General features: G+C 74.5%; 59 protein-coding genes, 2 pseudogenes and 1 riboswitch (2 of these 62 cut by a window edge). Of the genes and pseudogenes, 31 read left to right on the plus strand and 30 right to left on the minus strand.

All coding sequences use genetic code 11. The features are described from left to right. The 4 genes and pseudogenes from AB0C33_RS45915 to AB0C33_RS45930 form a co-directional block, all read right to left on the minus strand. Positions 1 to 244, minus strand: the beginning of a protein-coding gene (locus AB0C33_RS45915; protein WP_358300396.1) for a SigE family RNA polymerase sigma factor. Its footprint begins 269 nt before the window's first position; only the first 244 of its 513 coding nucleotides appear in the window; it begins with the start codon at positions 242 to 244; its stop codon lies beyond the left edge, outside the window. 308 nt (positions 245 to 552) lie between these two features. Next, on the minus strand, positions 553 to 2,790 hold the full coding sequence (locus AB0C33_RS45920; protein ID WP_358300399.1) for an Orn/Lys/Arg decarboxylase N-terminal domain-containing protein: 2,238 nt from the start codon (positions 2,788 to 2,790) through the stop codon (positions 553 to 555). Positions 2,791 to 2,924: 134 nt separating this feature from the next. Next, positions 2,925 to 3,251: pseudogene (locus AB0C33_RS45925) on the minus strand (2'-5' RNA ligase family protein); the annotation flags it as partial. A gap of 40 nt (positions 3,252 to 3,291) precedes the next feature. Beyond that, positions 3,292 to 3,798 carry a helix-turn-helix domain-containing protein gene (locus tag AB0C33_RS45930; protein ID WP_358300402.1) on the minus strand — a complete coding sequence of 169 codons (507 nt, stop codon included), beginning with the start codon at positions 3,796 to 3,798 and terminating at the stop codon, positions 3,292 to 3,294. Between the two features lie 94 nt (positions 3,799 to 3,892). Here AB0C33_RS45930 and AB0C33_RS45935 point away from each other — a divergent pair, with 94 nt between their 5' ends. Then, positions 3,893 to 4,273, plus strand: coding sequence for a TIGR03618 family F420-dependent PPOX class oxidoreductase (locus AB0C33_RS45935; RefSeq protein ID WP_358300405.1), 381 nt, complete (start codon positions 3,893 to 3,895; stop codon positions 4,271 to 4,273). Here the strand turns inward: AB0C33_RS45935 and AB0C33_RS45940 are convergent. Further along, complete coding sequence (locus AB0C33_RS45940) at positions 4,242 to 5,363, minus strand: hypothetical protein (RefSeq protein WP_358300408.1); 1,122 nt, start codon at positions 5,361 to 5,363, stop codon at positions 4,242 to 4,244. The two genes, AB0C33_RS45935 and AB0C33_RS45940, sit on opposite strands and share 32 nt — an antisense overlap. A 120-nt stretch (positions 5,364 to 5,483) precedes the next feature. Between AB0C33_RS45940 and AB0C33_RS45945 the strand changes: the two genes are divergently transcribed. Both AB0C33_RS45945 and AB0C33_RS45950 read left to right on the plus strand, forming a co-directional pair. Further along, positions 5,484 to 6,587: a hypothetical protein gene (locus AB0C33_RS45945; RefSeq protein WP_358300411.1), complete on the plus strand. Its 1,104-nt coding sequence runs from the start codon at positions 5,484 to 5,486 to the stop codon at positions 6,585 to 6,587. Continuing rightward, complete coding sequence (locus AB0C33_RS45950) at positions 6,584 to 7,213, plus strand: response regulator transcription factor (protein WP_358300414.1); 630 nt, start codon at positions 6,584 to 6,586, stop codon at positions 7,211 to 7,213. Before AB0C33_RS45945 ends, AB0C33_RS45950 begins: the two co-directional genes overlap by 4 nt. A 31-nt stretch (positions 7,214 to 7,244) precedes the next feature. Here the strand turns inward: AB0C33_RS45950 and AB0C33_RS45955 are convergent, their stop codons facing one another. After that, entirely contained in the window at positions 7,245 to 8,021 is a 777-nt protein-coding gene (locus AB0C33_RS45955; protein ID WP_358300417.1) for a class I SAM-dependent methyltransferase, read from the minus strand. 105 nt (positions 8,022 to 8,126) lie between these two features. Here AB0C33_RS45955 and AB0C33_RS45960 point away from each other — a divergent pair, with 105 nt between their 5' ends. Then, on the plus strand, positions 8,127 to 8,669 hold the full coding sequence (locus tag AB0C33_RS45960; RefSeq protein ID WP_358300420.1) for an RICIN domain-containing protein: 543 nt from the start codon (positions 8,127 to 8,129) through the stop codon (positions 8,667 to 8,669). A gap of 43 nt (positions 8,670 to 8,712) precedes the next feature. Here the strand turns inward: AB0C33_RS45960 and AB0C33_RS45965 are convergent, their stop codons facing one another. Beyond that, entirely contained in the window at positions 8,713 to 9,318 is a 606-nt protein-coding gene (locus tag AB0C33_RS45965; protein ID WP_358300423.1) for a TetR/AcrR family transcriptional regulator, read from the minus strand. A gap of 69 nt (positions 9,319 to 9,387) precedes the next feature. Here AB0C33_RS45965 and AB0C33_RS45970 point away from each other — a divergent pair, with 69 nt between their 5' ends. Beyond that, entirely contained in the window at positions 9,388 to 10,920 is a 1,533-nt protein-coding gene (locus AB0C33_RS45970) for an FAD-dependent monooxygenase (protein ID WP_358300425.1), read from the plus strand. A gap of 29 nt (positions 10,921 to 10,949) precedes the next feature. Here AB0C33_RS45970 and AB0C33_RS45975 read toward each other — a convergent pair whose 3' ends face one another. Together AB0C33_RS45975 and AB0C33_RS45980 are read right to left on the minus strand one after the other, a co-directional pair. Continuing rightward, positions 10,950 to 11,270 (minus strand): multidrug efflux SMR transporter, encoded by a 321-nt coding sequence (locus AB0C33_RS45975; protein ID WP_352360314.1) that lies wholly within the window; start codon positions 11,268 to 11,270, stop codon positions 10,950 to 10,952. A 2-nt stretch (positions 11,271 to 11,272) separates the two neighbouring features. Beyond that, positions 11,273 to 11,920 (minus strand): NAD(P)H-dependent oxidoreductase, encoded by a 648-nt coding sequence (locus tag AB0C33_RS45980; RefSeq protein ID WP_358300428.1) that lies wholly within the window; start codon positions 11,918 to 11,920, stop codon positions 11,273 to 11,275. 113 nt (positions 11,921 to 12,033) lie between these two features. Here AB0C33_RS45980 and AB0C33_RS45985 point away from each other — a divergent pair, with 113 nt between their 5' ends. Beyond that, positions 12,034 to 12,654, plus strand: coding sequence for a helix-turn-helix domain-containing protein (locus AB0C33_RS45985; protein WP_358300431.1), 621 nt, complete (start codon positions 12,034 to 12,036; stop codon positions 12,652 to 12,654). Between the two features lie 16 nt (positions 12,655 to 12,670). Here AB0C33_RS45985 and AB0C33_RS45990 read toward each other — a convergent pair whose 3' ends face one another. Together AB0C33_RS45990 and AB0C33_RS45995 are read right to left on the minus strand one after the other, a co-directional pair. Continuing rightward, positions 12,671 to 12,829 (minus strand): hypothetical protein, encoded by a 159-nt coding sequence (locus AB0C33_RS45990; protein ID WP_358300434.1) that lies wholly within the window; start codon positions 12,827 to 12,829, stop codon positions 12,671 to 12,673. 113 nt (positions 12,830 to 12,942) lie between these two features. Then, complete coding sequence (locus AB0C33_RS45995) at positions 12,943 to 13,890, minus strand: alpha/beta hydrolase (RefSeq protein ID WP_358300437.1); 948 nt, start codon at positions 13,888 to 13,890, stop codon at positions 12,943 to 12,945. Positions 13,891 to 14,091: 201 nt separating this feature from the next. Further along, a riboswitch (cobalamin riboswitch) is annotated at positions 14,092 to 14,297 on the plus strand. A 128-nt stretch (positions 14,298 to 14,425) separates the two neighbouring features. Between AB0C33_RS45995 and AB0C33_RS46000 the strand changes: the two genes are divergently transcribed. Both AB0C33_RS46000 and AB0C33_RS46005 read left to right on the plus strand, forming a co-directional pair. Further along, complete coding sequence (locus AB0C33_RS46000; RefSeq protein WP_358300440.1) at positions 14,426 to 16,861, plus strand: ribonucleoside-diphosphate reductase subunit alpha; 2,436 nt, start codon at positions 14,426 to 14,428, stop codon at positions 16,859 to 16,861. Positions 16,862 to 16,878: 17 nt separating this feature from the next. Then, positions 16,879 to 17,874, plus strand: coding sequence for a ribonucleotide-diphosphate reductase subunit beta (locus AB0C33_RS46005; protein ID WP_358300443.1), 996 nt, complete (start codon positions 16,879 to 16,881; stop codon positions 17,872 to 17,874). 57 nt (positions 17,875 to 17,931) lie between these two features. Here AB0C33_RS46005 and AB0C33_RS46010 read toward each other — a convergent pair whose 3' ends face one another. Next, positions 17,932 to 18,228: a DUF4287 domain-containing protein gene (locus tag AB0C33_RS46010; protein ID WP_358300446.1), complete on the minus strand. Its 297-nt coding sequence runs from the start codon at positions 18,226 to 18,228 to the stop codon at positions 17,932 to 17,934. A gap of 105 nt (positions 18,229 to 18,333) precedes the next feature. Here AB0C33_RS46010 and AB0C33_RS46015 point away from each other — a divergent pair, with 105 nt between their 5' ends. From AB0C33_RS46015 to AB0C33_RS46035, 5 genes are all read left to right on the plus strand, one after another. Further along, positions 18,334 to 19,179, plus strand: coding sequence for an acyl-CoA thioester hydrolase/BAAT C-terminal domain-containing protein (locus AB0C33_RS46015; protein ID WP_358300449.1), 846 nt, complete (start codon positions 18,334 to 18,336; stop codon positions 19,177 to 19,179). 82 nt (positions 19,180 to 19,261) lie between these two features. Then, complete coding sequence (locus AB0C33_RS46020) at positions 19,262 to 19,768, plus strand: GNAT family N-acetyltransferase (RefSeq protein ID WP_358300452.1); 507 nt, start codon at positions 19,262 to 19,264, stop codon at positions 19,766 to 19,768. 134 nt (positions 19,769 to 19,902) lie between these two features. Continuing rightward, complete coding sequence (locus AB0C33_RS46025) at positions 19,903 to 20,619, plus strand: alpha/beta hydrolase (protein WP_358300455.1); 717 nt, start codon at positions 19,903 to 19,905, stop codon at positions 20,617 to 20,619. 146 nt (positions 20,620 to 20,765) lie between these two features. Continuing rightward, complete coding sequence (locus AB0C33_RS46030; RefSeq protein ID WP_358300458.1) at positions 20,766 to 21,086, plus strand: hypothetical protein; 321 nt, start codon at positions 20,766 to 20,768, stop codon at positions 21,084 to 21,086. Positions 21,087 to 21,113: 27 nt separating this feature from the next. Beyond that, complete coding sequence (locus AB0C33_RS46035; RefSeq protein WP_358300461.1) at positions 21,114 to 21,800, plus strand: hypothetical protein; 687 nt, start codon at positions 21,114 to 21,116, stop codon at positions 21,798 to 21,800. A 56-nt stretch (positions 21,801 to 21,856) separates the two neighbouring features. Here AB0C33_RS46035 and AB0C33_RS46040 read toward each other — a convergent pair whose 3' ends face one another. From AB0C33_RS46040 to AB0C33_RS46055, 4 genes are all read right to left on the minus strand, one after another. Further along, complete coding sequence (locus AB0C33_RS46040) at positions 21,857 to 24,463, minus strand: LuxR C-terminal-related transcriptional regulator (RefSeq protein ID WP_358300464.1); 2,607 nt, start codon at positions 24,461 to 24,463, stop codon at positions 21,857 to 21,859. Positions 24,464 to 24,557: 94 nt separating this feature from the next. Continuing rightward, a complete protein-coding gene (locus tag AB0C33_RS46045) occupies positions 24,558 to 25,199 on the minus strand; it encodes an SDR family oxidoreductase (protein ID WP_352329358.1) in 642 nt (213 codons plus the stop codon). After that, positions 25,196 to 26,029, minus strand: coding sequence for an SGNH/GDSL hydrolase family protein (locus tag AB0C33_RS46050; RefSeq protein ID WP_358300467.1), 834 nt, complete (start codon positions 26,027 to 26,029; stop codon positions 25,196 to 25,198). Before AB0C33_RS46050 ends, AB0C33_RS46045 begins: the two co-directional genes overlap by 4 nt. Before the next feature lie 55 nt (positions 26,030 to 26,084). Next, positions 26,085 to 26,861: an SDR family NAD(P)-dependent oxidoreductase gene (locus tag AB0C33_RS46055; RefSeq protein ID WP_358300470.1), complete on the minus strand. Its 777-nt coding sequence runs from the start codon at positions 26,859 to 26,861 to the stop codon at positions 26,085 to 26,087. Between the two features lie 69 nt (positions 26,862 to 26,930). Between AB0C33_RS46055 and AB0C33_RS46060 the strand changes: the two genes are divergently transcribed. Continuing rightward, a complete protein-coding gene (locus tag AB0C33_RS46060; protein WP_358300473.1) occupies positions 26,931 to 27,398 on the plus strand; it encodes a MarR family transcriptional regulator in 468 nt (155 codons plus the stop codon). A gap of 122 nt (positions 27,399 to 27,520) precedes the next feature. Continuing rightward, positions 27,521 to 28,276 (plus strand): sigma 54 modulation/S30EA ribosomal C-terminal domain-containing protein, encoded by a 756-nt coding sequence (locus AB0C33_RS46065; RefSeq protein WP_358300476.1) that lies wholly within the window; start codon positions 27,521 to 27,523, stop codon positions 28,274 to 28,276. Between the two features lie 51 nt (positions 28,277 to 28,327). Here the strand turns inward: AB0C33_RS46065 and AB0C33_RS46070 are convergent, their stop codons facing one another. Next, positions 28,328 to 28,753: a pyridoxamine 5'-phosphate oxidase family protein gene (locus AB0C33_RS46070; RefSeq protein ID WP_358300479.1), complete on the minus strand. Its 426-nt coding sequence runs from the start codon at positions 28,751 to 28,753 to the stop codon at positions 28,328 to 28,330. 211 nt (positions 28,754 to 28,964) lie between these two features. On the opposite strand from AB0C33_RS46070, the gene AB0C33_RS46075 reads away from it, so the two are divergent. The 9 genes from AB0C33_RS46075 (at position 28,965) to AB0C33_RS46115 (ending at position 38,546) form a co-directional block, all read left to right on the plus strand. After that, positions 28,965 to 30,131, plus strand: a complete 1,167-nt coding sequence (locus AB0C33_RS46075) for a globin domain-containing protein (protein ID WP_358300482.1) — start codon at positions 28,965 to 28,967, stop codon at positions 30,129 to 30,131. A gap of 73 nt (positions 30,132 to 30,204) precedes the next feature. After that, positions 30,205 to 30,696, plus strand: coding sequence for a hypothetical protein (locus tag AB0C33_RS46080; protein WP_358300485.1), 492 nt, complete (start codon positions 30,205 to 30,207; stop codon positions 30,694 to 30,696). Between the two features lie 15 nt (positions 30,697 to 30,711). Then, positions 30,712 to 31,269: a hemerythrin domain-containing protein gene (locus AB0C33_RS46085; RefSeq protein WP_358300487.1), complete on the plus strand. Its 558-nt coding sequence runs from the start codon at positions 30,712 to 30,714 to the stop codon at positions 31,267 to 31,269. After that, the gene (locus tag AB0C33_RS46090) at positions 31,262 to 32,689 is read left to right on the plus strand and encodes a nitronate monooxygenase (RefSeq protein WP_358300490.1); all 1,428 of its coding nucleotides are present in this window, start codon (positions 31,262 to 31,264) and stop codon (positions 32,687 to 32,689) included. The genes AB0C33_RS46085 and AB0C33_RS46090 overlap by 8 nt, the downstream gene beginning before the upstream one ends. Next, complete coding sequence (locus tag AB0C33_RS46095; RefSeq protein ID WP_358300493.1) at positions 32,686 to 33,876, plus strand: TIGR04053 family radical SAM/SPASM domain-containing protein; 1,191 nt, start codon at positions 32,686 to 32,688, stop codon at positions 33,874 to 33,876. The genes AB0C33_RS46090 and AB0C33_RS46095 overlap by 4 nt, the downstream gene beginning before the upstream one ends. Before the next feature lie 7 nt (positions 33,877 to 33,883). Next, positions 33,884 to 34,255, plus strand: coding sequence for a hypothetical protein (locus AB0C33_RS46100; RefSeq protein WP_358300496.1), 372 nt, complete (start codon positions 33,884 to 33,886; stop codon positions 34,253 to 34,255). Further along, positions 34,252 to 34,689, plus strand: a complete 438-nt coding sequence (locus tag AB0C33_RS46105; protein WP_358300499.1) for a hypothetical protein — start codon at positions 34,252 to 34,254, stop codon at positions 34,687 to 34,689. The genes AB0C33_RS46100 and AB0C33_RS46105 overlap by 4 nt, the downstream gene beginning before the upstream one ends. Positions 34,690 to 34,799: 110 nt before the next feature. Continuing rightward, positions 34,800 to 35,795, plus strand: a complete 996-nt coding sequence (locus AB0C33_RS46110) for a hypothetical protein (RefSeq protein ID WP_358300502.1) — start codon at positions 34,800 to 34,802, stop codon at positions 35,793 to 35,795. A 57-nt stretch (positions 35,796 to 35,852) separates the two neighbouring features. Continuing rightward, entirely contained in the window at positions 35,853 to 38,546 is a 2,694-nt protein-coding gene (locus AB0C33_RS46115) for a multicopper oxidase domain-containing protein (protein ID WP_358300505.1), read from the plus strand. Positions 38,547 to 38,603: 57 nt separating this feature from the next. On the opposite strand, the gene AB0C33_RS46120 is transcribed toward AB0C33_RS46115, so the two are convergent. Beyond that, the gene (locus AB0C33_RS46120; protein ID WP_358300507.1) at positions 38,604 to 39,053 is read right to left on the minus strand and encodes a hemerythrin domain-containing protein; all 450 of its coding nucleotides are present in this window, start codon (positions 39,051 to 39,053) and stop codon (positions 38,604 to 38,606) included. A 202-nt stretch (positions 39,054 to 39,255) separates the two neighbouring features. Here AB0C33_RS46120 and AB0C33_RS46125 point away from each other — a divergent pair, with 202 nt between their 5' ends. Beyond that, complete coding sequence (locus tag AB0C33_RS46125) at positions 39,256 to 40,059, plus strand: class I SAM-dependent methyltransferase (RefSeq protein ID WP_358300510.1); 804 nt, start codon at positions 39,256 to 39,258, stop codon at positions 40,057 to 40,059. On the opposite strand, the gene AB0C33_RS46130 is transcribed toward AB0C33_RS46125, so the two are convergent. Then, a complete protein-coding gene (locus AB0C33_RS46130) occupies positions 40,028 to 40,609 on the minus strand; it encodes a hypothetical protein (protein ID WP_358300513.1) in 582 nt (193 codons plus the stop codon). The genes AB0C33_RS46125 and AB0C33_RS46130 overlap by 32 nt on opposite strands. A gap of 125 nt (positions 40,610 to 40,734) precedes the next feature. Here AB0C33_RS46130 and AB0C33_RS46135 point away from each other — a divergent pair, with 125 nt between their 5' ends. Continuing rightward, a complete protein-coding gene (locus AB0C33_RS46135; RefSeq protein WP_358300516.1) occupies positions 40,735 to 41,337 on the plus strand; it encodes an RICIN domain-containing protein in 603 nt (200 codons plus the stop codon). Between the two features lie 46 nt (positions 41,338 to 41,383). Here AB0C33_RS46135 and AB0C33_RS46140 read toward each other — a convergent pair whose 3' ends face one another. Then, the gene (locus tag AB0C33_RS46140) at positions 41,384 to 41,881 is read right to left on the minus strand and encodes a BBE domain-containing protein (protein ID WP_358300518.1); all 498 of its coding nucleotides are present in this window, start codon (positions 41,879 to 41,881) and stop codon (positions 41,384 to 41,386) included. Positions 41,882 to 41,920: 39 nt separating this feature from the next. On the opposite strand from AB0C33_RS46140, the gene AB0C33_RS46145 reads away from it, so the two are divergent. After that, a complete protein-coding gene (locus AB0C33_RS46145; RefSeq protein ID WP_358300521.1) occupies positions 41,921 to 42,145 on the plus strand; it encodes a MarR family winged helix-turn-helix transcriptional regulator in 225 nt (74 codons plus the stop codon). On the opposite strand, the gene AB0C33_RS46150 is transcribed toward AB0C33_RS46145, so the two are convergent. Then, a complete protein-coding gene (locus AB0C33_RS46150) occupies positions 42,084 to 43,505 on the minus strand; it encodes an MDR family MFS transporter (RefSeq protein ID WP_358300524.1) in 1,422 nt (473 codons plus the stop codon). The genes AB0C33_RS46145 and AB0C33_RS46150 overlap by 62 nt on opposite strands. Before the next feature lie 98 nt (positions 43,506 to 43,603). Here AB0C33_RS46150 and AB0C33_RS46155 point away from each other — a divergent pair, with 98 nt between their 5' ends. Then, entirely contained in the window at positions 43,604 to 44,248 is a 645-nt protein-coding gene (locus tag AB0C33_RS46155; protein ID WP_358300527.1) for a TetR/AcrR family transcriptional regulator, read from the plus strand. On the opposite strand, the gene AB0C33_RS46160 is transcribed toward AB0C33_RS46155, so the two are convergent. From AB0C33_RS46160 to AB0C33_RS46185, 6 genes are all read right to left on the minus strand, one after another. Further along, positions 44,238 to 44,828 carry a response regulator transcription factor gene (locus AB0C33_RS46160; protein WP_357978136.1) on the minus strand — a complete coding sequence of 197 codons (591 nt, stop codon included), beginning with the start codon at positions 44,826 to 44,828 and terminating at the stop codon, positions 44,238 to 44,240. The genes AB0C33_RS46155 and AB0C33_RS46160 overlap by 11 nt on opposite strands. 44 nt (positions 44,829 to 44,872) lie before the next feature. Further along, positions 44,873 to 46,090, minus strand: coding sequence for a histidine kinase (locus AB0C33_RS46165; RefSeq protein WP_358300530.1), 1,218 nt, complete (start codon positions 46,088 to 46,090; stop codon positions 44,873 to 44,875). 77 nt (positions 46,091 to 46,167) lie between these two features. Continuing rightward, a complete protein-coding gene (locus AB0C33_RS46170; protein WP_358300533.1) occupies positions 46,168 to 47,679 on the minus strand; it encodes a nitrilase-related carbon-nitrogen hydrolase in 1,512 nt (503 codons plus the stop codon). A gap of 114 nt (positions 47,680 to 47,793) precedes the next feature. Next, positions 47,794 to 48,408: a TetR/AcrR family transcriptional regulator gene (locus AB0C33_RS46175; protein ID WP_358300536.1), complete on the minus strand. Its 615-nt coding sequence runs from the start codon at positions 48,406 to 48,408 to the stop codon at positions 47,794 to 47,796. Positions 48,409 to 48,453: 45 nt separating this feature from the next. Next, complete coding sequence (locus tag AB0C33_RS46180; RefSeq protein WP_358300539.1) at positions 48,454 to 48,642, minus strand: DUF6653 family protein; 189 nt, start codon at positions 48,640 to 48,642, stop codon at positions 48,454 to 48,456. Next, on the minus strand, positions 48,639 to 49,298 hold the full coding sequence (locus AB0C33_RS46185) for a hypothetical protein (protein ID WP_358300542.1): 660 nt from the start codon (positions 49,296 to 49,298) through the stop codon (positions 48,639 to 48,641). The genes AB0C33_RS46180 and AB0C33_RS46185 overlap by 4 nt, the downstream gene beginning before the upstream one ends. 31 nt (positions 49,299 to 49,329) lie before the next feature. On the opposite strand from AB0C33_RS46185, the pseudogene AB0C33_RS46190 reads away from it, so the two are divergent. Continuing rightward, a pseudogene (locus AB0C33_RS46190) lies at positions 49,330 to 49,659 on the plus strand (phosphotransferase); the annotation flags it as partial. A 15-nt stretch (positions 49,660 to 49,674) separates the two neighbouring features. On the opposite strand, the gene AB0C33_RS46195 reads toward AB0C33_RS46190, so the two are convergent. Next, on the minus strand, positions 49,675 to 50,268 hold the full coding sequence (locus AB0C33_RS46195) for a pyridoxamine 5'-phosphate oxidase family protein (protein ID WP_358300545.1): 594 nt from the start codon (positions 50,266 to 50,268) through the stop codon (positions 49,675 to 49,677). Between the two features lie 74 nt (positions 50,269 to 50,342). On the opposite strand from AB0C33_RS46195, the gene AB0C33_RS46200 reads away from it, so the two are divergent. Then, the gene (locus tag AB0C33_RS46200) at positions 50,343 to 50,810 is read left to right on the plus strand and encodes a cupin domain-containing protein (RefSeq protein ID WP_358300548.1); all 468 of its coding nucleotides are present in this window, start codon (positions 50,343 to 50,345) and stop codon (positions 50,808 to 50,810) included. Positions 50,811 to 50,881: 71 nt separating this feature from the next. Here AB0C33_RS46200 and AB0C33_RS46205 read toward each other — a convergent pair whose 3' ends face one another. Both AB0C33_RS46205 and AB0C33_RS46210 read right to left on the minus strand, forming a co-directional pair. Then, on the minus strand, positions 50,882 to 51,784 hold the full coding sequence (locus AB0C33_RS46205) for a DJ-1/PfpI family protein (protein ID WP_358300551.1): 903 nt from the start codon (positions 51,782 to 51,784) through the stop codon (positions 50,882 to 50,884). Positions 51,785 to 51,797: 13 nt separating this feature from the next. Further along, positions 51,798 to 52,382: an isochorismatase family protein gene (locus tag AB0C33_RS46210; protein ID WP_358300554.1), complete on the minus strand. Its 585-nt coding sequence runs from the start codon at positions 52,380 to 52,382 to the stop codon at positions 51,798 to 51,800. 200 nt (positions 52,383 to 52,582) lie between these two features. On the opposite strand from AB0C33_RS46210, the gene AB0C33_RS46215 reads away from it, so the two are divergent. Then, positions 52,583 to 53,036: the 5' portion of a hypothetical protein gene (locus AB0C33_RS46215; RefSeq protein ID WP_358300557.1), read on the plus strand. It continues 65 nt past the right edge of the window; the window shows 454 of its 519 coding nt (coding positions 1-454); the start codon lies at positions 52,583 to 52,585; its stop codon lies off the right edge, out of view.

A 53,036-nucleotide genomic window follows, 5' to 3' on the forward strand; every position in this document is an offset into this window, starting at 1 on the left:
GGATGATCCTGAGGATCGCCCGGCGGCGGGCCCTGCTGATGGCGGCGTTGACGATGACGCGGCGCACGTACGGCTCGGGGCTGTCGTGGCGGACCCGGTCCCAGTTCCGATAGGTGCGCTCCAGCGCGGTCTGCAGCAGGTCCTCCGCCTCGGCCTCGTCGCCGCAGGCGAGGTAGGCGACCCGTAGCAGGCTCGTGGCGCGTGCGGCCACGAATGCGCCGAAGTCGTGTTCCGTGGCGCTCACGGCTGTCTGTCCGATTTCACGCTTCCTTATACGCCTGGGGGCCGGCGGCGGTTGCCCGCGAGAGCGGGGGAAGGCGGCGGGTGTCGCCCTTGGCACGCCGGCGCCCGCCGCGGCGGCCGATCACGGAACGGTGGACCACCCCCGACGGCAGGGCCTGGTACGCCTCCGCGAACCGGGCACGACCCCGGCCGACAGGGAGGCCTGGCGGCGTGACGGCTCACCCGCCAGGTGGAGCGAGTCGATCGACGGGAGACCGTGCGGCTGTCCACCGAGCCGGCCAGGGGCCACGTGGGGCCCTTCGGGGGCCGTCAGTCGCGGAGGACCTCCACCCAGTAGCGGCCCTCGCCGTCGCGGTGGGCGCCGTGGATGTCGGTGGCCAGGTCGGGGAAGGTCCGGTCGAAGTCCTCCAGGGCGCGCAGGTAGTGCATCAGCGGGCCGTCGGCCGCGCCGGTCGCCTCGCCCGGCATCAGCATGGGGATCCCGGGCGGGGTGACCACCACGGTCGCCGCCACCACCCGCCCGGCCAGCCGGGCCAGCGGGACCCGCTCGGTACGGGAGCGGATCATGGCCTGGTAGACGTCGGCGGGCGTGGAGACCGGCTCCGGCAGCGCGGTGAAGACCTGGTCGAGCAGCGCGCCCACGCCCGAGTCGCGCAGCTTGGCGTGCACCTCGCCGCAGAACGCCCGCAACGACACGCCGGACGGCCCGAACCCGGGCAGCACGTCCGCCAGCGCCCTGTCGTCGTCGTAGGCGTTCTTGAAGTCGGTGAGCGCGTCGATCAGCGTGCCCCACTTGCCCTTGGTGATGCCCATCGAGAACAGCACCAGCAGGGTGTGGTCGCCGGTCTTCTCCACCACGATGCCGCGCCGCTGCAGGTAGGCGGCCACGACCTTGGCCGGGATGCCCCACTCCAGCGTGCCCTCGGCCGCGTCCGCGCCGGGGCAGGTGATCGTCACCTTGACCGGGTCGAGCAGGGCGTAGTCGTCGCGCATGCCGTCGAAGCCGTGCCAGGCGGCGCCGGGCTCCAGCACCCAGCAGCGCGGCTCCGAGCTCAGCAGCGCCGGGTCGGCGTCGGCGAAGGGCACGGCCCGGCCGGTCTGCGGGTCGAGCACCGAGGGCGGCTGCCAGAGGCCGAAGAACCAGCCGGGCCGCCGGCCGTCCTCGCGGATGCGGGCGGCCAGCCGGGTCATCGCCTGCCGGAACCGGACCGCCTCGACGATCGCCTCGCCGGTCAGGAACGACCCGGAGGGGCCGTCCATCATCGCCGCGGCCACGTCGAGGGAGGCGATCATCGGGTACAGCGGCGAGGTCGAGGCGTGCATCAGGTACGTCTCGTTGAACGCGTCGAAGTCGACCGGCGCCCGCGGCGCGGGCCGGACGTGCAACATCGCCGCCTGCGACAACGCGGCCAGCAACTTGTGCGTGGACTGCGTGGCGAACACGGTGGGACGCCCCGGGCCGGGCAGCGTGCGCTCGTCGACCGACATGGCGTACCGGCGGGAGTAGAGCGGGTTGAACCGGCCGTAGGCGAACCACGCCTCGTCGAAGTGCAGCCGCGGCACGGTGGCGCCCAGCAGCTCGGCGACCCGGACCGCGTCGTAGCAGACGCCGTCGTAGGTGGAGTTCGTGACGACCGCGTACGCGGGGTCGCCCGCCGCGAGCGGATGGCCGGCCACCCGCGCCCGGACGGCGGACGCCTCCAGCGCGGCGGCCGGGATCGGCCCGGCCAGCCCCAGCCCGTTGCGCTCGGGAACCAGGTAGACCGGCCGCGCGCCGCTGATGGCCAGCGCGTGCTGGATCGACTTGTGGCAGTTGCGGTCGACCAGGACGGTGTCGTCGCGGGCGATCGCGTGGTGCCCGACGATGCGGTTGGCGGTGGAGTTGCCGTTGACCACGAAGAACGTGCGCTCGGCGCCGAAGACGCGGGCCGCGTTGTGCTCGGCCTCGCCGATCGGGCCGGTGTGGTCGAGCGGCGAGCCCAGCTCCCCGACGGAGATCGACAGGTCGGTGCGCAGCAGCCGCTCGCCGTAGAAGTCGAAGAACGCCCGGCCCACGGGCGACTTCAGGAACGCCACGCCGCCCGCGTGCGCCGGGGTGTGCCAGGAGTAGGGGTGGTGGTCCTCCAGGTGCAGCAGGGCGCGGAAGAACGGCGGGAGGATCTGGTCGGCGTACTGGTCGGCGGCGTGCGCGATGCGCCCGGCGATGAACTGCGGGGTGTCCTCCAGCGGGAAGACGTAACCCTGGATGACCTCGTACACCCACAGCGGCAGCTCCTGGTCCTGGGTGATCAGGAAGACCGGCAGGCCGCGGAAGCGCTTGGCCACCGCGGCCAGCAGGTCCTCGGCGCCGGGCGCGTCCCAGGCCGCCAGGATCGCGGTGAGCGAGGCGTCGGACCCGACCACCGCCAGGGCGTCGGCCGTGCGGCGGGTCCAGCGCACCTGGAGGCCGAGTTCGCCCATCTCGGCGCACACCCGGCGGATCTGCTCGGCGAGCGCCGAGTCGGCGTCGGGGTGTTCGGTGACGGCGGCCAGAACCGTTCGCTCCATACGGCACTCCGTGATCGATCAGGGACGGGAATCTCCCCTGATCGTAACGCCAAGGAATGGCAAAGACACGGTGAGTGACGAAACCCTGTCGAGCGCTCAGGAGTGCCGTCCGAGCGCGAAGATCCGGTCCGCGTGCCAGCGGCGACCGCCTCCGTCAGCTCCCGGAACGGCCGCTCGGGGTCGGGGGAGAGGTAGAGGTAGAGCACCCCGGGGAACCTGCCGCATCCGGTGAACCGCACGTCGAAGGCGGGATGCGCGCCGATCAGCCGGTCGAGCGCCCCCTCGTCGAGACGGTAGCGATCGAGGAACGGGTAGAGGATCGTCACGTGCGCGGGGACGCCGTCGGCGGCGACGGCGTCCAGCCGGGAGCGCCAGGGGCCGACCAGCGGCTCCGCTTCGGGGATCGCGACCACGAGCGCCGTTCCGCCGGCTCGGTACGGGCCCGGTTCCGTGGGAGGCATGACTCAGGCTCCCAGGCCGTCCGTGGCGCCGGCCACCGATTTACCCGGGCCTGCCGGTCGCGCCGGGGCCGGGCGGCAGATCGACTTCATCCGGGACGACAGCCGCGCCGGGACCGGGCAGCAGGTCGACGTCGCCGGCGTGCATCGGCGCGCCGCAGTGGGCGCAGCGCAGCTCCACGGCGCTGATCTCGCCGCAGGCGTGGTGGCGGTAGAGCACGGGCGGCCCGGCCTGGCCGGCGAGCCACCGGTCACCCCATCCGGCCATGACCATGAGCAGGTCGACCAGCTCGGCGCCCTTGGCCGTCAGGTGGTATTCGTGGCGCGGCCGCCGGTCGTAGGGGCGGCGTTCGAGGACGCCGTGGTCGACGAGGTGGGCGAGCCGTTCGGTCAGCACCTTGCGGGAGATGCCGAGATCGGCCTGGAGCTGGTCGAACCGCCGTACTCCGGCCCACACGTCCCGCAGGATCAGCGGCGACCACGGCTCGCCGATCACGTCGAGGGTGCGGGCGATGGAGCAGGCCATCTCCGCGAAGTTCGTGCGCTGCATGGGCCCCACCCTACCTCTCGGGGTTCCCTTAAGGAACTCTCGGTGCTACGGTTACAGAGTCTCCTCAAGGAACCCCAGAACCCGGAGAGAACCCATGAAACTCGACCCCGACGTGCGCGGCGTGCTCGACGGCACCCCGATCGCCCATCTCGCCACCGTCCTGCCCGACGGCGCCCCCCATTCCGTCCCGGTCTGGATCGGCACGCACGGCGACCATGTCGCCGTCCTCACCGGCCCGCGCTCCCGCAAGGCGCTCAACCTGCGGCGCGACCCGCGGGTCGCGCTCTCCCTGACGCCGCCCGGCGACCCGTTCCGGCCGGTGCTCGTCCGGGGCAGGGTCGTGGAGTGGGTCGAGGGCGAGGCGGGCTGGGAGATCGTCGACCGGATCGCCGCGAAGTACATCGGCGGCCCCTACTCGCGCGCGGAGGAACGGGTCGTCCTGCTCATCGAGCCCGACCGGCAGAGCGCGGGCTGACCTCCGCCGTGGGATGCGGGCTCGCCCGGCGGCGCCGGTGGTAGCAGACGGCGGCGGTGGCCAGCGCGGCGCCCCACACCGGCCAGAAGCACTCCGGCAGCCAGGCTCCCCACTCCTCCAGGGCGAACCGGCCGGCCACGGTCCAGCGGATGTAGGTGAGCCCGGCCACCGTGACGATGATCGAGACGAACCCGGCCGGGACGACCGCCAGCAGCGGCGGCACCCGCCGGCCGCGCAGCCCCGGGATCCACCGCGGGAACACCTCGCCCCACCGCTGGACCAGCCCGAGGGTCAGCACGCCGCCCAGCGCCCCGAACGTCGCCAGGTACGCCCCCGCCAGCCACAGCCCGTCCTCGCCCGCGGCCAGGAACTCCGTGCTCACGCCGAGCGGGATGCCCAGCGCCCAGGCCCACCGGGTGGCGCAGTAGACCAGCGGCACCGCGACCGCCACGTACACCGCGATCCGCCCGCGCGCCGGGGTGAACCAGTTCCCGCGCCCGCGCCCGTGGTCCCGCGCGGCGGCGGCCAGCAGCAGACCGCCCAGCACGCACACGAGCTGGTTGAGCACCGGCCACGGCCAGGCGTCGGCGAACGTCGCGCCGCCCAGCCCCCAGCCGAACAGGGGCGCTACCAGGAGCAACGGCGTGTAGGCGACGCCCATCATCAGCCGCGAGTCGGGAACCACCAGCACCAGCAGCACGGCGATCGGCCAGGCCAGCAGGACCGGCACCCGCCCCCACACCCCCTTCGCCGGGCGCTCACCACCCCGGGGGCTCGTCCCGGGGTGGTGCGGCGGTCCGGGTAGGAGCGGCGGAGGGTCGTTCGGTCCGGGGTCGTTCGCCGGGTGGGCGTCGTCGCGGCGGGTCAGGGCCAGTGCCGTCGCGGCCACCAGGGCCGAGAACGCCGCGATCCACCAGCCGAACGGCGGCGCCGTGCCGGCCAGGATCGACAGCGCCCCGTCGGGGTCGGGATCGTCGGCCCCCCAGGGGTAACCGGGCGCCCCGAGCGCCCACGCCGCGCCGAGCAGGCCGTAGGCGACCGCCCACAGCGCCGCCGCGTAACCGTACCGGCCGGAAGCGAAGATCGTCATGCCCACGAGCCTTCCAGCGCGGGCGCACGGCGGGCAGATGCCGTTCGGCACCTCCCGCGGGCCGCGGCAGTGCCGTTCGGCACGTGGGGGCGCGCGGCGCGGGCGCATATCGTGTCCCGGATGAACGTGCTGTGGATGGTCGCCGCCGCGCTGCCGGCGGCGGTCGCCGTCGCCGTGGCGGCGATCGGGTTGTTCCTGGCTGGGAGCAGGGCCGGGAGCAGGGCCGGGAGCAGGGCCGGGAGCAGGGCCGGGAGCAGGGCCGGGTGGCTCGCCTGGCTGGTCCTGCCGGCCGCGGGCGCGTCCCTGGCGGTCACGGTCCTGTGGCGGGCCGCCGGGGGGCCGTCCACGCCGGGCGTCGGCGCGCTGGGCATGGCCGAGAGCGCGGCGCTGACGGTCGCGGCCGGGCTGGTCGTCCGGTACGCGCCGGTCCGCCGGGCCGTGCCCGCGGCGCTGCTGGCGGGGCTCGCCGCGGCCACCTGGCTGCCGCGGGTCTTCACGCCGGCCTCCGCGCTGGAGGCGGTGGGGGCGTGCGCGTTCTGGGGGGCGGGCGTGCTGGCGGGCGCCGCCGTGGGCGCCTACCTGCGCCTGCTCGACGTCCGGCAGCGGCGCGCGGTGGCCGACACCCGCACCGTCCTGCGGCTGCGGCTGGCCGGCGACCTGCACGACTTCCTCGCCCACGACATCGGCGAGATGGTCGCGCACGCCCAGGCGGGCGCCGTCGCGGGCGATCCGCTGCGGGCCCTGCGACGCGTCGAGGCGGCCGGTCAACGGGCCCTGTCCACGCTCGACCGCACGCTCGACATGCTCCACCACGACCGGCCCCTCGGCCCGTCCGGCGACCTGGACGGCGTCGCCGAGGCCGCCGCGCGCTTCTCCGCCGCCGGATCCGCGCACGTCGGCGTGCGGATCGACCGCGCGGCGGCCGTCCCGGCGGAGACGGCGGCGCTGGCCTACCGGATCGTGATCGAAGGGCTGACCAACATCCGGCGGCACGCGCCGCGGGCCGGCCGCGTCGAGCTGTCCGTCACGACGCCGGGCGACGTCCTGGAGATCACCCTGACCAACGACGGGACGTCCGGCGTGGCGGGCCGCCGGCGCGGTGGCTCGGGCCTGCCCGGCCTGGCCGCGCTCGTCGCCGAACAAGGGGGCGAGCTGGTCGCGGGGGCCGTGCCGGACGGGTGGTCGCTGGCGGCGCGGCTGCCGCTGCGACAATCTCCCGGGTGAGCATCCGCATCCTCGTCGCCGACGACCAGGAGGGCATCCGCGACGCCTTCCGCCTGATCCTGGACGCCCAGCCCGACCTGAGCGTGGTGGCCGAGGCGGCCGACGGCCGCACCGCGATCGACACCGCCCTCGCCGTCCGGCCGGACGTGGTCCTCGCCGACATCCGCATGCCCGGCGCCGACGGCATCGAGGTGACCCGCGCCCTGGCCGGCACCGGCATCCACGTGGTGGTCGTCACCACGTTCGGGCTGGAGGAGTACGTCCAGGCGGCGCTCAAGCACGGCGCGGCCGGGTTCGTGCTGAAACGTTCGGGGCCCGCGCTGCTCGTGGAGGCCGTCCGGGCGGCGGTGAACGGCGACATGCTCATCAGCCCCCAGCTCACCGTCCGGCTGCTGCGCGGCAGCGGCCCGGAACGGGAGGTCTCGGACGTGGTGCTGACCGAGCGGGAGGACGAGATCGTGGCCCTGGTGGCTCGGGGGCGGACCAACGCGGAGATCGCCGCCGAGCTCTTCCTGTCCCCGGGGACGGTGAAGAACCATGTCGCCGCGGTCCAGCGCAAGATCGGCGCGAGGAACCGCGTGATGATCGCGGGATGGGCGTGGGCGACCGGCAGGGCCCAGCCGTGACGGGGTGCGCCCGTCCGTGCCGTGCCGCCGGTCAGGGGAGGTGGCGGGCCAGGTAGAGGGCCGTCTCGACGTTCAGGGCGACCTGCTCGCCGAGCGTGTCGAGGAGCGTGCCGAACAGGTTCTCGCGCACGTCCTCGGCCAGGATGCGGTAGGACGACTGGGTGGACAGCAGGGCGACGTAGTCGGCGGCCGAGACCGTGCGTCCCGACCGGTAGAGGCGGGTGCCGAGGTCGCCGAACTCGGGCGGCAGCCCCATCTCCCGGGCCCACTCGCGGGCCCCGGCCTCCTCGCCGATGGGCCTGCCGATCGGGCCGGTGTTGGGCCTGATGTGCGGGGCGAACCGCTCGTGCGCGGCCAGCAGCCGCGCGGTCACCCCGTCGTCGGCGGGCCAGTCGACGTTCCAGAACAGGGCGAGCCCGCCGCCCGGGGCCAGCGCCGCGGCGGCCCGCTGCCAGCGCACCTCCTTGTCGACCCAGTGCCACGCCTGGGCGCAGTACAGCAGGCCGAACGCCCGCTGCGGGACGTACTCCTCGAACGCCGAGACGGTGACCGTCACGTTCGGCCGGTCGGCGGTCCGCCGGGCCAGCACGGCGGCCATGGCCGGATCCGGCTCGGTGGCCACGACCTCGACGCCGGTCGCCGCGAACAGCTCCGTCGCCTTCCCCGTGCCCGCGCCCACCTCCAGCGCGGGCCCTCCGGCGTAGGCCAGCACGTCCGCGGCCAGCTCGGCCGGGTAGCCGGGCCGGACCCTGTCGTACTCGTCGGCGACCTCGCCGAAGACCCTTCCTTGAATCCGTTGTGTTGTCATGTGCACGATCCTCATTCATGATCGTCCAGGCGCACAACCCCGCCGGCGCACATTGAGTACGCGCTACTCAGGCCGTACGAGCCCCGCGGCCGCAGGCTTGGCCGCATGAAGAGACACCTCCTTCGCCCGGCGGCCGTCGCCGCCCCGCTGCTCGTCCTCGCCCTCACCGCCGCCCCGGCGCCCGCGTCGGCCTCGTCCGTCTGGGCCGCCTCCAACGTCCAGCTCGTCAACCGGCAGACCGGCAAGTGCCTGACCATCGCCGGGGGCGTCAGCACGGAGAACAACGTGCACGCCGTCCAGTACGACTGCGACAGCCACCCCTCCCGCCGCTGGGACGTGTGGGGCTACTCCAGCGCGGCCCTGCAGGTCAGGAACCGCCAGACCGGCAAGTGCCTGACCATCGCCGGCGGCGTCAGCACCGAGAACAACGTCGTCGCCCTCCAGTACACCTGCGACACCCACCCCTCGCGCTACTGGGCGCTCGGCAACCGCGTCGGCCAGTACGTCGAGTTCCGCAACGTGCAGACCGCCAAATGCCTGACCATCGCCGGCGGGGTCAGCACCGCCAACAACCTGGAGGCCGTCCAGTACACCTGTGACGGGCACCCGTCCAGGTTCTGGGAGATCCGCGACTACTACGGGAGCTGACCCGCTCGCCGCCACGGGGAGGCCGTCCCCTGGTGGCCGCCGGTCAGCCGGGGGGTGCGCCCAGCAGGGGCAGCCACACCTCGTCCACGATCTCGGCGATCGACTCCTCCGGCACCCGGCGCATCGTGACGAGCATGTCGTGCCGGAGCAGGTCCAGCGGCAGGTTCACCACCCTGGACGAACGCGGCACGTCGGGCAGCTCGCCGCGCTCGACCGCCCGGCCCACGATGGTCTCGAACGCGGTCGCCCGGCCGGGCGGCAGCAGGGTGTCGCGCAGCTCGGTGAGGCTGGTGCCGGCCTCCCGGAAGTAGTCGGCGAGCTGCACGCTCATCAGCGTCAGCATGCCCGCGCGGTCGTCGCCGGCGTTGCGCAGGAACCCGACGGCGTCCTCGCGCAGGCTGCCGGTGTCGGGCACGTCGATCAGCCGCCAGAACTTGGCGAGGGTGGCCAGCAGCAGGTCGTCGCGCCGGGGCCAGCGCCGGTAGAGCACCGGGCGGCTGGTGCCGGCGCGGGCGGCGACGGCCTCGAAGGTGAAGCCGTGGTAGCCGTGCTCGACCAGCACCTGCCAGGCGGCGTCGAGGATCGCCTCCTCCAGCGCGGGGCCGCGACGGCGGGACGCGCCGCCGGGGGCAGGGTGCTTGAGATTCACTTGCGTATCTTATCCCCGCGCCCTACGGTGGCCGGAATTAGATACAGCCCTGTACCCAAAGGACCGTCCATGATGTTCGACGTCATCGTCGTCGGCGCCGGGCCCGCCGGCCTCTTCCTCGCCTGCGAGCTGCGCCTGGCCGGCGTGCGGCCGCTGGTGCTGGAACGACGGCCGGAGCCCGACCTGTCGGACAAGGCCCACGGCCTGGCCGGGCAGGTCGTCCGGCTGCTGGACCACCGCGGCCTGTTCGAACGCTGCGGCGGCCGGGGCGTCCCGGCGCCGGCGCCGGGCCACTTCTTCGGCGGGATGCCGTTGCCGCTGCACACGCTCGGCGAGGCCAACCCGATGTACCTCCTGCCCTGCGACCAGCGCGACCTCGAACGGGTGCTCGCCGCGCGCGCGGCCGAACTGGGCGCGGAGGTGCGGCGCGGCCAGGAGGTGATCTCCTTCGGCCAGGACGCCGACCGGGTCGAGGTCGTGACCCGCGGCCCCGGCGGCGCCGAAACCACCCTCACCGCCCGCTACCTGGTCGGCTGCGACGGCGGCCACAGCATGGTCAGGAAGGCGGCGGGCATCGGCTTCCCCGGCGTCAGCGACGACCACGTCGTGGACCGCTCGGCCCTCATCGGCCCGAGCGAGCACGTCCGGATCCTGCCCGGCGGGCGCGTCCTGATCGAGGGGCTCGGCGAGATCCCCGCCCACTTCCACCGCACCGATCGCGGCGTCTTCACCCTCCTGGCCCACGACCCGCGGCGGCCGCTGATCAACACCGCCGAGTGGGAGGAGCGTCCGGCGGGCGGCTTCCCGGGGCCGGGCGCACCGATGACGCTGGCCGAGATGGAGAAGAGCGTCGAACGCGTCCTCGGGGTGCGCCTGCCGCTGAGCCCGCCGCCCGAGGGAGCGCCGGTCATGCTGCGCCGGCTGTGCGGGCGCAACACCCGGCTCGCCGACCGCTACCGCGCCGGACGCGTCTTCATCGCCGGCGACGCCGCCCAGGTGAGCCACGGGCCCACCCTGAACCTGGCGCTCCAGGACGCCGCCAACCTGGCCTGGAAGCTCGCCGCCACGCTCCGGGGGCAGGCCCCGGAAGGGCTCCTGGACAGCTACGAGAGCGAGCGCCGCGCGTGCGCGGGACGCGTGGTCACCCAGACCCTGGCCGCGACCGCCCTGCTGGCGCCCGGCGCCGAGGTCACCGCGCTACGACGGCTGTTCGCCGAGCTCCTGGGCCGTACGGAGAACCTGCGCATGATCGCCGAGCTGATGGCGGGCGGCGACGTCCGCCACGACATGGGGGAGGAGCGGCCCGCCGGGCCCACCGGCTGGTTCGCGCCGTCCCTGACGCTGACCACCGGCGACGGGCGGCCGCGGCGCCTGGCCGAGCTGATGCGCGACGCCCGCCCCCTGCTCCTGGACCTGACCGGCGGCGACGCCCTGGCCGCCGCCGCCGCGCCCTGGCTCGGCCGGGTGCGCCACGTGGCCGCCACCGCCACCGCCGCCACCGCCCCGGCGCTGCTCGTCCGGCCCGACGGCTACGTCGCCTGGGCGGGCGCGGGCCCCGACGGCCTCAGGGCCGCCCTCGCCCGCTGGTTCGGCCCGAGCTGAGCCCGGCCGTCCGTCCGGACGGGGAGGGGTCACTCCGGGCTGGTGAGGCGGGCCAGCACGATGCCGCCGACGATCAGCGCCAGCGCCGCCATCCGGCCGATCGACATCGGGTCCTTGTGCACGACGACGCCCAGGGCGATCGCGCCGACCGCCCCGATGCCGGTGAAGACCGCGTACGCGGTGCCGACCGGCAGGGTCTTCATCGAGTACGACAGCAGCCAGACCGCGGCCACCATGAGGACGAAGCAGATCAGCGTGGGCAGCGGCCTGGTGAAGCCCTGGGTGGGCTTGATGCTCTGCGCCCAGGCGATCTCGACCAGCCCGGCCAGCCCGAGGATGAGCCAGTTCATCGTCAGAACTCCTTCCCCAGGTCGCGGGCGCCGCGCAGCGCGGCGGCGTACAGCTCGTCGTGCTGGGCGCGCAGGTGGAAGAGGCCGGGGTCGACGCGGGAGTTGGCCAGCTCGGCGGCGACGACGGTGGTGTCCTCGACGGCGAAGTGGCCGGCGAAGAAGTCACGCAGGTAGCGCTCCTGGTAGTCGAACCTGGCCTTGGGGGCGCCGGGCGAGTAGGCCCCGCCGCGCGCGGTGGTGACCACGAAACGCCGCCCGGCCAGGGACATCTTGGGGAAGGTCACCTGGTCGAGCCAGGCCTTGAGCGCCGACGGGATCGAGTAGTTGTACATCGGGGTGGCGATCAGCACCACGTCCGCGGCCACCAGCTGCGACAGCAGCGGCTCGACGATCGCCCACGCGGCCGCCTGCTCCGGGGTGCGGGCGGCCTCGTGGTAGCGGGAGATGTCGGTGATCTGGTTGGCCATGACGTAGTCGCACAGCTCGGTCCAGGCCTCCCCGATGTGCGGCACCGGCTCGGCGGCCAGGTCGCGGTGGACGTAGGTGCCCTCGGGGTGGGCGGACCGCCACGCCTCGGCGAAGGCGTCGCCGAGCTCGCGGCTGATCGAACGGCGTCGGGCGCTGGCGTCCAGGTGCAGCAGAACGGTCATGGGAGGGGCTCCTCGAAATAAGTGGACATGACGTCCGTTTTGCGGTCGAGGTGACCGTAGCAACTAAGCGGGCACGTTGTCCACTTATGTCGGGGTGGGTTAGAGTCGCCGCCATGGAGTCCCGTACCGAGTTGCTGACCGGGCGTCCCGTGGCGGAGGCGGGCCGCCCGCGTGAGCGCGCCGACGCCGCCCGCAACCGCGCCAAGGTGCTCGCCGCCGCGGCCGAGCTGTTCGCCACCCGCGACCCGCGCGGCGTGACCATGGACGACATCGCCAAGGCCGCCGGCGTCGGGCGGGGCACGCTCTACCGCCGCTATCCCGACACCGTCTCGATCGCGCAGGCCCTGCTGGACGAGCACGAGCGCGAGCTGCAGGAACGCCTGCTGCGCGGCGACCCGCCGCTCGGCCCCGGCGCGCCCCCCGCCGACCGGCTCGCCGCCTTCTACGCCGCGATGGTCGACCTGCTGGACGAGCACATCTCGCTCGTCCTGGGCGCCGAGCAGGGCGCGTTGCGCTACGCCACCGGCGCCTACGGGTTCTGGCGGGCGCACGTGCGGGTGCTGCTGGCCGAGGCGGGCGTCCCGGAGACCGAGGCGCTGGCCGACATCCTCCTCGCCCCGCTGGGTCCCGACGTCTACGCCGAGCAGCGCAGGCGCGGGCTCACCCCCGAGCAGATCACCGCCGCCCTGGCCCGGCTGGCGCACGGCATCGTCGCCCGGGACGCCGGGCGCTGACCGCGCCGGCGGCGGCTCACCCCCAGGCCGCCGCCTTGTCGTACGGGTCGACGTTCCCGAAGGCCATCCCGACGATCTCCTCGACGTCGTCGTCGCCGTAGGTCCCGGGCAGGGCGAGCCCGATCTCGACGTCCAGGAGCTCGTAACGCTGGTGATGCCAGCAGGCGGACAGCACGGTCGCGTAGAGCTCCGCCGGCGTGGCCGCGGGGTGACACCCCGAATCATGAAGCAGAACCCGGTGCCGCGCGAGGGGCCGGCCCGTCCTCGCCTGGCCGCTCCGGTCGCGGGTTACGCGGTGAGGGCGTCGCGGAGGAAGCTCAGGATGTCCGCCCGCGCGTCCTCGGCCTGGGGGGCCAGCACCGGCATGCTGAGGAAGGCGTGCCCGGCCTCGGGGTACTCGGCCAGGCGGGCGGGGGTGCCGGCGGCCTGCAGCGCCTCGGCGTAGCGGCGGCCGTGGTCGGCGATCGGGTCGTGGGTCGGCACCGCCACGAGCGCCGGGGCCAGTCCGCCCAGGTCGCCGGCGTGCAGCGGGGAGAGTGCGCGGGCGTCCGTCCCCTCGGGCACGGCGAGCCGGTGGAACAGCCGCAGCACCGGCACGCTGAGCGTCGGGGTGTCGGCGTACTGGGTCGTCGACGGGTGGTCGAACATCGTCCCGGCCACCTCCACGGCGGGGTTGACCAGCACCTGGGCCTTCAGGGGCAGACCGGCGTCGCGGGCCCTGATCGCCGCCAGGGCGCAGATCAGGCCGCCGCAGCTCTCGCCGAACAGGACGGCCCGCGCCGGGTCGACGCCCCACTGCGCGGCGTGCTCCAGCACGTGTCGGAGCACGTCCCAGCCGTCGTCGGCGGCGGCGGCCAGCGGCGTGTGCCAGTCGAGCAGGCGGTGGTCCACCGAGACGACGACGGCGGGCAGGTGGGCGGCGAGGTGGCTGTTGACCCAGTCGCTCTGCGGCGCCGTGCCGACGAAGCCGCCTCCGTGCACGTGCAGCACGAGCGGCAGGACGTCCCCCGGCTCGGCCGCTCGGGGCCGGTGGACCCGGACGCGGATGTCGCGGCCGGGCAGCGCCACCGTCCGCCAGTCGACGGCGGCGCCGGGATCCGGCCGGCCGGTGATCGCCTGTGCCTCGACGGAGGCGCGCAGCCGGTTCTCCGCCTCGACGTAGGCGGCCAGTTCGGCGGGGGTGACGGTGTCCCAGTCCGGCGTGACCGGACGGCGGCCGGTGGAGGTCTCGCTCATGGTGGTCTCCTCAGGTTTTCGCTACTTGAAGTATCGATACCTAAGGTAGCGAAAACTAGGCAGGGCCGGTCTATGACGTCGATCACATGTCGGTCCGCCCGTGAGGCCCGCGAGGAGCGGCTCCGCGGCGGGTGGCCGGATCGGAGCGGGGGTTCTTCGCAACACGAGATGTTGGGTGTGACTTTTTGATCCGCCCTATATATGGTGTCTCCCGCAGCCGGTTCGGTCGCCCCGCCAGGGCGGCCGAGGCAAGAGGGAACCCGGTGGGAATCCGGGACTGCCCCGCAGCGGTGAGTGGGAACGACCGCCGTCAGACGCACTGGGCCGAAGGCCCGGGAAGCGACGGCCAGTAGGCAGCGACAGCATGCCCATGAGTCCGAAGACCTGCCGGCGCGCCGCGCGCGATCATGCGCGCGCGGCTGGTCCGAGGCCGCGCGGGACGGTGGACGGCACCGGCGAGAGGGCTGTGGCGCCTCGCCGTCCGCCTCCTGCGCGCGTTCTCGGCCACTGACCGAGTTCACGAGGGGAGAGCGCAGTGACGGTCACAGGGGACCCGATGACGGACCTGGCCGGGACGGCGCGGGCGGACGCCGACAGGTCCGCGCCGCGGCGCGTCCAGATGCAGGTGCGCAAGCGCAACGGCACCGCGGAGCCGGTCGACGTCAACAAGATCGTACGTGCGGTGGAGCACTGGGCGACCGATCTGACGGACATCGACCCGATGCGGGTGGCCACCAAGACGATCAGCGGCCTCTACGACGGGGCCACCACCGCCGAGCTGGACCGGCTGTCCATCCAGACGGCCGCCGAGATGATCGGCGAGGAGCCGCAGTACTCGCGCCTGGCCGCGCGGCTGCTGTCGGGCTACATCGACAAGGAGGTCCGCGGGCAGGGCGTGGCCTCCTTCAGCCAGGCGATCCGGCTGGGCCACGCCGAGGGGCTCATCGGCGACGAGACCGCCGAGTTCGTCAACGCCAACGCCCGCAAGCTCGACGACGCCATCGACGTCACCGCCGACCTGCGGTTCGAGTACTTCGGGCTGCGCACGGTCTATGACCGTTACCTGCTGCGCCACCCGTCCACCCGGCTGGTGGTGGAGACGCCGCAGTACTGGCTGCTGCGCGTGGCCTGCGGGCTGGCCGAGACGCCCGCCGAGGCGGTCGGCTTCTACCGGCTCATGTCGTCGCTGGCCTATCTGCCCAGCTCGCCGACGCTGTTCAACTCCGGCACCCGGCACACCCAGATGTCCTCCTGCTATCTGGTCGACTCGCCCCGTGACGAGATCGGCTCCATCTACGACCGTTACGCCCAGGTGGCGCAGCTGTCGAAGTTCGCCGGCGGGATCGGCATCTCCTGGTCGCGGGTGCGCTCCCGGGGCGCGCTGATCCGCGGCACGAACGGGCACTCCAACGGCATCGTCCCGTGGCTGCGCACGCTCGACGCGTCCGTGGCCGCCGTCAACCAGGGCGGCCGGCGCAAGGGCGCGGCCTGCGTCTACCTGGAGCCCTGGCACCCGGACGTCGAGGAGTTCCTGGAACTGCGCGACAACACCGGCGAGGACGCCCGCCGCACCCACAACCTCAACCTGGCCAACTGGATCCCCGACGAGTTCATGCGCCGGGTCGAGGCCGACGGCACCTGGTCGCTGTTCGACCCCGACGAGGTCCCCGAGCTGCCCGACCTGTGGGGCGAGGCGTTCGAGGAGGCCTACCGCGCCGCCGAGCGCGACGGCCGGTACGTCCGGCAGGTCAAGGCCCGCGACCTGTACGCCAAGATGATGCGCACCCTGGCCCAGACCGGCAACGGCTGGATGACCTTCAAGGACGCCGCCAACCGCCTGTGCAACCAGGCGGCCGAGCCCGGCAACGTCGTGCACCTGTCCAACCTGTGCACCGAGATCGTCGAGGTGTCCAGCGACGCCGAGACCGCGGTCTGCAACCTGGGCTCGGTCAACCTCGCCGCCCACCTGGCGGGCACGGGCCCCGGCGGCGACATCGACTGCGGCATCGACTGGGAGCGGCTGCGCGCCACCGTCCGCACCGCGGTCACCTTCCTCGACCGGGTGATCGACATCAACTACTACCCGAGCGAGCAGGCCGCGGCCAGCAACCCGCGCTGGCGCCCGGTCGGCCTCGGCGTGATGGGCCTGCAGGACGTCTTCTTCGCCCTGCGCCTGCCGTTCGACTCGGCCGAGGCCAAGGAGCTGTCCACCCGGATCGCCGAGGAGATCTACCTGTCGGCGCTGGAGACCTCCGCCGGCCTGGCCGAGCGCTTCGGCGCCCACCCCGCCTACGACCAGACGTGGGCGGCCCGCGGCCGGCTCCAGCACGACCTGTGGGGTCAGAGCGGCACCCAGGCCGGGCGCTGGGACGCGGTGCGCGAGCGCATCGCCGCCCACGGCCTGCGCAACTCGCTGCTGATCGCGATCGCGCCGACCGCCACCATCGCCTCGATCGTCGGCTGCTACGAGTGCATCGAGCCGCAGGTGTCCAACCTGTTCAAGCGCGAGACGCTGAGCGGGGAGTTCCTGCAGATCAACAACGCGCTGGTGGCCGAGCTGAAGTCGCGCGGCCTGTGGAACGACCGCGTCCGGGCGGCCATCAAGCAGGCCGAGGGCTCGGTGCAGGGCATCGCCGAGCTGCCGGAGGACGTGCGCCGGCTGTTCCGCACCGCCTGGGAGCTGCCGCAGCGGGCGCTGATCGACATGGCCGCCGCGCGCTCGCCGTTCATCGACCAGAGCCAGTCGCTCAACCTGTTCATGAGCGCGCCGACGATCGACAAGCTCTCCTCGATGTACCTGTACGCCTGGAAGTCCGGCCTGAAGACCACCTACTACCTGCGCTCGCGCCCGGCCACCCGCATCCAGCAGGCCACCGTGCCCCTCGCGCCCCCCGCGCCCCTCGCGAACAAGTCCGAGGAGGCCCTGGTGTGCTCCCTGGAGAACCCCGAGTCGTGCGAAGCCTGCCAGTGACCCCCGAGGAGAATCCGATGTTGCTCGACCCGGGCATGAGCCTGACCCTGCGGCCCATGCGCTACCCCCTGTTCTTCGACCGCTACCGCGACGCGATCAAGAACACCTGGACGGTCGAGGAGGTGGACCTGCACTCCGACCTGAACGACCTGCCCAAGCTGTCGGCGGCCGAGCGCCACCTGGTCAGCCGTCTGGTCGCCTTCTTCGCCACCGGCGACACGATCGTGGCCAACAACCTGGTGCTCAACCTCTACCAGCACGTCAACGCCCCCGAGGCGCGCCTGTACCTGAGCAGGCAGCTGTTCGAGGAGGCGGTGCACGTCCAGTTCTACCTGAACCTGCTGGACACCTACGTGCCGGACGAGGAGGAGCGGTTCGCGGCGTTCGCGGCGGTGGAGAACATCCCCTCCATCCGGCGCAAGGCCGAGTTCTGCTTCCGCTGGATCGACTCCATCGGCAGCCTCCAGCGGCTGGAGACCCGCGAGGACCGGCGGGCGTTCCTGCTCAACCTGATCTGCTTCGCCGCCTGCATCGAGGGCCTGTTCTTCTACGGCGCGTTCGCCTACGTCTACTTCCTGCGCTCGCGCGGCCTGCTGAACGGGCTGGCCTCGGGCACCAACTGGGTCTTCCGCGACGAGTCCATGCACATGGCCTTCGCCTTCGACGTGGTGGACGTCGTCCGGCAGGAGGAGCCGGACCTCTTCGACGAGGAGATGGCGAGCCAGGTCAGGGAGATGCTGGCCGAGGCGGTCGACTGCGAGGCGCAGTTCGCCGAGGACCTGCTCGGGCAGGGCGTGCCGGGCATGTCGTCCGCGGACATGCGCTCGTACCTGGAGCACGTGGCCGACCGGCGGCTGGCCCAGCTCGGCATCGAGCCGCTGTACGGGTCGAAGAACCCGTTCGCGTTCATGGAGCTGCAGGACGTGCAGGAGTTGTCGAACTTCTTCGAGCGGCGGGTGTCGGCGTACCAGGTGGGGGTGACCGGCTCGGTCAGCTTCGACGCCGACTTCTGACCCTTACAGATCTACAACGTAAAGCCGCCCGGCGGGGGTTCGCCCCCGCCGCGCGGGTCAGGCAGGCTCCGGGCGGTTGTCCTTGCCGTCCAGCCAGAGGACGTCGGACTCGTCGCGGTGGGAACCGGTGGCGCCGACGTGCTTGGCGTCGATCCGCGGACCCTTCTTGATCACGTGGACGAGGGCCATGGCGTGGCCGCGTCCGAGGTCGTAGTCCTGTTTGAGCCAGTCGATGATCGTCCCGGCCTTGGTGGACGGGGCGTCGAAGCCGCGTTCCTCGGCCAGGGCGATGAACTCACGGGGGGTCAGTCCGGTCTTGCCTTCGATGTTGTCCAGGTAAGCCTGGAAGGACATGGTGTTCTCCGCTCGTCATGGGGTGTTGCGGCCATGATGCACCATTTCGGTGGGTGCGCCGTCTCAGTAGAATGCCGTTCCGCCGAGGGCCGAGGGGTGACGGTGATGGACGAGCGCGAACTGAGCCGCCCGTGGGAAGGCGTCCTGGTCACACCGGGCCCGGCCGTCCGCACGGGCGTGCTCGTGCTGGCGGGGTCGAGCGGGCGGATCGAACGGGACAGGGCCCGCCTGCTGGCCGCGGAGGGGGTGACCGCGCTGTCGATCCGCTGGTTCGGCGGGCCGGGGCAGCCGCCGGGCATCTGTGAGATCCCGCTGGAGACGTTCGTGTCGGCCGTCGATCTGCTGGAGTCCACCGGCGTCCGGCGGGTCTGCGTGCTGGGCATGTCGAAGGGGGCCGAGGCCGCGCTGCTGACCGCCGTCCGGGATCGGCGGATCGGCGGGGTGGTGGCGCTGTCGCCGACCTCGCTCGTGTGGGGCAACGTCGGGCCGGGGCCGGACGGGGAGAGACGTCCCTACCGGTCGTCCTGGACGTGGGAGGGGCGGCCGCTGCCGTTCGTCCCGTACGACGACGACTGGGCCGAGGCCGAGCCCGAGCACGGTCCGCTGGCCCTGCGCGAGCTGTACGAGCTCAGCCAGCGCACGTTCGCCGATCTGTTGCCGGCCGCGGAGATCCCGATCGAGGCGGCGGCGGCCGACGTGCTGCTGGTGGCGGGCGGGGATGACGCCATGTGGCCGTCCCTGCCGTTCGCCCGGCGGCTGGCCGCCCGGCGTCGTGCCGCCGGCCGCCCGGTGCGGGTGGTCAGCCGGGCCGAGGCCGGTCATCGTCCGCGCCTGCCGGGGGAGGGGCCCGCCCCCGGGTCGCCGGACTTCCTCTACGGGGGCGACCCGGTCGCCGACGCCGGGCTCGGAGCCGACGCCTGGCCGCACATCCTCGACCTGCTGCGCGGCTGACGCCCGCGGGTCCCCTGTGGTGATCGTCTTCTGGTAGTTTGTACCTTCCGGCCGGATGTTGCATCTGGCCGAGAGTGCTTGTATGAGCATTTCTCCGGTAATTGTGCGGCCCGTCGAGGCCGCGGACCATCCCACCGTCGAACGCCTCTGGCTCATGTTCCGCCACGACATGGCGGACTTCCAGGGCGGGCTCCCCAACCCCGACGGCACCTACCACGGCGACCGCCTGCGCACCGCCCTCGATGACGACGACTGGACGGCCTACCTGTTCACCAGCGTAGACCGGCCGGTCGGGTTCGCGTTCGTGCGTGCGGCGGCCGGTCCGGTCCGGGTGCTGAACAGCTTCTTCGTGGTCCGCGGCGCCCGCCGGTCCGGGATCGGGCTGCGGGTCGTCCGGGACGTGATCTCCCGGCATCCGGGGCCGTGGCGGATCGCCTTCCAGGACGCCAACGCGGCGGGCGTGGCGTTCTGGCGGCGCGTCGCGACCGAGTTCGCCGGCGAGGCGTGGACGGAGGAGCGCCGGCCCGTCCCGAACCGCCCGGACGTCCCGCCGGACGTGTGGATCTCCTTCACCGCAGCCGAAATCTGATGGTGTGGTACGTTTTCGCCACGCATTCGAACTGAGGGGGTGAGACCGATCAACGTTGTGACAGGTCGGGGCTCCCTCACGCGCATCGCCTAGGGAGCGCCCGCACGAGGCATCCCGAAAGGCTCAAGACGCGCATGCGTTTTCTCTCCCGGACGTCGGCCGACGGCGTCATCGAACGATCCTTCGCCCTCGGCGAGGTCCCCGGCGTCCTGTGGACCCCGCAGGGCGCCGAACCTCGCGGCCTGGTCCTCATCGGGCACGGCGGCGGGCAGCACAAGCAGGCCCCGGGCGTCGTGGGACGCGCGCACCGGCTGGCGGCCGAACGCGGCTTCGCGGCGGCGGCCATCGACGCGCCGGCCCACGGCGACCGGCCCAGAAGCGCCGAACACGAGCGGATCATCGCCGCGATGCGGGAGCGCATGGCCGGCGCGGGCGACCCCACCCCGCTGCTGGCCGAGCTGCACACGCTGCTGGCCGCCCAGATCGTGCCGGAGTGGCGGTCGGTCCTGGACGCGCTCGGCGACCAGGGGCCGGTGGGTTACTGGGGCGTGTCGCTGGGCTGCGCCCTGGGGATCCCGCTGGTGGCCGCCGAGCCGCGGATCGGCGCGGCGGTCCTGGGGCTGAGCGGCACCTCGCCGGCCTCGGCCCAAACCGCCGCCGGGATCACCGTCCCGGTGCGGTTCCTGCTGCAGTGGGACGACGAACGGGTGCCGCGGGCCGAGGCCCTGGCCCTGTTCGACGCCCTGGCCTCGGCCGAGAAGACCCTGCACGCCAACCCCGGCGGGCACGCGGACGTGCCGGACTTCGAGATCGACAGCGCCCTGCGCTTCCTCGCCGACCGGCTGGCCTGAGGCCGCCGCCGGCCGGGAGGCCGTCCCGGCCGGCGGGCCGCCGATGAGTACGGGCGGGCGCGGCTGAGCACGTGCGTGCTCACGACAGGGGACCCGCGGCGCGGCCACCATCGTGGTGCAGGAAGACCACGGCATGGAGGTGGGCGATGCACGACGAGCAGAACGGCGACCGGGAGCCGTCCGTAGGCAGGAGAGGGCTGCTGCGGCTGACGGGGGCGGCCGCGGTGGCCACGACGGCGGCGATGGTCCTGCCGTCCGGGCGGGCCGCGGCGACGCCGGCCGGAGAAGCGCGGACGCAGACGCAGGGGCAGGGGGCGGACGGCTCGGAGGCGCGGGACCGGGACTGGCGGTTGCGCACCGAGCAACTGCGCGCCAACGGCGACAGCCTCCGGCGCAGCGCCGAGCTGACCAGGCAGAGCCTGGCCGGCCAGACGGCCCTGCGGATCCCCGCCGGACCACCCCGCTGACCACAGCCGACACAAGGAGGACGGACCATGACGTTTTTCGCAAGGGTCGGCTGGACGTGGGAGGCCGGCGGCGCGGTCCTGGGCGCCCCCACCGTCGCCCCCGCCGTGCACGACCTGGCCACCGGCCATCTGGCGCTGCGGATGGCGACCAACCGCGGCGCGCCTTCCACCGCGGACCAGATCACCTCGCTGGGCGCGTCGATCGGCGTCCCGCGCAACGAGAACGGGCGCATCGACGGGCCCTCGGTGGCCCAGGTCGGGGCGACGTTCCGGCTGGACCCCGACTCCCGCTTCCACGTCGAGAGGTCGTGGAACTCCTCCGAGCTGTCGGTGACCCTCGCCATCAGCCTGGAGGACCTCACGGCGGGCACCGTCGTCACCGGGCCGGAGTTCGTCATCGCGCGGGACTCGGGGTTCAACGTGGGGGAGAACAAGCTGCTGTTCAGCAACCCGGCGCCGGGCGGGTCGGCGGCGGTCAGCGGCGACTTCGCCTGCGCCGCCCGCCACGACTACCGGGCGTGGATCGACCTGCACGCCCGCGTCAGCGGCGCGGGGTTCGGCGGGAGCGGCGGGTCGGGGGCCGACCTGATCGCCGGCGTCGTCGCGCCCACCCTCTCCTTCCTGTGGTACTTCACGCCGTTGCAGGGGGCCGCGCCGTCGTCGTGGACCCGCGAGGCGACCGCGCCACCCGCCCGCGCCGCCGACCGGGTCTGACGACCGGGTCTGACGACCGGGCCTGGCGACCGGGCCGGGCGGTGCGGTCGCGGCCGTCAGGGGCGCAGGACGTCGCGCAGCTCGCCGCGGCTGGTGACGCCGAGCTTGGCGTAGGCGCGGGCGACGTGGTTGTCGACGGTGCGTTTGGAGATGCCCAGCCGTTCGGCGATCTGCCGGTGGGTCAGGCCGGTCAGCGCCAGCGTCGCCACCTCGCGCTCGCGGGCGGTCAGCTCAGCGGTCGAGGGCAGCCGTTCGGCCAGGGCCAGGCCGGGGCAGCGGCGCAGGTGCTCGGCCGACAGGCCCCAGCAGCGCCGGGCGGTGTGGGCGCGGCCGCGCTCCTGGTGACGGCGCGCGGCGCGGCCGTACCCCTCGGCGGCCAGGGGGTGCAGGCCGAGGCGGGCGAAGTCGCCGGCCGCCGCCTCCAGCGCGGCGGGGTCGCCGGTGCTGATCGCCGCCGCGTATCGCAGGTAGGGGGACTCGCCGCCGTCCGTGGTGGCGGCGGGCGGGGCGGTCCGTACGTCCGCGCCGAGCCGGACGGCGTCGGCCAGGGCGAGCGCGTGCACCGCCGCGGCGCCCATGGCCTGCGCCCGGACGGCGGTCGCGCGGGCCAGGCCGGCCGCGGCGCGGGCGTCGCCCCGGGCGGCGGCCACCCACGGCCGGGCCAGGTCGGCCCACAGCCCGAACATGGTCGCGGGCGGCCACTCCAGGCGGTCGGCGGTGCGTAGCGCGTCCTGCGCGGCGTCGGCCTCACCGGCCAGCGCCTCGGCGTGCGCGACCTCGCCGTAGAGCAGGCGGTGGAGCAGGCGGCCGGTGACGGTGTCGGGCCGATGGAGGACGACGGCCTCGCGCAGCCTGCGCCGGGCCTCCGCCACGTCGCCGGTGAACCGGGCGACCTGGGCCATCGCGATGGCCGCCACCATCAGCGCGTACTCCCAGCCGTGGGCGAGGGCGGCCTCCTGCTCCCGTCCGGCGAGCCGCGCGGCCAGGTCCGTACGGCAGGCCAGGAGCGCGCCCTGCACCTGGACCAGCGCGGTGGTCGGCGGCAGCCACGGCATGTTCTCCACCGCCTCGGCCAGCACGGGATCGCGCGCGTCGTGCGGCGGCGCGGGCGGGCGGCCGCCGTAGGCGCCGGCCAGCTCGTGCGCCAGGCGGGCCTTGACCTCGGCCTCCTTGTTGACCATCCCCGCCCGGAACAGCGGCGGCAGCTCCGACAGCGCCGGGCGCAGGTCGCCGGAGAACGCGGCGAACACCGAGCCCAGGGCCGCCCGCTCCTCGGCGTGCTCCGGGGTCAGGGCCGCGTCGCGGGCGGGCAGCGCGCGATGGGCGGCGGGGTCGCCGAGCCCCCAGAACAGCGTCTCGGCCCGGCCGAACGCGATCTTGTCGTGGTGGTGGCCGGCGGTGGCGACGGCGTCCATGACGTCGAGCATGGCCATGAGCTCGCCGGTGCGCTCGCCCGAGATGAGCACCCGCCACAGGACCTGCGCCGCGCCGACGCCCTGCTCGACGTCGCCGTTCAGCAGGGCCGACTCGGTGGCGGCGCGGGCGAGCTGTTCGGCCAGCGGCAGGTCGAGCAGCGTCCAGGCGCGCCGGGTGGCGATCAGCAGCATGCCGGGCGGCGGCTGGACGCCGGCGTCGAGGCTCCAGCGGACGATGCGCAGCGCGTCGGAGCGGCGGCGGGCCCCCGTGGCGGCGATGGCCTCGGCCAGCACGCGCTTGGCCCTGCGGGTGCGCAGCTCCGGGCAGCCGTCGCGCAGCGCCTCGCCGTACAGGGGGTGGGCCAGGCGCAGCAGGGAGCGGCGGCCGTCGCGCTGGATCCACAGCAGGCCGCGCGCCTCCAGGCGGGTGAGCAGGTCTTCGGGGACGAGCCGGGTGACCACGCCGACCGAGACGGGCTCGGCCAGGGCGAGCAGTTCGAGCGCCCACCGTTCCTCGTCGGCGAGCGCGCCGAGCCGCCTGGCCACCAGCTCGGTCAGCCGGGGGGCGACCAGCCAGGGGCCCTCCCATCGCCACACGCCCTTGGTCTCGGCCAGCGTCCCGGCCTGCATGCCGGCCAGCACGACCTCGCGCAGCAGGAGCGGGTTGCCGGCGGTCAGCTCGTGCAGACGGCGTACGGTGAGCTCGGCCGCCTGGCCGCCGAGCACCTCGTGCAGCACCTGGCCCACCTCGGACGGCGACAGCGCGGCCGGCTCGATCCGCTCGGCCAGCCCTTCGGTCCACAACGCGGCCAGCCACTCGGAGAACGGCTCGCCGGCGCGCAGCACCACCAGCACGAACGCGGCCCGCGTCCGGGCCAGGTGGCGCAGCACGGCCGCCGACTCGTCGTCGAGCAGGTGGGCGTCGTCCACGACGACCACCGCGCGGCGCGACCCGGCCGTCAGGGCCGCGACCATGGCCCGCACCAGCACGCCGCGGCTGGCCACGCCCACGACGCCGTCGGGCACGAGCACGCCGAGCGGGCCGAGCGGCACGTCGGAGTTGCCCGAGGTGGCCGGCACCGAATGCACGACGAACCTGGACGGATCGAGCGTGGCGAGCGCCTCGTACACCAGCCGGCTCTTGCCGACGCCCGGCGGGCCGGTGATCGCCAGCGCGCCGGTCGCCGGATCGCGCAGGGCGGTGGTGACGCGGCCCAGATCGGACTCCCTGCCCACGAACGGCCACATGCCCGCCTCCCGCTGCGTCGTCTGCCGCAGTCTGACACGCCGGACGGGCACGAGTCAGCCGGAATGTCGCCTTCGCCGGCGTTCGCCTGGCGGATCAGGAGCCGCCGGCGATCTCGACGACGGCGTGGCGGTTGTGCTCGTCGGTGAGGTGGTCGAGCAGGTAGTGGGCCAGGTCGGCGCGGGAGATCGAGCCCGCCTTGGCCAGGGGCGCGTTCTCGGCGGTGCGGTAGCGGCCGGTCAGCGGGCCGTCGGTGAGCATCGGCGGGCGCACGATCGTCCAGTCGATGTCGTGGGCGGCGGTGACGGCGGCCTCCATGCGTCTCATGTCGGCGTAGCCGTGCCGGTAGAGGCGCTGGATCACGAAGCGGGTGACCAGGCGGCGGCCCAGCGGCGTGCCCGGCGGGATGTCCAGGCCCGCCGACGACAGGCACAGCAGGCGGCGCACCCCGCCGTCGCGCATGGCGGCGATGACGTTGGCGGTGCCCTGGGAGTAGACGGTGGTGGGGTGGCCGCGGTCGGTGCTGCCCAGGCAGGACAGCACGGCCTCGTGCCCGGCGACGGCCTCCCGCCAGGGGCCGGGGGTGAGCACGTCGCCGCCGATCACGCTCACCCGCTCGCCCGCCGGGACGCGGGCGGGGTCGCGGGCCAGGACGGTGACGTCGTGCCCGGCGGCGACCGCCTGCTCGACCACCTGGCGTCCGGTGCCGCCGGTCGCGCCGAGGACCATCAGCCTCATGCCGCACCGGCCAGGGCCCGTACGACGGCCTCGGCGATCTCGCGCTGGCCCTCGATGCTCAGGTGCACGCCGTCGTCGAGGAAGTGGTGGTCCTCGCGGACGGCGAGCCTGGTGTCCACGGTCGGCTCGGGACGGCCCAGCAGGTGGTCGGCGGTGGCGTCGACGTCCTTGCCGGCCCAGGTGATGCCGGCGCGCCGGAAGTGCGGGTAGGCGGCGGCGCGCGGCTCGTCGAAGGGGCTGGGCGTGAGCCAGACCCAGCGGACGGCCCCCCGCTGCTGGGCCAGGTCGTGCAGCATGGCCAGGTTGCGCTCGGTCTCGGCGGCGCTGACCAGGGTCGGCGCGTCGGGGGCCAGGTGCTGGGCGTCGTTGGCGCCGATCATGCACAGCACCAGGTCGGGCCGCTGGAAGCCGAGGGCGGGGAGCTGGGTGAGCGCCTGGGTGGTGGTGCTGCCGGAGATCGCCAGGTTGGTGAAGCGGACGGCGTCGCCGGGACGGCGCAGCGCGACCAGCTGGCGCAGGATCTCGAACCAGGACAGGCGGTCGGCGGTGGTGCTCTCGCCGAGGGCGACGACGTGGAAGGCGTCGCGGGAGTCGCGGGCGTCTTCGGGGCGCAGGGGCAGCCGGTCGACGGCGTCGGCGAGGCCGGGCCGGGCCAGCAGCGTCTCGGCGGCCTGCCGGGTCTGGTGGTCGAAGGCGTCCAGCAGCGCGCGGTAGGCATCGGCGTCGAGGCCGAACAGGGCGGCGAGGCGGGCCTCGTCCGCGCCGATCAGGTACGGCAGGGCGCCGGGCCGCTGGAACCGGACGAGCCGTTCGGTCATCGGGTCGGTCATGACATGGCCTCCGTCTGGACGGTGGATGCGGGGGACGGGCGGAGCGCGGCGTAGATCACGAGACCCGTCCGCCGGTGAGGTCGAGGGTCGCCCCGGTCACCCAGGAGGCGGCGGGCGAGGCGAGGTAGAGGACGGCCTGGGCGACGTCGGCGGGACGGCCGACGCGCCCGAGCGGGAAGGCCGCGGCGAGCTGGGCGAGCCGCTCGGCGGGCAGCGCGGCGAGCTTGTCGTTGAGCACGGCCGAGGGCGCCAGGCAGTTGACCCGCACGCCGTCGCCGCCCACCTCGGCGGCCAGGTGCCGGGCGAACATGACCACGCCCGCCTTGGCGGCGGCGTAGGCGGCGTTGGCGCCTCCGGGCTGCCGGCCCGCGGTGGACGACATCAGGATGATCGACCCGGCGCGCCGCTCCAGCATGCCCGGCAGGAACTCGTGGACGGTGAGGAACACCGAGGTCAGGTCGGACTCCAGCACGGCGCGCCAGCGGCCGGGGTCGAGCCCCGCGGTCGGCGCGGGCGCGCCCTGCCCGCCGGCGAAGGGGGCCAGGATCTCCACCGGCCCGAGCGCGGCCTCCACCTCGGCGCGGATGCGGGCCAGGGCGCCGGTGTCGGTCACGTCGCCGGGCGCGGCCAGCGCCCGGCCGCCCTCGGCGGTGATCGAGGCGACGACGCGGTCCACCGCCTCGGTGTCGCGGCCGGTGACCGCGACCCGGACGCCGTTGGCGGCCAGCGCGTGGCAGGTCGCCGCGCCGATGCCGCGGGAACCGCCGGTGACGAGGGCGACCTTGCCCTCCAGTCCTGGATGTCTGGGCCAGTCAGGCCGGTCGGTGGTCATCGCATATTGCTTCTCTCTAGAGAAAGGTTCACCCTTGTGAAAGGTTCTGTGCGGAGTACAGTATGCGCTGTGTCCGCGCCCCGCAACCGCCCGATGGGCGTCGCCTTCCTGCTCGCGCAGCTCGGCGCGCACGCCGCCGGCCGGTTCGCCGCGCGGGTCGCCGAGCTCGGCCTGTCGCCGTCCGACGTCGGGCTGCTGCGGATGATCGCCCTCCAGCCGGGCCGCAGCCAGCAGTCGCTCGCCGCCGACCTCGGCGTCGTGCCCAGCCGGGTCACCGCGCTGCTCGACCCGCTCGACCGGGCCGGCCTGGTGGAGCGGCGCCGCTCGGCCGGCGACCGCCGCAACCACGAGCTGCACCTGACCGAGCAGGGCGCGAAGGTGATGGAGGACATCAGGAGGACCGCGATGGCGCACGAGGCCGACCTGACCTCGTGCCTCAGCCCCGACCAGCGCGGCGAGCTGCTCGCCCTGCTGGAGCTGGTCGCCGCCGACCAGGGCCTGACGCCGGGCGTGCATCCCGGCTACCGCCGTTCCTGAGGCCGCCCGCCGTCCGGCGGGCCGTAGGTCCCCGCGCGGGAGGACCTACGGCTCTGGCCGTCGCGTCCGCCCAGGCCAGAGGCTTGGATCAGCACCACCGGATGCGAAGAAGGTGTTCACGAATGAGGCACAGGCCCATCGCCCTTGACGCCGACGACGTGCAGGTCAGGATCCGCGGCGGCGGCGTGCGCGCGGCCGACGTGCGGCGTGCCCGCCACACCGTGGCCGACCTGACCCGGCTCGCCCACGAGCCGGTGCTCGGCGCGACGGTCAAGCTCGCCGCCACACCGCAGGTCGCGGGGGAGCGGCGGACGGCCGAGGCCGTGGTGGACGTCCAGGGCCGGCTCATCAGGGCCCGGGCCGGCGCCGGCTCCACCCGCGCCGCCATCCACCTGCTCGGCGACCGGCTGCGGGCGCGGCTGCTGGAGAGCGCCCGGGACTGGGAGAACCGGCGCGGCCGCCACCCCCGTCCGCCCCACCCCGCCCCGCCCGCCGGGGAACGCCGGATCGTCCGGACCTATACGGCCGCCCGCGCCGTGCCCGACGAGGCGGCGGTGGACATGGACGACCTCGACTACGACTTCCTGCTGTTCACCGAGACCGTGACCGGCCAGGACAGCGTGATCTACCGCACCGGCGACGGCTACCGCCTCGCCCAGCTCGACCCCCGTCCCGACCTGCCGGCGCCGACCTGCGCGGGGATCTCGGTCAGCCCGCTGCCCGCCCCCCGCCTCACCGCCGGGCAGGCCCTCGACCGGCTGGAGCTGACCGGTTTCCCGTTCGTCTTCTTCGCCGACTCCGCCACCGGGGCGGGCTGCCTCCTCTACCGCCGCGACGACGGGGACTACGGCCTGGTGACCACCGCGCACGAGGACTGAGCGCCGGCGCCGCCCCCGGCCAGGGGGCGGCGCCGCCCGTTCAAGGACCCGTCACCCGACGGCCGCGCGGGCGGGCGCGATGCGGCGGCCGGAGATCTGCTCGGCCTCCACCACGATGTAGTGGTCCCGGTCGCCCGGCGCCCACGTCGTCAGCGGCAGCTCAGCCAGGCGGGCCAGCTCGGCGGCGTCGGTCACCTCGCGCGCGTGCCCCACCGCCGTGACCGACCAGCCGGTACGCCGCCCGGCGTCGAAGTCGTCGGCCTCGAAGGCCACCACGGCCCGCCGGGTGGCCGCCGCCAGCTTCGACCCCGTCGCGGTGCGGATCACGATGGACCGCCCGTCGAGGCAGAAGTTCACCGGCTGGACGGCGGGCAGGGCACGATCGGTGAACACGATCCGCCCGATGGGCATCGAGGACAGCAGCAGGAAGCACTCCTCCTCGGAGAGCACCTGCAGTCCGGACGAGTCGAGCTGCATGCTCTCCAGGATCCCCCACCGCCCCCGCCCGCGGCAGGGACGAAAGTCCCATCTTTCCCGGCGACCGGCCCGCGGACGGCCGGATGTCCCGTCCGGGACCTTCGGCCCGTCAAGTGCGGACGTTCGCCCCGGTCAGCGGCCGGGCCCCGCTCCCTAGCCTGGGGTCCGGCCCGCGGTCGCGGGTCTCACCCCTGGGACTGTGGAGGTCACAATGTTGTCCGCGGAATCCGCCGCCGTCGTGCGCGCCACGCTGCCCGTCGTGGGCGCCTCGCTCGACGCCATCACCGAGCGGTTCTACGCGACGATGTTCGCCGACCGGCCCGAGCTGCTGGACGGCCTGTTCAACCGCGGCAACCAGGCCAGCGGCGAGCAGCGCAAGGCGCTGGCCGCCTCCGTCGCCGCCTTCGCCACCACCCTCCTGGACCACCCCGACCAGCGGCCCGACCACCTGCTCGCGCGCATCGCGCACAAGCACACCGCGGTCGGCGTCACCGACGACCAGTACGTGATCGTGCACAAGTACCTGTTCGGCGCGATCGCCGAGGTGCTGGGCGAGGCCGTCACCCCGCAGGTCGCCGCCGCCTGGGACGAGGTGTACTGGCTGATGGCCGGCGCCCTGATCGCGATGGAGGCCCGCCTCTACGCCGACGCCGGCGCCGTCGAGGGCCGCACGTGGCGGCGCTGGCGGGTGGCCGGCCGCCGCGAGGAGACGCCCGACGTCGCCTCCTTCCTGCTCACCCCGCTCGGCGAGGAGCCCCCGCCGCCCGCCCGCCCCGGCCAGTACGTCAGCGTCCAGGTCGAGATGCCCGACGGCGTGCGCCAGCTGCGCCAGTACACGCTGTCCAACGCCGGCGACGGCCTGCGCCGGATCACCGTCAAGCGCGTGGACGGCGACCCCGCCGGCGAGGTGTCCACCCTGCTGCACGCCACCGTGCGCCAGGGCGACGAGCTCACCCTGTCGGCGCCCTTCGGCGACGTCACCCTGGACGACTCCGAGGCGCCGCTGGTGCTGGTGAGCGCCGGCATCGGCGGCACCCCCATGGTCGCCATGCTCGACCACCTCGCCGCCACCGGCTCCCGCCGCCGCGTCCTGGCCCTGCACGCCGACCGCTCGCCCGACCGGCACGCGCTGCGCGAGGACATGACCCGCCTGGCCCCCGAGCACGTCTTCTGGTACGAGCACGGCGCCCAGGCCCCCGACCGCGACGGCCTGATGGACCTCGGCGGCGTGCCGATCCCGCAGGGCGCGGTCGCCTACCTGTGCGGGCCGCTGCCCTTCATGCGCGAGGCGCGCGCCGCACTGCTGAAGGCCGGCGTGGCGGCCCGCGACGTGCACTACGAGGTCTTCGGGCCCGACCTGTGGCTCGCCGCCGGCTGACCGCCCGCCCCGGCGGCCCGCCCGCCGGCCCACCCGCCGGTCCACCGGCGATCCACGTGACCAGGAGGATGAGATGAGCGTTGTCCGAGGCGCGGCGAGAGCGCTGCTGGGCGCCGCCGGCGCCGCGATGGCGGCCGCCGGCCCCGTCATGGCCGCCCGAGGCGTCCAGGCGCGCGGCGAGATCCGCGACGAGCTGCGCCGGCAGGCCATCAGTTTCCCCGGCAAGGGGCTGCCCGCCGAGCTCGCCGCCCACGAGGGCCGCGCCGTCCTGACCGGCCCGCAGGCCAGGGCCTACGCCCAGGTGATCGGCCGCAACGTGCTGACCGCCACCGGCGGCCGGACGTACGCGCAGGTCAGCGCCGAGCTGTTCGCGGCGGGCGGCGCGGACGCCGAGCTGGAGAGCCTGCGGCAGACCGCCTTCACCGGCCAGATGCTGCGCGCCTCCCTGCTCAACGCCTACCAGGCCTGGCAGCTCGGCAACCTGGCCATCGGCCTCGGCGGGCTGCTGACGCTCACCGGCGCCGCCCTGCTGACCTGCGGCGCCACCCTCGCCGCCGACGAGTGACGGGGGACGGGAACCATGCGACCGGCGACGTCCGGAACCATCCAGCTGGAGGACTGTGTGCTGTCCATCGGCCATCACTTCACCGAGACCTTCCACGCCGAGCACCGCGAGGTCAGGGACCTGCTGCTCGCGCTGATCGACGCCTTCGGCGCCGGCGACGCGGCGCGGGCCGGGAAACTGGTGGCGGCCCTGTCGGCGGCCGTCGGGCCGCACTTCCGCTACGAGGAGGAGGCCATGTACCCCGGCCTGACGTCCGTCCTCGGCGCGCACTACGTGGACAAGCTGCTCAGCGACCACGACGACACGATCCGCAACATCCGCGAGCTGGCCGAGCTGGCCGACCTGGCCGCGGTCGACGGCCTGGGCGAGATCGACGAGAACCAGGCCGCCTGGGGCGTCGCCCTGGCACGGGAGATCCTGCCGCACGTCAGCGACTGCGACGGCCTGTCGCTCATGGTCGAGACGCTGCCCGAGGACGACGTCGTGCACATCCTGGCCACCCGCGAGGTGGCCAGGGAGATCAACGCCGACGTGCTCACCTGGGCCGGCACGCTGCGGGCGCGGCGTGTCTGAGGCCGGGCTCCCCGTCCTGATCCAGGGCGGCATGGGCGTCGCGGTGTCCGGGTGGCGGCTGGCGCGCGCGGTCGCCCGTACCGGGCAGCTCGGCGTGGTGTCGGGCACCGCCCTGGACGTCACCCTGGCCCGCCGCCTCCAGCGCGGCGACCCCGGCGGCGACCTGCGCCGGGCACTGGCCGGTTTCCCCATCCCCGAGATCGCCGAACGAGTGCTCGGACGCTGGTTCGTGCCCGGCGGGATCGCGCCCGGCACGCCGTACCGGCCGGTGCCCCGGCTCGGGCTTCGGCCCAGCCGGGCCCGCGACGAGCTGGCCGTGGTCGCCAACTTCGCCGAGGTCTTCCTGGCCAAGCAGGGCCACGACGGGCCGGTCGGCGTCAACTACCTGGAGAAGATCCAGCTCGCCACGCCCGCCGCCGCCTACGGCGCGATGCTGGCGGGCGTCGACTACGTGCTGATGGGCGCCGGCATCCCGGCGGAGATCCCGGCGCTGCTCGACGCCTTCGCCGCCCACCGCCCGGCCGAGCTCACCGTCGCGGTGGCCGACGCCGGCGACGCCCGCCACACGGTCGGCCTCGACCCGGCCGCGCTGTGGCCCGGGGCTGTCCCGGCCGGGCCGCTGCGGCGTCCCAAGCTGCTGGCGATCGTCTCCTCGCACGTGCTGGCCGCCTACCTGGCCCGCTCGCCGGTGACCAGGCCCGACGGGTTCGTCCTGGAGACGCCGGTGGCCGGCGGGCACAGCGCTCCGCCGCGCGGCCGGCTGGTGCTCGACGAGCGCGGCGAACCCGTCCACGGGCCGCGCGACGAGGCCGACACCGTCAAGGTCGCCGCGATCGGGCTGCCGTTCTGGCTGGCCGGCGGCTACGCCACCCCCGGCGGCGCGGCCGGCGCGCGGGCCACCGGCGCCGCCGGCATCCAGGTCGGGACGGCGTTCGCGCTGTGCCGGGAGTCGGGCCTCGACGACGGCCTGCGGCGGCGCATGCTGGGCCGGGCCCGCCAGGGCGCGCTGGAGGTGCGCAACGACCCGCGCGCCTCGCCCACCGGCTTCCCGTTCAAGGTCGCGGGCCTGCCCGGCACCCTGTCGGAGCCCGAGGTGTTCGACCGGCGTCCCCGGCTGTGCGACCTGGGCTACCTGCGCACCCCGTACCTCAGGCCCGGCGGCGCGATCGGCTACCGCTGCCCCGCCGAACCCGTGGACGCCTACGTCCGCAAGGGCCGGCCCGCCGAGGAGGCCGAGGGCCGCCAGTGCCTGTGCAACGGACTGACCGCCGCCATCGGCCTGGGCCAGCACCGCGCCGACGGCTACCACGAGCCCGCCCTGCTCACCCTGGGCCAGGACCTCGGCTTCCTGGACGGCCTGCCCGACGATCACTCGGCCGCCGACGTCGTGGACCACCTCCTGCGAGGAGCACCCGCATGACCGCACCACCCGGCGGGCGGCCGCTGCGCCGCGTCCGGCGCGACGTCGCCGCCGGCCCGTTCATCGTGATCTGGGAGGCCACCCGCGCCTGCCCGCTGGCCTGCCTGCACTGCCGCGCCGAAGCCGTGCCCGACCGGCACCCGGCGGAGCTGACCACCGAGGAGGCGTACCGGCTCATCGGCCAGGTGGCGGACTTCGGCACGCCCCCGCCGCTGTTCGTGATCACCGGCGGCGACCCGTTCGAGCGGCCCGACCTGCTCGACCTGGTCCGCCACGCCCGCGCCCGCGGCCTGGCCCCGGCCGTGTCCCCGTCGGCCACCCCCGCCCTCGCCCCGGCCAACCTCGCCCGGCTGCGCGAGGCCGGGGGCGCCGCCGTCTCGCTCAGCCTCGACGGCGCGACCGCGCCCGTCCACGACGCCTTCCGCGGCTACGACGGCGTGTTCACCCGCACCCTGCGCGCCTGGCGGGCGGCCCGCGAAGCCGGGCTCAAGGTGCAGATCAACACCACCGTGACCCGCCACAACCTGGCGAGCCTGCCGGACATCGCCGCCCTGGTACGCCGGGAGGGCGCGCTGCTGTGGAGCGTGTTCTTCCTCGTGCCCACCGGCCGGGGCCGCGACCTGTCGGCCCTGACCCCGCAGGAGACCGAGGACGTGCTGCACTTCGTGCACGACGTCGGCACCGCGATCCCGGTCAAGACCACCGAGGCGCACCACTTCCGGCGGGTCGCCGTGCAACGGCTCATCCTGGCCGGACAGGGCGTGGACCACGCCGAGGCGCTCCGGCTCGGCCCGCTCTACCACACCCTGCGGCGACGCGCCGAACAGGCCGGGCTGATCGAGGAGCGGCGCACCCGCCGCCCGCCCGTCGACGTCAACGCCGGACGCGGGTTCGTCTTCGTCTCCCACACCGGGACCGTGCACCCCTCGAGCTTCCTCCCGCTGGACGCCGGGAACGTGCGGGACCGGCCCCTGACCGGGATCTACCGTTCCTCGCCGCTGTTCACCGCGCTGCGCGACCCCGACCGGCTGACCGGCCGCTGCGGCGCGTGCGAGTTCCGCACGATCTGCGGCGGCTCCCGCTCCCGCGCCTACGCTTGCTCGGGGGACGTCCTCGGCGAGGAGCCGTGGTGCGCCTACGAGCCCGGCAGCTTCCCCTACCAGAAGGAACTGGCCGCCCATGTGTGAGCCGCCCGTGCATGACAGGAGAAGGGCCGGCGCGCTGGCCGCGCCCTACGACACGATGCTGGCCGCCTACGCCGCCGCGCTGGCCGGCTCGCCGCTGGCCGCCTCCAGCAAGGCCAGCTACCTGCGCCGCGTCGGCCGCTACCTGACCTGGGTCGCCGCCGCCTCCGACCGCGGCCTGCTGGCGGGCGAGCCGCTGGCCGACACGACCGTGGCCGTCCGCACCGCCCACGCCTACCACGGCGAGCTGCACGGCCGCTACGCCCCCAGCACGATCAACAGCACCCTGGCCGCGCTGGAGGACTTCTACGCCCGGCTCCACCTCGGCGCGACCGGCATCCCGCGCCGGCCGGCGCCCGGCGACCGGGCGGGCGCGCGATGACCTGGTGGGCGGTGGTGCGCTTCCTGCACGTGCTGGGGGCCGCGCTGTGGGTCGGCGGCCAGCTCGCCGTCTCCCTCGTCCTGCTGCCCCTGGCCCGGCGCCTGCTGGACGACGAGCGCCGCGCCCTGGTGCTCGGCGCCGTCGGCCGCCGGTTCGGGCTGCTCACCGCCGCCCTGTTCCTGCCCCTCCAGCTCGCCACCGGCGTGGCCATCGCCTGGCACAAGGGCGTCACCTGGGCCTCGCTCGCCGAACCCGGCTACGGCCGCGTCCTGGCCGCCAAGCTCCTGCTGTTCTGCGCCGTCATGGCCGCCGCCGCCCTGCACGGCTGGGCCGCCGCCCGCGCCCGACCCCGCCTGGCCCGGACGATGGCCGTCAGCGCCCTGGTGGGGTCGATCGGCGTCGTGCTGCTGGCCGCCGCGCTGCCCGCCACCTGATCATGGCCGATCGGAGGCGCGGAAAGGGACTTTGGTCCCTGACGGCGGCACCGCCGGCCGCGCCATCGTGGAGACATGCCCGCAGCAACCGACGTGCCGGGAGCCCCGCGATGACCGGCGCCGGCCTCGCCCGCCCCTGGGACGGACCCTTCACCTCACATGCCGGCGTGCGCCGGATCGTCGCCGCCGCCGTCGCGGCGCCCTCGGTGCACAACACCCAGCCCTGGCGCTTCCGCCGCCTCGACGACGCCACCATGGAGCTGTACGCCGACCTCGACCGGCTGCTCGCCGTCACCGACCCCCTGGGACGCGGGCTCGGCATCAGCTGCGGGGCCGCGCTGTTCAACCTGCGGCTGGCGGTCCGGATGACCGGGCACGACCCCGGCGTCCTGCCGCTGCCCGACCCGGGCGGCCGGCCCGAGCTGCTGGCGACCGTGCGGGCCACGCCCGGCGGGCCGCCCACTTCCGACGAGCGGCTGCTGCACGACATGATCCCGCACCGGCGCACCAACCGCTTCCCCTTCGAGCGCCGCCCGCTGCCCAGGGACGTCCTGCTCGACCTGGTCAACGCCGCCCACGACGAGGACGCCACGCTGCTCCTCGTCAAGGGCGGGACGGCCAGGCGGGTCCTGGACATGGTCGCCCTGGCCGACGACACGCTGACGGCCGACGCCGCCTACCGGGCCGAGCTGGCCCGCTGGACCCGGCCGGCAGGCGGCCCCGACGGCGTCCCCGCCCACGCCTTCGGCCCGCGCCCCCGCTCCGGCGAACTGCCCATGCGCGGCTTCGGCGGCGGCGAGGTCGCCGACTTCGAGGCCGAGCCGCAGCTCGTCGCCCTGTTCACCCAGGGGGACGGCCCGCACGACTGGCTGCGCGCCGGGCAGGCCCTGCAACGCGTCCTGCTCACCGCCACCGCGCACGGCGTGGCGGCCTCGATGTTCAGCCAGCCGCTCGACCTGCGCCCGCCGCAGCACCGCGGCGACCGTCCCGGCCCGTTCGGGCACGTGCAGATGCTGATCAGGCTCGGGTACGGGCCGCCGGTCCCGCGCGTCCCCCGGCGCCCGGTGTACGAGGTCCTCGACCGGACGGGGGCGCGGCGTGCCTGAGCGGCGCCGCCCCCGATCCACCGGCCCTCGGCGGCCGCAGACAGGAAGGTGCCCGGAATGCCGGTCGACATCCGGATAGAGAGCGGCAGGCCGATCGACCTGCTGCCGCCGCCGAGGCGGGCCCGCGCGTCCTGGCACCTGCGGGCGAACGCGACCGTCGTGGCCTGGCTGGCGCTGACCGTCGTCGCCGCCCTGGCGGGCGACGCGCTGCCGGCGCCGTCGTGGTTGCTGATCCACGTGTTCCTGCTGGGCGCGGTCAGCACGGCCGTGCTCATCTGGAGCGAGCACTTCACGGTGGCGCTGCTGCGCGTCCGCGGCCCGTCCGAGCGGGGGAGCCTGACCCGGCTGGCCCTGCTCAACACGGCCACGGTCGCCGTGCTGGCCGGGGTGGCGTACGGGCCGTGGCACCTGGCGGCGGCGGGCGCGGCGCTGCTGGCGGGCGTGGTGCTGTGGCACGCGGCCGTCCTGGTCCGGCTCGTCCGCGGCGCGCTGCCCGGCCGGTTCGGCCACGTCATCGGCTGGTACGTCACCGCCGCCTGCGCGCTCGCCGCCGGCGGAACCCTCGGCGGGCTGATGGCCGCCCGGACCGTCCAGGGCGCGCTGCACGAGCGCATGAGCGCCGCCCACTCCCAGGTGAACGTCTTCGGCTGGATCGGGCTCACCGTGCTCGGCACCCTGTTCACCCTGTGGCCGACGGTCCTGCGCACCCGCATGTCGGAACGGACCCGCCGGGCCTCGCGGGCAGGCCTGTGGCTGGCCGCGCCGGGACTGACGGTGGCCGTCGCCGGGCTGCTGGCGGGCTGGCGGTGGGCGGCCCTGGCCGGGCTGGCGGCGTACGCGGCCGGTGGGCTGGCGGTGCTCGTCCCCCTGGGCGACGCGCTGCGGCGCAGGAGGCCGCACACCGGCGCGGCGTGGATGCTGGGCGCGGCCATCGTCTGGTTCGAGGTGGCGCTGGCCGCCGATCTGGTGGTGGTGGCCACCAGGCCGGCGCACCAGGTCGCCGCCGCGCTGGCCCCGCTGCTGCCGCTGGTGCTGGTCGGGTTCGTGGCGCAGGTGCTGCTCGGGTCGCTGCTGCACCTGCTGCCCGCGGTGCTGGGCGGCGGTCCGGCCCGGTTCAAGGAGAACGCGGCGCTGCTGGAACGCGGCTGGCCGGCGCGGCTGGCGGCGCTCAACGTGGGAGTCCCGCTGCTGGTCCTGCCGGTGCCGCGGCCGGTCGCGCTGCTGGGGTGGGCGTCGGTGCTGGCCGCCGCGCTGGCCTTCGTCGCGCTGGCGGCGACCGCCCTGACCCGCCCCCGCCCGCCCGCCGCCTCCCCGCCCGCCGCCTCCCCGCGCGTCGCCTCCCCGGGCGGCGGGGGCGAGGGTGGGCCGGGGCGACGGCGGGCGCTGCCCGCCGTCGCCGGGGTGGTCGCCGGGTGCCTGCTGACGGCCGCCGCGGTCGTCGTCGCCGCGTCCGGCGGGTCAGGACCGGCGACGGTGACCGCGACCGGCTCCCGCACGGTCGAGGTGACGCTGTCCGGGATGCGCATCCGTCCCGCCGTGATCGAGGCCCCCATGGGGACCGTGCTGACGTTGCGCGTCACCAACGCCGACGCCCAGCGGCACGACCTGCGCCTGGCCACCGGCGAACGCACCCCGATGCTGGCCCCCGGCCAGAACGCGACGCTGCGCCTGGCGCCGCTGGGCGGTCCGGTGGACGGCTGGTGCACGGTCGCCGGGCACCGCGCCGCGGGCATGACCATGCGCCTGGCCCCGACCGGCACCTCGGCGGCGCCCCGCCCCCAGGAGGGCACCGGCCACACCGGTCACACGACGACCGAAGCCGCCCCCGCCATGCCCACCATGCCCGCCATGCCCGCCATGCCCGGCCCGCTCGACCTGGCGGCGCCCATGTCGTCCGGCTGGCGACCTCACGACGCGACGCTCAGGCCCGCGCCCGGCGGCACCGAGCACCACGTCGAGATCCGCGCCGACGACCGGCTCGTCCAGGAGGTCGCGCCCGGAGTGCGGCAGCGCGTCTGGACGTTCAACGGCGCCATGCCCGGCCCGGTGCTGCGCGGCAAGGTCGGGGACGTGTTCGTCGTGACGTTCGTCAACGCCGCCACCATGGGCCACGGCATCGACTTCCACGCCGGCGCCACCGCACCCGACGGGCCGATGCGCACGATCCAGCCGGGCGAGCGGCTGACCTACCGCTTCCGCGCCGACTACGCCGGGGCGTGGCTCTACCACTGCTCGACCATGCCGATGACCCAGCACATCGCCAACGGCATGTACGGCGCCGTCGTCATCGACCCGCCGGACCTGCCCAAGGTCGACCGCGAGTACCTGCTGGTCCAGGGCGAGCTGTATCTCGGCGAGCCGGGCGGCCCGGCGCAGGTCGCCAAGATCCGGCAGGGCGCCCCGGACGGCTGGATGTTCAACGGCACCGCCGCCGGCTACGACCACGCCCCGCTGGCGGCCACGGCGGGGGAGCGGGTCCGCATCTGGGCGGTGGCCGCCGGCCCCGGCTCGGGCACGTCGCTGCACGTGGTGGGCGCGCCGTTCGACACGGTCTACAAAGAGGGCGCCTACCGGCTGCGCACCGGGGACGCGGGCGGCGCGCAGGCCCTCGACCTGGCCCCGGCGCAGGGCGGCTTCGCCGAACTGGTCTTCCCGGAGGCGGGCACGTACCCGATCGTGGACCACACGATGCGGCAGGCGGAGGCGGGCGCGCACGGCCTGTTCAAGGTCGGCGCCCCACCGCAGCACTGACCCGCCGGAGGACCGGCCCGCCGCCGCGAGGACGCGTACGCTCGGCCGGTGAGCCGGTCAGCTGGTCGTCGCCGGGGACTGGTCGGGCGTGATGCGGTCCCAGGCGGCCAGAGGCAGCATGATGACGGCCGCCGGGAACAGGCCGTGCTCCTCGTGGTCGATGTGCCAGTGGAGGCGGTCGAGGGCGTCCAGCACGGCGGGCCAGTCGGGCGCGGCCGGGTCGATCGCGCCGAGGATGCCGTGGATGTCGGCGTGCTCGGCGCACAGCCGCTCCACCTCCTCGGCCAGCGACCCCTCGGCGCGCAGCTCGGCGAACAGCCCGCGCTCCTCGGTGTCGGTGTGCGGGACGAGCCGGGCCATCAGGTCCGCCAGCTGCGCCACGGCGTCACCGTGGCGCAGCTCCCCGATCGCGCGGCGCAGCGCCCCCGCGCACTCCTGGATGTCCCAATGCTCCTGGGACAGGCGGCCGATCAGTGGGAACTCCCGGCAGCCGCAGTAATTGCACATGGTCACGTCCTTACAGGAGGGTCGCTTCTCGACGGCGGCAGCCGGGGCGCGCGCATGCGCGTACCGCTCCTCGGGCCGCCCCTTGCCTCCACCCTTCCCGGCGGGACGACGCGCCGGTCAGGGCCGAAAGTCCCGGATCGCCCCCGACCTCCGTCGGAAAACCACGTGACGGGCGCCCGCGGCGTCGGGGACGATCACGGCCATGGAGTACGGCGAACTGGTCGCGCGGGCGTCGGCGGCGGCGATCGAGGGCTGGGACTTCACCGCCCTGCGCGGCCGGGTCGTCGAGGAGCCGCTGCCCTGGAGCTACGAGCGCCTCCTGCGCGACCGGCTGAACGGCGCGGCCTCGCTGCTGGACATGGGAACCGGCGGCGGCGAGTTCCTGGCCGGGCTGACGCCGCTGCCGCCGCGCACCGCCGCCACGGAGGGCCACCCGCCCAACCTGCCGATCGCCCGCCGCCGCCTGGAGCCGCTCGGGGTCGAGGTGGCCGCGATCCGGGAGGACGACGTGCTGCCGTTTCCCGCCGACGCGTTCGCCGTGGTGGCGAACCGGCACGAGTCCTACGACCCGCGCGAGGTCCGCCGCGTGCTGGCCGGCGACGGGGTCTTCGTCACCCAGCAGGTGGGCGGCCGCGACCTCGAAGAGGTCAACAGGGCCCTGGGCGCGCCGCCGCTCGCGTACCGCGGCTGGGACCTCGCCCGTGCCGCCGCCGGGCTGGCCGAGGCCGGGCTCACCGTGACGTGGAGCGCGCGGGCGCGGGTGCGGACGTCGTTCCACGACGTCGGGGCGCTCGTGCTGTTCCTGCGGATGGTGCCGTGGCAGGTCCCCGATTTCGACGCCGTCCGGTACGGCCCCCACCTGCGCGCCCTGCACGACCGGATGGCGGCCGGCCGGCCGCTGACCGCCCACGCCCACCGCTTCGCCCTGCTGGCCCGCCGCTCACCCGGAGCCGGGGCGCGGCGGGCGTCCGGTCTCACCTGCTCCACGCCTCGTGGACGGTGGTGATGGCCGAGGAGACGGGCCGGCCGCCGGGCCACGTGACGGCCGGCCGGCCCGGCACGGGGACGCCGTCCACGGTGATCGAGGCGTGCTCGCACGGGATGATCTGCATCGACAGCCCGTGGCTGACGCCCAGCAGCGGGAAGTCGGCCATCGAGAACGGCCTGGCGTCCAGCGGCCCGGTGATGGTGACCGCCAGGCCGGCCGCCGTCGCGTGCGTGCCCGTCGCGGGGTCCACGCGCAGGTCCACGGTGGCCCGCTGCACCCGCGCGGCCGGCCAGGACGGCAGCGCGGCGGCCTCGTCGAAGTGCCGGACGAAGTGCTCCTCGATCCACGTCCCGAGCTCCGGGTCGTCGCTGACGACGCGCAGCCCGGCGGGCGTCCACACCACCATCACCGCGCCGGCGCCGTGCGTGGACCAGTCGACCTGCCACAGGGAGGCGTACCCGGTGGGGACGTCGCCGTCGTAGAGGGTGACGTACGGGTTGGCGCCGGCGAGCAGCGGCCGGCGGGTCACGTAGGCGCTCGTCGGCGCGCCCTCACTGGTGCTGAGCATGAGCCGATCATGGACGCTCCCACCCCTCGAGGGCCAGCCCGCCCACCTGAGTAGGGCGGTACTCATGCCTTCCCGCCGCCGGCGGCGCACCCTGCAAGGGACGGAACACCGGAAAGGAGCATGCGGTGCGCAAGGGCGTACATCTTCGACGGATCGGCCGCCGGGGGCTGCTGGCCGTGATCATGGTCGTGTCGGTCGCCGTGCCCCTGTGGTCGGCGGCGGCCCCGGCCTCCGGGGCCGTGGCGGCCCGCGGGCGCACGCTCGCCGAGCCCTGGTCCAACCTGTTCGAGATCCGCCGGCGCTTCCCCGCGCCGGAGAAATGCGTGGACGTCGACAACGGCTACACCTTCGACGGCGCCAACGTGAAGCAGTGGGAGTGCGTCAACGTCCCGCAGCAGCACTGGCAGTCCCAGCGGGTGGCCCCCGGGAGCGAGTGGTTCTTCCTGCGCGCCCAGCACAGCGGCAAGTGCCTGGACGTCGACAACGGCTACACCTTCGACGGCGCGAACGTGAAGCAGTGGCAGTGCGTGAACGTCCCGCAGCAGATGTGGCGCTGGAAGTACGCCTACACCGACGCGTGGTGGAACACCTTCTACTTCCTGGAGAACCAGAAGAGCGGCAAGTGCCTCGACGTCGACCACGGCTGGACGCACAACGGCGCCAACATCCAGCAGTGGACCTGCGACGAGTACGCGGGCCAGCAGTTGTGGTACTTCCGGCCGGTGTGACCCGGCCGGACGGCGCCGGCCCGGCTCCCTCCGGGCCGGCGCCGCCTCACGACGCGGCCGGGGCGATGTTGTGGTTGACGCGGAACAGGCGGTCCGGGTCGTACCGGGCCTTGAGCGCGGACAGCCGCCGGTGGTCCGCCTCGGACCAGGCCCGCCTGACCGCGTCCGGAGTGGCGTCGTGGTCGAACATGAAGCCCGGCAGCAGGGCGCCGGTGTCCCAGCGCCGCAGCCGGTCCAGCACCTCGTCGGCGGCCGCGCGCGCCGCCTCGGCCCGTCCGGGCGGGGCCGGCAGCCGCATCCACAGCAGGAAGGCCGCGCCCCGGGTGCCGGCCGCGTGCGGGCGGGCGGGTGGCCGGTCCAGCGCCCCGCCCAGGTGGCGCAGCTGGATGCCGGGGAACGGGCCCTGCGTCCGGGCCGGGTCGATGAACGAGGCCAGCTCCGCGGCGGCGTCGTCGTCCAGCTCGCGCAGCAGCGCGCTGCGCAGGTGCGCCGAGACCGGGTGACGGGGGTCCTGGTAGATCTCGGTGATCCGGCTGTAGGGCATGGCCGCGCAGGTGTCCTTCTCCGGGCCGAGCGCGCGCTAGTGGAACGCGCGCCCGACCCGGAGGACCGCCGCCGCAACATCGTCACCATCACGGCGGAGGGCCGCCGCCGGCTGGCCGAGCTCGACCGCCTGCTGGCCCGCGCGCAGGACGAGTTCCTCGCCCCGCTGCCCCCCGCCGACCGCGAGCGCCTGGTCGACCTGCTCACCCGCCTGGCCGACCATCACGCCGCGCCGAGCGGAAGAAGGCCACCGGAACCAGGGTGACCAGGCACAGTCCGAAGGCCCACCAGAAGGCGGTGCCGTAGGCGTGCGCCGGGCCGTCGCCCTGGCGCAGCCCGCTGTCCAGGACGGTGGTGAGGATGGCGGTGCCCAGCGAGCCGCCGAGCCGGTTGACGACGTTCAGCGCGCCGGCGGCGCCCGGCGTCTGCTGCCGGTCGACCGAGGCGTACGCCGCGGCCATGGTGGGCGCGGAGACGCCGCCGATGCCCAGGCCGTACAGGACCAGGCAGAGGGTCAGCAGCCAGGTGTCCGGACGGGCGGGAGCCTGGGTGAAGGCGAGCAGCCCGGCCAGTGAGAGCACGAGCCCGCCGGTCACGACGGCGCGCGGGCCGTGGCGGTCGGCCAGCCGCCCGGCGGCGAACGAGCCGACGGCGGCCCCGAGCGCCTGCGGGGTGAGCAGGAGGCCCGTCGAGAGCGTGTCGGCCTGCCGGTCGTGCTGGAAGAACAGCGGCAGCAGGATCATGGAGCTGTAGAGCGAGGCCCCGAGCAGGAACAGCGCCACGCAGGCCGCGGTGAACCCGCCCTTGGCGAACAGACGTACGTCGATCAGCGGCTGACGGCGGGTGCGCAGCGCGTGCACGACGTAGCCCCCGACCAGCGCCAGCCCCGCGCCGACCAGCACGGCGGGCGTCCACGCCCCCTCGCGCCCGCCCGTCATGGTGAGCCCGTAGACCACCGCCGCCAGGCCGGGGGAGAGCAGCGCCAGGCCGAGGAGGTCGAGCCTGGGCGCGGGCCCGTCCTCGTCGTTCTCGTCCCGGGCCAGGACGCGGGCGGCCACCGGCAGGACGAGCAGGCAGACGGGCAGGTTGAGGTAGAAGATCCAGCGCCAGTCGAGCTGCTGGACGACCAGGCCGCCCACGATCGGCCCGAGCACCGGGGCGAACATGACGGGGATCGTCAGCACGCTCATGGCCCGGCCGATCCGGGACGGCCCGGCCGCCTGGGCCAGGATCGCCTGGCCCACGGGGTTCATCAGCCCGCCGCCGACCGCCTGCACGAGCCGGAACGCGATGAGGGCCGGCAGCGACCAGGCCAGGCCGCACAGGGCCGAGCCGGCGGTGAAGACCGCCACGGCGGCCATCCACGTGCGCTTGGCCCCGAACCGCCGGCTCAGCCAGCCCGACAGGGGCATGACCACCGCGATCGCGAGCAGGTAGCCGGCCGCCACCCACTGCACGTCGGTCAGCGACGTGCGGAAGTGCGCCGCCATCGCGTCGGCCGCGATGCCCACGGCGGTGGCGTCGATCGTGGCCAGGATGGGGGCCGCGATCAGGACGATCCCCATGCGCAGCAGGTGCGGGTCGAGCCGGTCGCGCGCGGCCCCGGCGGCAGAGGTGGCGGTCATCGAACACCCTTAGGATCGATTGACTGGGACGACTCCAAACACTAGGTCCGACCTAATCATTAGGTCAAACCTAATTAACGCGCGGAAGGGCACAGCTCGTGACCGAACGATCCAAGGGTTTGCGGGAGCGCCAGAAACACCAGACCCGGCAGCTCATCTCCGATGTCGCGACCGGCCTGTTCCTGGAGCGCGGCTACGACGACGTCACCATCGCCGACGTCGCGGCCGCCGCCGGCGTGGCCAAGATGACCGTCACCAACCACTTCCCGCTGAAGGAGGACCTCATCCTCGACCGGCACGAGGAGGTGGTCGACGGCCTGGCCAGGGCCGTGTCGCGGCGCGAGCCCGGCGAGTCGGCCCTGGAGGCCGCCCACCGCGACTACGACGAACGGCTGCGCCGCCGCGACGGCGCGATCCCCGACGCCGGCGCCGACTGGCAGCGGATGGTACGCGACACGCCGGTGCTGCGGGCCCGTCTGCGCCAGCTGCACGACCAGGCCGAGGCCAGACTCGCCGCCGTCCTGGCCGAGGAGACCGGCGACGGCGGCGTCACGCCCCGCCTGGTGGCCGCCGCGCTCGCCGGGGTGGAGCGGCTGCTGTTCGACGAGGCCCAGCGCCGGGTCCTGGCGGGGGAGGAGTCCGAGGAGATCTTCGCGGCCCTCGCCCGCACCGCGCGGCAGGCCTACGACCTGCTGCGGCCCGCCATCGGCGACTACGCCCGCCGCGCCCCGGTCAGCGGTTGAGATAGGCCAGGACGGCCAGGACCCGACGGTTGTCGTCCTCGGACTCGGGCAGCTGGAGCTTGCCGAAGATGCTGGAGATGTGCTTGTTGACCGCGCTGGCGGAGATCACGAGCTGGTGCGCGATCGCCGTGTTGGACCGCCCGGCGGCGATCAGGCTCAGCACCTCCCGCTCGCGCGGACTCAGCTCGCCGGTGCGGCCACGCGCGTCGCCGCGGGTCAGCAGCTTGGCGATGACCTGCGCGTCCATCGCCGTGCCGCCCCGGCTCACCGAGGTGACCGCGTCGATGAACTGCCCGGTGTTGGCCACCCGGTCCTTCAGCAGGTACCCGACCGCCCCCGCGCCGTCGGCCAGCAGCTCGCGGGCATAGAGCTGCTCCACGTACTGCGACAGCACCAGCACCGGGAAGCCGGGCCGGTCGCGGCGCGCCTGGATCGCCGCCTGCAAACCCTCGTCGGTGAACGACGGCGGCAGCCGCACGTCGACGACCGCCACGTCCGGCCGCTCCTCGGCCAGCGCCTTGCGCAGCGACGGCCCGTTGTCGACGGCGGCCACGACCGTGAAGCCGTGCTCGGTCAGCATGCGGACCAGCGCGTCCCGGATGAGGAACAGGTCCTCGGCGACGACTACTCGGACCTGATCGCGCACGGCACCTCCAGATGCACCCGGGTGGGCCCGCCGGGCGGGCTGTCGACGGAGATCGTCCCGTCGAAGACGGCCAGCCGGCTCTGGATGCCGCGCAGCCCGGTGCCGTCGGCCGGATCGACGCCGCCGCCGCCGTCGTCCACGACGTCGCAGCTCAGCACCCCGTGCCGGTGGGCGAGCGTGATCTGGACCGTCGCCGCCCCGGCGTGCTTGCTGGTGTTGGCGAGCAGCTCGTTGACCGCGAAGTAGACGGCCGACTCCACCGGCGGCGCGGGCCGTCCGGCCAGGTCGGTGGTGACCTCGACGTCGAGCAGGCAGTCCAGGGCCAGAGCCCGGATCGCGTCGGCGAGGCCGCGGTCGGCCAGGACCGGCGGATGCACGCCGCGTACCAGGTCGCGCAGCTCATCCAGGGCCTTGGAGGAGGACTCGCGGGCCGTGGCCAGCAGGGCGCGGGCCGCCTCCGGGTCCTCGTCGAACAGCCGCTCGGCGTGGCCCAGCCCCATGCCCAGGGCGACCAGCCGGGCCTGCGCGCCGTCGTGCAGGTCGCGCTCGATCCTGCGCAGCTCGGCGGCCTGGGCGTCGACGCTGTCGGCGCGCGTCTCCACCAGCGTCTCGACCCGCTGCTCCAGCGCGGCCCTGCGCGACGGCCCGAGCAGGGCGCCGGCCCAGCGGGCGCGCAGGCGCAGCAGCGGGGGGCCGATGTAGAGGCCGAGCGCGATGAGCGCCAGCCCGACCGGGATCGCCGCAAGCGCGGCGCCCGTCGAGGTGACGTGGATGACGCCGTAGGCGTTCGCGCCGCCGGCCCGCAGGTTGGCCCGCCACACGAACGGCTGCACCGCCACGCCGTACAGGCCGTACAGCGGCATGCCCAGCGCCAGCGCGGACGCCCACGTGCCCATGAGCGGGTCGAGGACGCCCCAGAGCACGTCCCGCCAGGTCGCCGGGTCCTTCAGCAGCGCGGACGCGTCCGTCCCCGGACCGTAGGGACGCTCGACGCGCACGCCGAGCCGGCCGGCCAGCCGCCGGGCCGCGTCGGCGACCGCGCGCTGCAGCGACACCGCCTGCCGGAACGCCCCCCGGCCCACGCCGGCCACCGCCGGCACCGCGCTGAGCACGACCAGGACGGCCGCGAGCACGCCGGCCACCGACAGCCCGATCATGGCCAGCGCCCGCACCGGCGTCGTGAGTCTCGCCTTCACCCCTCGTCTCCCCGTCGTCCGCGTCCTCGCGTTCCGCGCCCGTGGCATCATCGCACCTTCCTCCGGAAATCCCATGGTCAGCCCCGGTACGCGGCCCGCCGGAGCACGGCGAGCCCGGTCAACCCGGCCAGGGCGGCCGCGCACAGCCCGGCGAACAGGTCGCCGACCAGGCCGTACAGCGTCCAGGCGCCGCGGGTCGGGACGGAGACGACCATGCTCTGCCGCACCGTGCCGAAGTAGTTCGCCCTGGCCAGCGGGGTGCCGTAGGCGTCGACGGTGATCGCCAGGCCGTTGCTGGCCGTCCGGACGAGGCTGTAGCCGTTCTCCACGGCCCGGAACACGGCGTTCGCCGCGTGCATGCGCTCGATGCCCTTCCAGTCGTTGGCCGGCACGAACATGACGTCGGCGCGGGTGCGCAGCGTGGCGGGGAAGTCGGCGTCGAAGCAGATGACGTGGGCCAGCCTCCCGTAGGGAGTGCCGGTCACCGGCACGACCCCGTCGCCCGGCCGCAGGCTCTCCATGCCGGGCACCGGATGCGCCTTGTCGAAGACCGACGCCACCCGCCCCTCGGGGGTCACCAGCACGGCCAGGTCGCGGGAGCGCGGCTCCCCGTCGAGGACGACGGCCACCCCCATGTCGAGATAGACGCCCTTCTCCCTGGCCAGGTCCTGGGCCTTGCGCAGGAAGCCGGGGTAGTCCTCGCCGAGCACGACCGCGGCGGTCTCGGCCCAGGCCACGATCCGGGCGCCGCCGTCGGCCTCGGTCCGGGTGCGGGCGAACAGGTCGTCGTCGATCACCGCGAACGCCTTGCGCAGCGTCGGCTTCTGCTCGGGCAGGACCTGAGGGGTGTGGAAGTTGTCGATCTCCCGCATGCGTTTCTCGGCGGCCGGCGAGGCGCTGATCCCGGCGACGCGCACCAGCTCCGGCGCGGCCGGCGCGGCCGCCAGCCGCAGGCCGCCGCCGAGCAGCACCGAGACGAGCACCGAGACGTACGTCAGCGTGACGCCCCGGACCGACGGCCAGGCCCCCCGGCGTTCCAGCAAGAGGTTGACGACCGGCGCGGCCCACGCCATCAGGAAGCTGATCCCGTAGACGCCGGTGACGGACGCCGTCTGGAGCAACGGCAGGTTCGCCGACTGCGTCGCGGCCAGCGGCCCGAAGATCGTGCCCAGCGGGCTGACCGTGGCGATCAGGAACTCGGCCGTCACCCGGGCGGCCGGGAAGACCAGCGTGCCGGCGATCGGGCCGAGCCGCCGGACGAGCAGCCGGTCGGCCAGCAGCGGCAGGCTCAGGACCAGGCTGAGCAGCAGGCAGCCGAGCAGGATCGGCGGGACGGTGAGCCCGCCCGCCGCCGCGACGAAGACCACCGTCGTCGCGGCGGCCGACAGGCCGACGGCCGCGAGCCCGGCCGGCCCGCCCGAGCTGCGGGTGAAGCGCATGAGGCCGATGGAGAACAGCCATCCGGCCAGCGGGACCGACCATTCGCTGTTCGTGCCGAACAGCCCGAGCACGATCCCCGCCGCCAGCCAGGCGTATTTTCGCCGGCCGCCGGCCAGGTGGGGGATTGTCGTGGTTGCGGTGTTTGCCATGGACAGGAGCCTCGCCGATCGCGCGGCGGCCGCCATTGCGGCTGACTCTCGACTCCCCCTGTAGTTATCTCCACCCCCGGGAGGCCATCTGCGGGGAGGTCATCTGCGGGGAGGTCAGCCGCCGGGCCGGGCCAGCCCCGAGGCGACGATGTCGATGAGCAGGTCGATGATCCCGGCGTGCAGGGCCGGGTCGCCGAGCCGCTCGGCGAACATCGGCACCAGCAGCACGCACTGCAGCACGCCGATGATGACCGCGGGCTCGGCGTCGACCAGCTCGCCCGCGGCCCGGCGGGCGGTGACGTACTCGGTGAGGGCGGCGGCCGGGCTGCCGGACATCGCGGCGACCCGTTCGGGGTCGAGCTTGCGGGCCACCGCCTGCATCTCCTCCGGATGGGTCATCAGCCGGCGCCACAGGGGATTGACCGACAACTCCTCGACGGTGGCGTGCAGGAACCGGCGCAGCGCCTCGCGCGGGTCGTCGGCGCTCATCAGCGCGCCGTCGATGACCCGCCGCCGCACCTCGCCGGTCTGGCGCAGCATCAGCTCCAGGTACAGCGCCTCCTTGGAGTCGAAGAAGACGTAGAAGCTGCTCTTGGCCACCCCCGTGGGGGCCATCAGCTCCTCCAGGGAGGTCTTGCGCAGCCCCTGGCCGGTGAACAGCTTCTCGCCGTTCGCCAGCAACAGGGCGGTGATGCGGGCCTTCTCCTCTGCGGTGAACGCGGGCGGCATCGGGGACAACCTTCCTGCACGACCAGTTATGCCGATCAGATGTTGTCACGAACCCGCGGCGGCGGCGCGGCGCAGGCCCTCCTCGTAGACGGCCACGAAACGGTCGATCTGCCACAGCTGGGAGACGATGATGGGCGTCAGGCCGAACAGGGACGGCCACGGCTCGACGCGGACGAGCCCGTACGCCATGATGCCCAGGCCGACGGCGGCCATGGCGAGCAGCCGGCGGATCATCTGGCGGTGCGCCGGGCTCGGGATGATAGAAAACGATCATGACCCGAACCTTTCTGCGGCCCGACGACGTGCGCGACCTGGTCGCCGAGCAGTTCGGCGCCGACCGGCGGCCGGCCGCGCTCGACCGGCTGACCGGCGGCAGCAAGAAGGGCGTCTACCGGCTCCGGCTGGACGACGCGACCAGCGTGATCCTCTACGTCTGGGCGGAGGGTGAGAACTACTGGCCGCCGTCCCCGGCGGTCGAGGACGACCCCTTCACCGACGCGTCGGGAGCGGACCTGTTCGCCGCCGGCCACGCGGCCCTGACCGCGGCGGACGTGCGGGTGCCCCGGCTGCTGGCGCTCGACCCCGGCGGCCGCCACCTCGGCGCCGCCCTCGCCCTGGTCGAGGACGCGGGCGCCACGACGCTGGAGGCCCTGATGGAACGCGACCCGGCCGCCGCCGCCCGGCCGCTGTCCGCGCTCGGCGACGCCCTGCGCCGCATGCACACCACCCTCGGCCCGTCCTACGGCAAGCTCGCCCACCTGGCCGACGGCCGGGCCCGGCCGTCCCGGCCCGCCGAGGACGTCGTCCTGGACCGCGCGCTCGCCCAGCTCGCCGCCGTCGCCGACCGCGACGCCCGGATGGGCCGGGCGCACGAGCGGATCGCCGCCCACGTGCGCCGCCTGCGCGACGCGGTCGCCCCCCCGCGAACGGTACGGGCTCGTGCACGGCGAACTCGGGCCCGACCACGTGCTCGTCACGCCCGCGGGCGAACCCGTCATGATCGACTTCGAGGGCCTGGCCTACTTCGACGCCGAGTGGGAGCACGCCTGGCTGCGCATGCGCTTCGAGGACGCCTACCCGGCGCTGCGCCCGCCCGCCCTCGACCCCGACCGGCTGGAGCTCTACCGGTACGCGCAGGTGCTCTCGCTGATCGAGGGCCCGCTGCGCATCGCCGACACCGACTTCCCCGACCGGCGCTGGATGCTGGACCTGGCCGAATGGAACATCGCCAAGGCCCTCGCCGTCCTGTGACGCCGGCCCGTCCGGTCAGGCTTCGCGGGGGAGCGGGGGCAGCGGGAGCGGCAGCCCAGGAAGGCCGTCGATGCTGGTCGCCACGTGCTCCTTCTTGTGGAAGTACGCGTCGAGCGACTCGTCGTCCTCGCGGGCGAAGCGGGAGCCGTGCAGCGGGCGGTCGGCGTCGTAGGTCATGAACGGGACGGCGTACCCGCAGGTGTCGCGGATCAGCCGGGCGGTCACGACGATGATCGCGCGCAGGCCGTGCGGGACCGGGTCGATGTCCGGGAAATGCCGCAGCAGCCCGGCCCAGCGGGGGTCGTCGCGGAAGACCGGCTCGCCGTGGCCGTGCACGCGCACGATGTTCGGCGGGCCGTCGAAGGCGCACCACATCAGCGTGACGCGGCCGTTCTCGCGCAGGTGGGCGATGGTCTCGGCGTTGCTGCCGGCGAAGTCGAGGTAGGCCACGGTGTGGTCGTCCAGGACGGCGAACGAGCCCTTCAGGCCCTTGGGCGAGAGGTTGACCGTGCCGTCGCCGGCCAGGGGAGCGGTCGCCGTGAAGAAGACGGGCTGGGACTCGATGAACGTGCGCAACCGGCCGTCGATCCGGTCGTAGGTCTTTCCCATGATCCGGATTATCCTCTTTCGCGGTTTCGTGTGGGGGTGAGGGCGTCGGTCCTGCGGGTGGCAGAATGCCCGGCATGATCGCGAACGAGGGCCCAGAACCGCGTCCCCTGCTCCGGCGTCCCGCCGAGGGCGAGCTCATCGACGTCGCCGGGGTCCGGCACTTCTTCCGGCTGACCGGGGAGCACACCGGGGACCGGTTCGCGTTCGAGGAGTTCACGCTGGACCCGGGCGTCGTCGGGGCGCGCCCGCACGTCCACCACGGCCACGACGAGTACTTCTACGTCCTGGACGGCGAGCTGACCCTGCACGACGGCGCCGGCGAGGTGACGGTCGGCCCCGGCCACCTGCTGGCGGCGACGCGCGGCACCCCGCACGGCTTCCGGAACGCCGGCGACGGCACCGTGCGCGCGCTGTGCCTCTACACGCCCGCCGGCTACGAGGGATACTTCCGCGAGGTGCACGCGGCCGTCGCCGCGGGCGCGCAGATCACCGACGAGCTGCTCGCGGAGTTCCGCTCCCGCTACCGCACCACCTCGCTCTGACCTGCCGCCCGGCCTGCCGCGGCGACGGTCAGGAGGCCGCCGCACCGGCCCTCGGGCCTCCGCGCCGGCGGTCAGGAGGCCGTCGCGCGGGTGCGCAGCCGGCGGAGCATCCGGGCGTCGGCGAAGCCCACCTCGCGCGCGGCGACCTCGGCGGTCGCGCCGCGGCCGAGCAGGTGTTCGGCCCGCTCCAGCCGCAGCGCGGTCTGGTAGGCCAGCGGGGTGAGCCCGGTCGCCCGCCGGAACAGCCGGGTCACCGTGCGCTCGCTGCATCCCGCGGCCCCGGCCAGCAGGCTCAGCGGCAGCCGCTCGGTGAACCGGGTCTCGATCAGGTCCTGGATGCGGTGGACCGTCTCGTCCACGTGCGAACGCCGTCGCAGCAGCGGGCTGACCTGCTCCGCCGTGCCGTCGCGGTGGGCGTGCACGAGCATCGCGCGGGCCACCTGCCCCGACGCGTACGGCCCGTGCCGGGTGGTCACCAGGTGCAGCGCCACGTCGATCCCGCTGGCCACGCCCGCCGAGGTGACGATCCGGTCGTCCTCGACGTACAGTGCGTCCCTGGCGACGCGCGCCCGCGGATAGAGGCGGGCCAGCTCGTCCTGGACGGTGTGGTGGGTCGTGCACCGGCGGCCGTCGAGCAGCCCGGCCCGGCCCAGCGCGTCGGCCCCCGCGCACACGCTGGCCACGGTGCCGCCCGACGCGTGGTGTTCGCGCAGCCGGCACAACGTCTCGCCGCTCGCCGGCCGGGCCGGCCCCCGCCAGCCCGGCACGACGATCAGGTCGTCGGGCGTCAGTGACGGCCACGAGGTGCGGGCGTGCAGCGTCAGCCCCTGCACGCTGGCCACCTCGCGCTCCTCGGCGACGTAGTCGATGGTGTACGGCCGGCCGAGGTCGGCGGCGGTGGAGAACACCTGGGCGGGCCCGGCCACGTCGAGCAGGTGCACCCGCGGGATGAGCAGGAAGACGACTCGGGACATGACCGGCGCCTCCTCAGTTCCCGGTGAGCTCGTCCACGGTCCTGATCGTGGCGAAACGACCCGACAGAGCGTATTCGGTACGGGCGAGGATCTCGTCCACGCCGAGCGTGCGCGGATCCCGTACGAGCTCGTCGAAGGGGGCGTCGTCGGGCGCGTCGCGGTGGGGGAGCGGCGTGGTGGCGGTGGCGTCGATGGCGAAGTCGACCTCGAAGCCCAGGTCGGAGGCGAGGCGCGCGGTGGTCTCGCAGCACTGCTCGGTCCGGATGCCGCAGACGGTCAGCCGCCTGACGCCGCGCCGGGTGAGGAACTGGTGGAGGTTGGTGGTGGTGAAGGCGTTGTGCGCCGACTTGGTGAGGACGGGCTCGTCCGGAAGGGGCTCCAGGCCGTCCATCAGCTGGACGAACCCGCGGGCCGGATCGAAGACCGTGCCCGAGCCGGGTCGCGACCCGAGCACCCACACGACCGCGTCCCCGGCCTGCCTGGCGGCCGCGGCCAGGCGGTTGACCTGCGGGACGATGTCCGGCCTGGACGTGTGCCGCCAGTCGGGCAGCTGCAGGAAGGAGTTCTGGACGTCGATGACGACGAGGGCGCTGATCACGCCACCCAGGCTGGCCGGACGAGGCGCCCCGGCGGAAGGCACGACCTGGTCAGCGTGTGGACCGATCCAGTCGGCGCCCCGCCGCCGGGCCGATATCCCCCCAGCGTGACACCGTAATCCGCGGGCCCTCGCAAGGGCCGGTGCCGCCTGCCACCATGGAGGCGCCAGCTGATCCGGACGATCTCTGGAGGGGGCGTGTCATGAGGTGGTGGGAGGGCGACGACGGACGCCACGAAGGCTGGGATGCCGCCGTCTTCCCGGACGGGCGGGTCTCCACCGGCCCGGCCGACGGCGGGGCGAGGGTGCACCCGATCGGCTCCGACGGCCGCATCGGCTACGGCCGCGGCGACGTCGTGGACGGCCGCACCGCGATCGGCTGGCGCGGCCACTGCGCCTGCGGATGGCAGGGGCCGCTGTGGGAACGCGTGGCCCAGACGCGCCACGACTTCGCGGCCCGGCGCATCTACGCGCTGAGCGAATGCCTGCTGTCCGGCGCCGCCCCCGACGACGTGGCCGTCGCGATCCGCGCGGAGTGGGAGACCCACCTCGACCCGCCGAGCCTGGTCGCCGTCCGCCAGGCCGCCGAGGCCGTGCGCCGGGCCCAGGGCCACCTGGACGCCGCCGTGCGCGCGGCCCGCAAGGACGGCCGTTCCT

Origin of the sequence: Nonomuraea sp. NPDC048881 (genome assembly GCF_040649795.1) — a bacterium.
In the GTDB taxonomy this organism is placed as follows: Bacteria; Actinomycetota; Actinomycetes; order Streptosporangiales; family Streptosporangiaceae; genus Nonomuraea.

Excerpts from the sequence above, each read along its gene's own strand:
- AB0C33_RS45920 (WP_358300399.1), bottom strand. The coding sequence starts at position 2,790 with ATGGAGCGAACGGTTCTGGCCGCCGTCACCGAACACCCCGACGCCGAC.
- AB0C33_RS45930 (WP_358300402.1), bottom strand. The coding sequence starts at position 3,798 with ATGCAGCGCACGAACTTCGCGGAGATGGCCTGCTCCATCGCCCGCACC.
- AB0C33_RS45935 (WP_358300405.1), top strand. The coding sequence starts at position 3,893 with ATGAAACTCGACCCCGACGTGCGCGGCGTGCTCGACGGCACCCCGATC.
- AB0C33_RS45940 (WP_358300408.1), bottom strand. The coding sequence starts at position 5,363 with ATGACGATCTTCGCTTCCGGCCGGTACGGTTACGCGGCGGCGCTGTGG.
- AB0C33_RS45945 (WP_358300411.1), top strand. The coding sequence starts at position 5,484 with ATGAACGTGCTGTGGATGGTCGCCGCCGCGCTGCCGGCGGCGGTCGCC.
- AB0C33_RS45955 (WP_358300417.1), bottom strand. The coding sequence starts at position 8,021 with ATGACAACACAACGGATTCAAGGAAGGGTCTTCGGCGAGGTCGCCGAC.
- AB0C33_RS45960 (WP_358300420.1), top strand. The coding sequence starts at position 8,127 with ATGAAGAGACACCTCCTTCGCCCGGCGGCCGTCGCCGCCCCGCTGCTC.
- AB0C33_RS45970 (WP_358300425.1), top strand. The coding sequence starts at position 9,388 with ATGATGTTCGACGTCATCGTCGTCGGCGCCGGGCCCGCCGGCCTCTTC.
- AB0C33_RS45975 (WP_352360314.1), bottom strand. The coding sequence starts at position 11,270 with ATGAACTGGCTCATCCTCGGGCTGGCCGGGCTGGTCGAGATCGCCTGG.
- AB0C33_RS45980 (WP_358300428.1), bottom strand. The coding sequence starts at position 11,920 with ATGACCGTTCTGCTGCACCTGGACGCCAGCGCCCGACGCCGTTCGATC.
- AB0C33_RS45985 (WP_358300431.1), top strand. The coding sequence starts at position 12,034 with ATGGAGTCCCGTACCGAGTTGCTGACCGGGCGTCCCGTGGCGGAGGCG.
- AB0C33_RS45995 (WP_358300437.1), bottom strand. The coding sequence starts at position 13,890 with ATGAGCGAGACCTCCACCGGCCGCCGTCCGGTCACGCCGGACTGGGAC.
- AB0C33_RS46005 (WP_358300443.1), top strand. The coding sequence starts at position 16,879 with ATGTTGCTCGACCCGGGCATGAGCCTGACCCTGCGGCCCATGCGCTAC.
- AB0C33_RS46010 (WP_358300446.1), bottom strand. The coding sequence starts at position 18,228 with ATGTCCTTCCAGGCTTACCTGGACAACATCGAAGGCAAGACCGGACTG.
- AB0C33_RS46015 (WP_358300449.1), top strand. The coding sequence starts at position 18,334 with ATGGACGAGCGCGAACTGAGCCGCCCGTGGGAAGGCGTCCTGGTCACA.
- AB0C33_RS46020 (WP_358300452.1), top strand. The coding sequence starts at position 19,262 with ATGAGCATTTCTCCGGTAATTGTGCGGCCCGTCGAGGCCGCGGACCAT.
- AB0C33_RS46025 (WP_358300455.1), top strand. The coding sequence starts at position 19,903 with ATGCGTTTTCTCTCCCGGACGTCGGCCGACGGCGTCATCGAACGATCC.
- AB0C33_RS46030 (WP_358300458.1), top strand. The coding sequence starts at position 20,766 with ATGCACGACGAGCAGAACGGCGACCGGGAGCCGTCCGTAGGCAGGAGA.
- AB0C33_RS46035 (WP_358300461.1), top strand. The coding sequence starts at position 21,114 with ATGACGTTTTTCGCAAGGGTCGGCTGGACGTGGGAGGCCGGCGGCGCG.
- AB0C33_RS46040 (WP_358300464.1), bottom strand. The coding sequence starts at position 24,463 with ATGTGGCCGTTCGTGGGCAGGGAGTCCGATCTGGGCCGCGTCACCACC.
- AB0C33_RS46045 (WP_352329358.1), bottom strand. The coding sequence starts at position 25,199 with ATGAGGCTGATGGTCCTCGGCGCGACCGGCGGCACCGGACGCCAGGTG.
- AB0C33_RS46050 (WP_358300467.1), bottom strand. The coding sequence starts at position 26,029 with ATGACCGACCCGATGACCGAACGGCTCGTCCGGTTCCAGCGGCCCGGC.
- AB0C33_RS46055 (WP_358300470.1), bottom strand. The coding sequence starts at position 26,861 with ATGACCACCGACCGGCCTGACTGGCCCAGACATCCAGGACTGGAGGGC.
- AB0C33_RS46065 (WP_358300476.1), top strand. The coding sequence starts at position 27,521 with ATGAGGCACAGGCCCATCGCCCTTGACGCCGACGACGTGCAGGTCAGG.
- AB0C33_RS46070 (WP_358300479.1), bottom strand. The coding sequence starts at position 28,753 with ATGCAGCTCGACTCGTCCGGACTGCAGGTGCTCTCCGAGGAGGAGTGC.
- AB0C33_RS46075 (WP_358300482.1), top strand. The coding sequence starts at position 28,965 with ATGTTGTCCGCGGAATCCGCCGCCGTCGTGCGCGCCACGCTGCCCGTC.
- AB0C33_RS46080 (WP_358300485.1), top strand. The coding sequence starts at position 30,205 with ATGAGCGTTGTCCGAGGCGCGGCGAGAGCGCTGCTGGGCGCCGCCGGC.
- AB0C33_RS46085 (WP_358300487.1), top strand. The coding sequence starts at position 30,712 with ATGCGACCGGCGACGTCCGGAACCATCCAGCTGGAGGACTGTGTGCTG.
- AB0C33_RS46095 (WP_358300493.1), top strand. The coding sequence starts at position 32,686 with ATGACCGCACCACCCGGCGGGCGGCCGCTGCGCCGCGTCCGGCGCGAC.
- AB0C33_RS46105 (WP_358300499.1), top strand. The coding sequence starts at position 34,252 with ATGACCTGGTGGGCGGTGGTGCGCTTCCTGCACGTGCTGGGGGCCGCG.
- AB0C33_RS46110 (WP_358300502.1), top strand. The coding sequence starts at position 34,800 with ATGACCGGCGCCGGCCTCGCCCGCCCCTGGGACGGACCCTTCACCTCA.
- AB0C33_RS46115 (WP_358300505.1), top strand. The coding sequence starts at position 35,853 with ATGCCGGTCGACATCCGGATAGAGAGCGGCAGGCCGATCGACCTGCTG.
- AB0C33_RS46120 (WP_358300507.1), bottom strand. The coding sequence starts at position 39,053 with ATGTGCAATTACTGCGGCTGCCGGGAGTTCCCACTGATCGGCCGCCTG.
- AB0C33_RS46125 (WP_358300510.1), top strand. The coding sequence starts at position 39,256 with ATGGAGTACGGCGAACTGGTCGCGCGGGCGTCGGCGGCGGCGATCGAG.
- AB0C33_RS46130 (WP_358300513.1), bottom strand. The coding sequence starts at position 40,609 with ATGCTCAGCACCAGTGAGGGCGCGCCGACGAGCGCCTACGTGACCCGC.
- AB0C33_RS46140 (WP_358300518.1), bottom strand. The coding sequence starts at position 41,881 with ATGCCCTACAGCCGGATCACCGAGATCTACCAGGACCCCCGTCACCCG.
- AB0C33_RS46150 (WP_358300524.1), bottom strand. The coding sequence starts at position 43,505 with ATGACCGCCACCTCTGCCGCCGGGGCCGCGCGCGACCGGCTCGACCCG.
- AB0C33_RS46160 (WP_357978136.1), bottom strand. The coding sequence starts at position 44,828 with ATGCTGACCGAGCACGGCTTCACGGTCGTGGCCGCCGTCGACAACGGG.
- AB0C33_RS46170 (WP_358300533.1), bottom strand. The coding sequence starts at position 47,679 with ATGGCAAACACCGCAACCACGACAATCCCCCACCTGGCCGGCGGCCGG.
- AB0C33_RS46175 (WP_358300536.1), bottom strand. The coding sequence starts at position 48,408 with ATGCCGCCCGCGTTCACCGCAGAGGAGAAGGCCCGCATCACCGCCCTG.
- AB0C33_RS46180 (WP_358300539.1), bottom strand. The coding sequence starts at position 48,642 with ATGATCCGCCGGCTGCTCGCCATGGCCGCCGTCGGCCTGGGCATCATG.
- AB0C33_RS46195 (WP_358300545.1), bottom strand. The coding sequence starts at position 50,268 with ATGGGAAAGACCTACGACCGGATCGACGGCCGGTTGCGCACGTTCATC.
- AB0C33_RS46200 (WP_358300548.1), top strand. The coding sequence starts at position 50,343 with ATGATCGCGAACGAGGGCCCAGAACCGCGTCCCCTGCTCCGGCGTCCC.
- AB0C33_RS46205 (WP_358300551.1), bottom strand. The coding sequence starts at position 51,784 with ATGTCCCGAGTCGTCTTCCTGCTCATCCCGCGGGTGCACCTGCTCGAC.